A 57,671-nucleotide genomic window follows, 5' to 3' on the forward strand; every position below is an offset into this window, starting at 1 on the left:
TGTGGCACAGGCATCTTGCCTGTGACTGCTGGTGGCACAGGCATCTTGCCTGTGACTGCTGGTGGCACAGGCATCTTCCCCATGTCCACTTGTGGCACAGGCATCTTGCCTGTGACTGCTGGTGGCACAGGCATCTTGCCTGTGACTGCTGGTGGCACAGGCATCTTGCCTGTGACTGCTGGTGGCACAGGCATCTTGCCTGTGACTGCTGACTGTTTCAAAAGCTGTTAGTAAACTATCAATTTCTCGCTCTCTGCCGTAAAGTTTTTGCGGGATTTGAAAACGGTCATAAATATCTTGACATCCTAGGGTAAAAACTGATATATTGTTATGAGTGTGCAGTTGATTTAAACATTCTTCTAAATCGAGTTTAATTCCGATCGCACTTTGATACCGCTCCTCAGAATTTTTCCCCATCAACTTCATCACAATATCGGAAACAATTTGCGGAATTTCGGGATTCACCTGAGATGGAGATAAGGGCTGTTTAGCGAGATGACTGTGTACCAATTCCAGCACATCATTGGTGTCAAAAGGCAATTTGTTTGTCAGCAGTTCGTAAAAGGTAGCCCCCAGGGAATAAAAATCCGTGCGGTAATCTAAACTGCGGTTCATTCTGCCGGTTTGTTCCGGCGACATATAAGCAAGAGTTCCCTCTAAAATGTTGGGATTTTTGATGGTGTAATTCTCGCGCGTTAACTGCGTGGAAATGCCAAAATCGATAATTTTGAGTTCGCCGCTGGCTGGATTGAAGACAATATTTGAAGGGTTAATGTCTTTGTGAATGATGTGGGCGCTGTGAATTTGTTGTAAACTTTCTGTTGTGGCGATCGCAATTCGCAAGAATTCTGCAATACTAAATTTTTGCTGCTGCATCCAAATTTTCAAGGATTCGCCGCCAAAATCCTCAACAAACATTACCAGCGTGTTTTGATATGGCTGCAAATCATAGGCTTTTATACAGCCACTCAGATTCAGAGATTGTGTAATTTTATACTCTGTGCGATAGCGGGCGAGTTCTTGGGGTGTGGGATAATTTTCTTTGAGGACTTTGAGGATGACGGGGAGACTGTCGGGTTGTCGGAATCCTCGGTAAACCAGCGAGTTTGCGCTTTCGTAGATAAGCTCTGTGACTTCAACGCCAGGAAAAGTGAGCATATTCAGCCTGCAGTCAACTTTGCAGTCGAACATAGCATAAATTTGCTCCTCACACCAGAGGGGCGTGAGCCATCAGTCGATTTTAGATTTTAGATTTTAGATTTTAGATTTTAGATTTTAGATTTTAGATTTGACTCCACATCTGAGATTTTAGATTTTAGAAGCCAAGACAGGCTTCCCAGTCAATACAGCTTGTTCGATAATATCAGCGGCGCGCTTAGTTCCGCCCGATCGCCCGATCGCCTCTTGCATCTCGATCGCCCTTTGTTTATACGAATCTTGGGTTAGGACTTTCACAATTGCCGATCGGACTTTAGAAACGCTCAATTCCTTCAAAGGAACCACTTCGCCAACACCCGTATAAGCAATCCGCGCTGCCACTCCCGGCTGATCATTCGCCACAGGAATTGCCACCATTGGGACTCCATTGCTCAAAGATTCCAAAGTCGTATTCATCCCGGCATGAGTAATCGTGAGAGTGGCTTTTTGCAGCAATTCTAATTGTGGTGCATAGCCAACAACGATCGGATTTCCCAGCAAGGGCGGCAAAGATTCGGGAGTCGCACCACCTCCGAGAGATATTACCAATTGAGCGTCTAATCCTTCACAAGCAGAGGCGATTATTTGAAAAACATCCAGCAAGCGATTTTGCACAGTTCCCATCGAAGCATAAATCAATGGTTTGCCAGTTAATTTATCAAAAGGAAAAGGGACTGGTTTGCGCGTGGATCTGTTGTCATAAGGGCCAGTGAAATGGAAGTGTGCAGGTAAATCTTGCCTGGGAAAATCAAATTCTGCGGGTTGTTGGCTGATTTGAGCGAGTTTAGAGTAAAAGTCATTCGGGTGAGAGTAGACAGGTAATTTCCACTTTCGGCGATACTCGGCTATCGGTCCTCGAAGCGGTTTAACAACCAAACTGAGTAACTGATAGCTAATTTGATTGCGTAAACGTGCTCCCCAAGTTGGAGTGTACGGCCAAAGGGTACAAAAGGGAGGAATGTTGGGTTCTCGGTTGACGGCTAAGGCACTGCAAACTGTTATAAAAGGAAGGTTGAGAAAATCCGCGATCGTTCCTCCTTCGAGCGAAACTTGGTCTACAAGCAAAGCTTCTACACCTGCTTTTTTAATGGCGCTTGGAGCCTCTCTGAAAATAGCAGCCGAAATCTGGGTAAAAGTTTTAATAGAAGATCGAAAGGCAGCCAGTCCGCTGAGCTTCCCCTGTTGGCTCAAAGTTTCTGCATTTGTTCCTAGGGGAAACTCATCTTCAGCTAATGACTGGAATTCTAATCCACTGGCTAGAGTTGTGGCTTTAGCATCAGGGAAGTTAAATACAGTAACTCGATGACCGCGACGAAGCAGTTCGCAGCCCAAAGGTATCATAGTGTTGAGGTGGCTGTTGAATCCCGGACAGAGAATGCCGAAGTGAGTCATCAGTAAAGGCTCCTTTGAGGTTAAACTTTTTTTATTGCAGTGGGGTGAGTGGTTTGTGTTGGGGGGTTGGGGCGTGGGGGCGATCGCACTTTTTGGTTATAGATTACTGCTGTGAGGGAGGAAGTTTTGGGGCGTTCCTCGATCGGCTATACAACCAGACTGAGTAAGCGATCGCCCAACTACACTAACTAATAGGTTAGGTTGCCATCGTTATTATCAATTCCTAGTAATGTGACAGAAGATGGCTGATTTCCACCGCGGCAATTGGCAGACAGTTCGTCTCCCTTTATGCTGATGCCTGTGCAAGTTCGGTTGAACGTACTTTGTTCATTAAGATTACCTTGCACGAGTTGTCCATTTTGATTATGAACGCCTTTAATGGTAATGGAAGTGCGCTGACTGGTACCATTTTTTTTGTTACAAGTTGCTGATAATTGAGCGCCATTGATTGAAATGTCCGTGCAACTGGTAGCAAAGGTACTTGCTTTTTGAGCATGAGTCGGCTGCTGAAAGATGGATAACGATAGTACGATTGAAGCCGATAATCCCGACACTTTAATTAAGTTCATGGTCTTTTTTCTGGTTGATTTACTATTTTCAGCCTAAGATAATAACCCTAAAAAGCTTCTAGCTTTTAGTTGAGTATTAACTTAGCCAAATAGTCAGCTTGCGACTCAGAATCTGTGAGATAAAATCCTCAACTTTTGGCTAGGTGTTTCCCTCAAACATAGGCTGCGATCGCTTGGAGAAACTCAGGCATGGCACGCAGGCTTTAGTCATTGCCAGAGAGTGTTACCAGTATATATTTGTATGCGCTCTGCGATACCTAGCCAAAAGTTCAGGTTATCTCCTCAACTAAAGGTTAGTTACTAGCGGATTTGGGTACTCTAGCTCACAATCAAATTCAATCAACTATTAAGGGTGCTAGTTTTGTTTTTGATAAGATTACTAAACCAACCCCAGTGCAACAAAAGGCTCTAGATTTGCTTGGTGTTTCTCTGATTTATACGCAGTAAACCGGGCGCCAAAATCTTTAAAAAGCTTACTCTACACTGAATATGCCTTTGTTTGGTAAATTGGGGAAGTTCAGTGTAATTGGTGATTGGTAATTGTAGCTTGGGTAGAACGAAGGGAAACCGCACATACAATTACTATTAACAGTCAATCGATTTTAGATTTTAGATTTTAGATTTTAGATTGAAGCATTGACTTGCGCGAGATAAATACGTTCGGCAAGCTTCATCGGATACAGGTTTTTGATTTCTCCGTCCTGAGTCTGCGAAGGAATGAATCACGTGGCGGGTATCCTGGATGCTTTCGGTCAAAATCAAAACTCAAAAGTTAACAGTCAACAGTTAATTGTTAACCGTTGACTGTTAAACTGAATGCCTGTGCCGAACTCGCTAGAAACGGTGGGAATGGCTGTTCATTCTTTGGATTTAGCACTTTTGGAGAGCTTACCCTCAAAAGGTTGAACTCCACTATTGGGATAGTTGTCATCGCTGGGGCTAAAAATCCGCACCGCTGCTTCCGAAACGTAACGCATCGCGTTTGCCAAAGATTTAGAAAGATTCATAGAATCTGCCTCTCTTGTCTGAGTTCTGATACTTTTAATATTACTCTGATTTTTGGGCTGTGGATGAGTTTAGCAATATTTATTTGAATTACTTATTGGTCTGCAACAATAAAGCAAGCTGAAGGTTTAAGAAATTACGCATTTTTGGACGATCGACCTTTTGCTGGTAGATTATTTCCTCGCTCAACTCCAGCACTCGCGATCGCCCTCCCGACGGTCAGAAACCGGGTTTTCTAACTCTATTCAAAGGCTGCAACGAAATATTTTCGCAAAAAACCCGGAACGCTTGAGTGTTTGTGCTTAATTCTGAGTTTGTTAAATTCAATATTTATATTGAATTTACCATAATATTAATGTACAAATTAACCGAGATCCGCTATCAAAGGGCATTATAAGCGAATTTATCCGACAAATATCTGCAATCTTCATCAAATATTTACAAAAAGATATGGTGTTTGTCACTATAATTAAGAAAAAGAAGTTTGTCCGGGGTTTTTTTTATGAAAACTACCACAGAAAGCCTGCAGCTCACAGGTTTTGAAGAAATCTTAGAAGACCAGGAACTAACGGTTTCTTCAGCAGATTACAGCCTTTTGACCGATCTCTACCAGCTAACGATGGCCGCTTGTTACGTCGGGGAAGGGCTCGACGGGCGGGCCGCGAGTTTTGAGTTGTTCGCGCGCAGGCTGCCAGAAGGTTTTGGCTACGCGATCGCGATGGGTTTGGCTCAAGTTATCGATTATTTGGAGAAATTTCGGTTTTCTCAGTCGCAAATTGAGGCTTTGCAGTCCACTGGGATTTTTGCCGGCGCCCCGGAACGATTTTGGACTTTACTCGCCACAGCCCGTTTTACTGGCGATGTTTGGGCGGTGCCGGAGGGGACGGCGGTTTTTGCCAATGAGCCACTGCTGCGAATTGAGGCTCCTCTGTGGCAGGCTCAGTTAGTGGAAACTTATTTATTGAATGCCATAAATTATCAAACTTTGATTGCGACGCGGGCAGCGCGGCTGCGGGATGTGGCGGGCCCGGAGGCTAAGTTGCTGGAATTCGGGACGCGCAGGGCTTTTGGGCCTCAAGCTGCTGTTTGGGCGGCTAGGGCTGCTCTGGCTGCGGGATTCGACGGAACTTCTAATGTTTTGGCTGCTTTGAAGTTGGGCCGCAAACCTGTCGGTACGATCGCCCATGCTTTGGTAATGGCTGTTGCCGCCCTCGAAGGCAGCGAGAATCAGGCGTTTGCAGCTTTTCACCGCTATTTTCCGGGGGCGCCACTGCTGATCGATACTTATGATACTGTGGGGGCGGCGCGGATGTTGGCCGATCGAGTAAACAGCGGTGAAATGCAGTTGGAAGGCGTGCGGCTGGATTCGGGCGATTTGGCGGTGCTGTCGCGGGAAGTTCGATCGATCCTGCCTGGGGTTCCAATTTTTGCTAGTGGCGATTTGGACGATCGAGAAATTGCTAAATTAAAAAGTAGCGGTGCTTGCATTGACGGTTACGGTTTGGGAACCAAGTTAGTCAGCGGTTCCCCTGTCAACGGTGTTTATAAGTTGGTGGAAATTGACGGAATTCCGGTGATGAAAGAGGCAAGCGGCAAGGTAACATATCCAGGAAGAAAGCAAATTTTTAGACATATTGAAAATGGGCAAATTCTCGGAGATTGTTTAGGATTGTCGGGAGAAACTATTCACAATTGCGATTCTTACTTACCATTAATGGAGTTGGTTTTCAAGGAGGGAAAACGAGTCAAGAACCAGGAAAGTTTGGAGGATATCGCCAAACGCACTGCTGCTTCTGTCGCCAGTCTTCGACCCGAAACTCGTCAACTTGACAACCCGATTTCGCCGTCAGTGGAAATTTCTACAGATTTGCAGAGTCTCACCGAAAAAACGAAAAAGAGTCAATCGATTTTAGATTTTAGATTTTAGATTTTAGATTGAAGTCAACAGTCAACAGTCAACAGTCAACAGTCAACAGTCAACAGTCAACAATTACCGATTCCCTATGCAGAAGATTGCTCTTTTTGGAACCAGTGCCGATCCACCAACAGCGGGACATAAAACAATTCTGAGTTGGCTTTCGCAACATTTTGATTGGGTAGCAGTTTGGGCGTCGGACAATCCTTTTAAGTCGCACCAAACTTCTCTAGAACACCGATCGGCAATGCTGCTGTTAATGATTCAAGAAATTAATTCGCCCAGACACAATCTTTGCTTGCATCCAGAACTCAGCAGTCCGAGGACTGTGGAAACTGTGGAACAAGCAAAATTGCTGTGGCCGAATGCAGATTTGACGCTGGTAATAGGTTCGGACTTGGTGGGGCAACTGTCTCGCTGGTACAAATTTGAACAATTGTTAAAACAAGTGGACTTGCTGATAGTACCGCGACCCGGTTATCCATCAGAACAATTAGATTTGTGGCAGTTGAGGCGCATGGGTGCAGAGGTGGCGATCGCATCTTTGAGTGCTCCCAATGTTTCTTCTACTTCCTATCGGGAAAAAGGAGACAGGGAAGCTCTGACTCCCACCATCGAAGATTACATCCATAGGGAGCATTTGTACGCATGGCACGAGGCACAAACAAGAGCGAGGGTTGCTCATTAGCTGACTTTAAAGTAGGAGTAGATAATGTTATTTTTTCCGTCGATACCGTGCAGAACCGCTTGTTGGTGCTGTTGCTAATGCGGCCAGACGAACCGTTTATCGATTCTTGGAGTCTTCCCGGTACTTTGGTGCGACACGGAGAGTCTCTTGAAAATGCGGCTTACCGGATTTTGTCTGAGAAAATTCGGGTAAAAAATTTGTATCTGGAGCAATTGTATACTTTCGGAGAACCGGGGCGCGATCCTCGGGAAATTACCAGGGGCAATCGCTATCTTTCGGTGAGTTATTTTGCTTTGGTTCGTTTTGAGGAAGCTGAGTTAATTGCTGGGAGTGTAGTCGCGGGTGTGGGCCACCGCGTCGGCGGCATTGCTTGGTATCCCGTGCAACAAGTTCCTAAGCTGGCCTTCGATCACAATCAAATTCTCGAATACGGATATCGGCGACTGCGTAACAAACTTGAATACAGCCCGGTAGCTTTTGAAGTGTTGCCGGAACTTTTTACTTTGAGCGATTTGTATCAACTTTATACAACTATTTTGGGGGAAAATTTTTCTGATTATTCTAATTTTAGAGCTCGATTGTTGAAATTGGGTTTTTTGTGCGATACCGGTGTTAAGGTTTCGCGCGGGGCGGGCCGCCCTGCTAGTTTGTACCGCTTTGATGCGACCGCTTTTGCTCCTTTCAAAAATAAGCCTCTGGTGTTTATCTAGCTGTTTATTGGATGACATTCGGGGAGCAATTTAGTAACATGAGAATAGAAGCTATTAAGGAGTACGGACTATGAAAGATCCAGATGAATGCGCTAATATTCACGAAGTTCGGGAGGAAATTGATATCATCGATCGAGAAGTGATCGAGGCTTTGAGCAAGAGATTTCAATACGTCATCGCTGCAGCAAGGTTCAAAACGAGTGAAGCTAGCGTTAAATCGTTCGATCGCTTTCACGATATGTTACAGCAGCGGCGCGAGTGGGCTCAACAATCGGGTTTGAATCCTGATGTGGTTGAAAATATTTACCGGGATTTGGTAAATTATTATATTGAGGAAGAGTTGAAACATTACAAATCCAAGTAATCTTTCGCTACATTCAAATCTAGGACTATAGGAAAGTGAGTCCGCGCGGGCGGACTGTTAGCAATATTTATTAGGTGATTTGGTGAGATGAAAATTGCGATCGCACAACTCAACCCTACTATTGGTGATATCTTGGGCAACTCCAACCTAATTCTGGAGGCTGCGAAAAAAGCTGAGGTTGAGGGCGCAAACTTATTGCTAACACCGGAACTTTCCCTGATCGGTTATCCGCCGCGCGATTTGTTAATCAATCCGAGTTTCATTGCAGATGCAGGTGCACAGTTGCTGCAACTGGCGCAAGCTTTGCCGCCGGAGTTGGCAGTCATAGCAGGCACTGCCTTACCTAATGCTAATGCTGTTCAACTAGGCGGAAAATCATTGTTTAATAGCGCTGTTTTGTTGCAAAATGGCGTGGTCAAACAAGTTTTTCATAAACGCTTGTTGCCTACTTATGATGTATTTGATGAAGATAGATATTTTGAACCGGGAGAAAACAGCAATTACTTTTCTATTGGCGAAGTCAAAATCGGCGTGACAATCTGTGAAGATTTGTGGAACAATGAGGAGTTTTGGGGTAAACGCAGTTACGCGGGCGATCCTGTTTCCGATTTGGCAAAATTGGGTGTAGATTTAGTGGTGAATTTGTCGGCATCGCCTTATTCTGCTCTGAAGCGGGGAGTGCGATCGGCTATGTTGCAGCACAGCGTCATCCGCTGCGGGATACCGATTATTTATGCTAATCAAATAGGAGGAAATGACGATATTATTTTTGACGGCAGCAGTTTTGCTGTGAATCGAAAGGGTGATTTAATTCAGGTATTAGCTTCTTTTGAAACGGATTTTGCGGTGCTGGAATATGATGCAGCTAAACAAGATTTAGTTGCCAGCGGGAACGGGCAAGATGCCCGTTCCACAACTGATTTGGGATTAGGTGAAGGACGACAAAAACTAGGTTCGATCGGCAGTGGCGTTGGCAGCGGGAACGGGCAAGATGCCCGTTCCACAACTGATTTGAGTTTTTATCCGGCGGTTGGAGATGCCGAAATTTGGGCTGCTTTGGTTTTGGGAGTGCGAGATTATGTCCGCAAGTGCGGTTTTTCTAAGGTTGTACTCGGTTTGAGTGGCGGGATAGATTCGGCTTTGGTGGCTGCGATCGCCAGTTGCGCGATCGGGCCCGAAAATGTTCTAGGGGTGTTGATGCCTTCTCCTTATAGTTCGGATCATTCGGTTAATGATGCTTTGGAATTAGCCCGAAATCTGGGCATCGCGATCGAAATGTTGTCGATCGACGATTTGATGAAAACTTACGATCGCACTCTCGCCGATTTGTTTGTCAACACAACTTTCGGCATTGCTGAGGAAAATATTCAATCGCGGATTCGAGGCAATCTGTTGATGGCAATTTCTAATAAGTTCGGACATTTGCTACTTTCGACTGGCAATAAGTCGGAAATGGCGGTGGGTTACTGCACCCTCTACGGCGATATGAATGGGGGATTGGCGGTGATTTCCGATGTGCCGAAAACTCGCGTTTATTCGCTTTGTAGGTGGCTGAATTCTGGCGGATATGTAGGGGCGGTGCCCCCGTGCCCGCCCTCTCCCTACCCACCCCCGTACCCGCCCCAGGGAAAGGAAATTATTCCGGTTAATATTATTACTAAACCGCCTAGTGCTGAACTGAAGCCTGGACAAATTGACCAAGATTCTTTGCCGGATTACGATGTTTTGGATGACATCTTGCAGCGGTCGATCGAACATCACGAATCGGTTCAACAAATTGTCGCTGCTGGACACGATGAAGCCGTGGTTAAACGTGTAGTAAAATTAGTCAGGCAAGCGGAGTTTAAGCGGCGGCAAGCAGCCCCAGGTTTGAAAATTAGCGATCGAGCTTTTGGTACCGGTTGGCGGATGCCGATCGCCAAATCTTCCTTCTATTAAACCCATCCTTAAACGCAAAATGGTTAACATCGACGGTACTTTTGGCTTCGATTTTCTCGCGGGAACTCTCAGCAACGATACGATTAGAGGATTTGCGGGTAATGATACTATTCAAGGTTTGGGGGGAAACGACCGAATTTTTGGCGATCGGGAAAATGACTTGCTAGCAGGAAATGAAGGCGCTGATACGCTGTCTGGCGGGCAAGGAAGCGATACAATCTATGGAGGACAAGACTCCGATTGGATTTTTGGCGATCGGGGTCAGGATTTGCTAATAGGAGGCGAAGGCAGGGATCTCTTGACAGGAGGCGCGGGGGAGGATTTATTTGTGATGGAAAAAACCGCCGCCGCATCTACTATTAGTGAAGCCGATATAATTACCGATTTTGGCAACGGCAATGATAAAATTGTCTTGACAGAAGGCATGAAGTTTAGCGATTTAGAGCTTTCTGTTTCCAACAACCAAACTATTATGAAAGATAAAAACTCTGGTGATTATTTAGGAGTTGTTTTGGGAAATTCTAATCTGACAGAATCCAACTTTATGTCGCTGTTTGGCGGACTAGATAGGGGTCAGCTTTTGCCAATTTCTGTTAACACGATTATAGCCGATCGCGCGATCGGACTGGAAGTGGCGCAAACTCCCCAAGAACAAGCGACAGGTTTAATGTTTCGCACAGAATTACCAGACGACAGGGGAATGCTTTTCCCGATCGAACCCGCGCGAAACGTGCGTTTCTGGATGAAAAACGTGTTTATTGAGCTCGATATGGTTTTTCTGCGGGAAGGCGTCGTGCAGGCGATAATTCCTAACGTACCGCCGTGTTTGAGCGAAACCTGCCCCAACTACGGCCCGGATGTTCCCGTTGACGGAGTTATTGAACTCAGAGGCGGAAGGGCGGCCCAATTGGGACTCAAAATTGGCGATCGGATTCCCAATTTACCCTAAAAGGTATATGATTTTCTCGCATCCTTCAACATTTTTGCATCCTATGAATCCTATGAATCCTATTGAATTAAAAATAATCCCCCATCAAACTCAAGACGGTTTAGCTTACCAACATTTGCGCTTGCGAATTACCACTCAAGACGGTATCATCACACCCGATGATTTACAAGGTTTGAAACTTCCTCAAGACGTTCAATTAAGCCAAGGAATTGTCATTGAAGGTAGAGGAGCAATTTGGCTGTACGGGTATTTAGTGCACGAATGTCATCCGGCGGCTTGGGTTGGATGTTACGATCCGCGATTAGAAGGTGCGGTGGTAGTAGCGACGCACAAGCACGAGGTATCAGTTGGACAGGTATTAAAATTGAGTTTACCAAGCGATTAAGACTCTCCTGAGTTTTAGGTAATAATAAATAAAAATAAAACTTCCGGTGGTGGGGACATATTACCTGCGTTAGCGACACGCTAACACTACTGTTTCCACCACAAATCCAGAAGAGTCGCGATTAAATTAGAGCGTTTCGGGTCAATAGTTCGGACTTTTGTGCACCCAACTATCCAGCTATGAATGCCCATCGCTGCTGAATTGCTGTGGGAGGAATTGATATAAATAGCAGGAGAGATAAATTCTCTAACCGTGCAGGTTCCATATTTGTGGATTAGGTAGTGGCACCGGGAGTAGATATCTTTTCTACAACTCCCTATAACACCTAGGAAACCTAATATCTCACCTTTACTCAAAGAACACGATGGGACTTACGAACTCCGGCAGAGAAACCGGGTTTTTTAGCGAATCTGCGGGTCACAACCGAGTATTTTCGGAAAAAACCCGGTTTCTGAACCCCCGTGCACAAGCCCTAGCAAAAAATGGTTTGACGCGCAATATACTGTTGTTAGCTTTTACTTATTAATTATGGCAAATTACAGAACTGTATTGTTGTTCAATAGTCTAACTTTAGTGCTAGTTGGGTTAGTGACGGCGTGTCTGAGCTTATTCGGTTCTTCGTCGGTAAAAGGGTTATTTTTGCCGCCTTGCTCTGCCACGTATCCGGGTGCAGGTTTCTTTTTCTTGGCGTTTCAAATGTTATTTTATTTATCGGTAATGGTGTGCGCTTTTACCTTTGGATTGCTGAGAATTATTCAACCCGATCGCCCAGAAAATCGATTTATTTTATATTCGGCACTGTTTGCAGGTTGCTTTCTATTCAATGAAGTTTTTCGCACCCACGTTCATCTGGGACGTGCGGGTTTTCCGAAAGTGACAATTGTCATATTTTACGCGGTGCTGGCAATTGCATACGGATTAGCTTTTCGGAGACAAATTCGCTCGACTCCCTATCCTTTACTGCTGAGTGGCGTTGGTTTGTTATTTGTTGCCTTTTTTGCAGAAGCACTGCCTTTAAAAAACGAGATTGTTTCGAGCTTGCTGGAGGGAATACCGAAGCTGTTGAGCGGGATTAATATTGCACTTTATTTTTGGTTTTTGTGTCAGGGTTTGATAGTGCGATCGTTCAATTTTTATAACAATAAATTACATCCCGAATGAAGTAAGATGAAGATTTGGCGTTGGGTGTGGGCAGGTTTTTGAGATTGTCGGTTTTGGGCAAATATTGTTGGTAAAACCCGCCCCTACATGATTGTATAATCGGTTAAAACTGAGATATTGCACCCTTTTCAATTAGCATTTTCTGAACAGGCTTTTCGGCCTGTTCCACAAGAAAATTTATATGTTGTGGAACAGGCCGAAAAGCCTGTTGCTGACGCAAGATGCCTGTTCCACAAGAAAATTTATATGTTGTGGAACAGGCCGAAAAGCCTGTTGCTGAAAATGGTGCAAGATATCAGTTAAAACAAAAAGTACCGCTGGGCCATTGGCAAAACTGTTGCCGGTTCGCAAGTTAACAATTCCCCATCCGCCCTGACTTCATAAGTTTCTGGATCGACTTCCATTTGTGGCAAATAATCGTTGAGTTTCATGTCTCTTTTACTAATTTGTCGGGTGCCGGAAACTGCTACAGTGGGCTTTTGCAAACCGAGCTGTGCGGCAATGTCTCGATCGCGCGCAGCTTGGGAAACAAACGTCAGACAAGTCGCCCCAATCGCCCCGCCAAAACTGCCAAACATCGGCCGCATATGCACCGGTTGCGGCGTCGGAATGCTGGCGTTAGCATCTCCCATCTGCCCATAGGCGATCGCCCCTCCTTTAATTACCAGTTCCGGTTTCACCCCAAAAAAAGCCGGCCGCCACAAACACAAATCCGCCAATTTCCCCTCTTCCACCGAACCGACATACTGACTAATTCCGTGAGTAATCGCCGGATTAATTGTATATTTCGCAATGTACCGCTTCACCCGAAAATTATCGTTAATTCCCTCTGTTTCCCCTCCTTGGTAAGGGGGGGTTAGGGGGGGTAAATTCCCCCTTTGAACCTTCATTTTATGTGCCGTTTGCCAAGTCCGAATAATCACCTCTCCCACTCTTCCCATCGCCTGAGAATCAGAAGAAATCATACTAAACGCACCTAAATCGTGCAAAATATCCTCAGCAGCAATAGTTTCCCTTCTAATTCTCGATTCAGCAAAAGCCACATCTTCAGGAATGCCCCGATCCAAATGGTGGCAAACCATCAACATATCTAAATGTTCTTCCAAAGTATTGACAGTGTAAGGGCGAGTCGGGTTAGTTGACGAAGGCAAAACATTAGCTTGACCACAGACTTTAATAATATCCGGTGCGTGTCCGCCGCCAGCACCTTCAGTGTGGTAAGTGTGAATAGCTCGATTCTTAAAAGCCGCAATTGTAGCTTCCACAAATCCCGCTTCATTGAGAGTGTCGGTGTGAATTGCAACTTGCACATCGTACTCGTCAGCTACACTCAAACAAGTGTCGATCGTTGCTGGCGTAGTTCCCCAATCTTCGTGGAGTTTCAAACCCATTGCACCGGCAAAAATTTGTTCGACTAATCCTTGAGGTTGACTGCTATTTCCTTTACCTAAAAACCCTAGATTTACGGGGAAAGCGTCAGCAGCTTGCAGCATTCTGTACATATGCCAAGGCCCTGGAGTGCAAGTTGTGGCGTTTGTACCCGTTGCCGGGCCAGTGCCACCGCCGATCATTGTCGTGATTCCAGAGGCGATCGCCACTTCTATTTGTTGCGGACAAATAAAATGAATGTGAGTGTCAATTCCCCCAGCCGTGAGAATCATTCCTTCACCGGCAATTACTTCAGTACCAGGCCCGATAATAATATCTACCCTATCTTGAATATAAGGATTTCCGGCTTTACCAATTTTGTAAATTTTGCCGTCTTTAATGCCGACATCTGCTTTAACAATTCCCCACCAGTCTAATATTAAAGCATTAGTAATTACCGTGTCAACAGCGCCGTCCGCATTAGAAATAGGCGACTGTCCCATGCCGTCGCGAATAACTTTGCCACCGCCAAATTTAACTTCATCCCCGTAGGTTGTGAAGTCTTTTTCAACTTCTATGAATAATTCTGTATCGGCTAACCGGACGCGATCGCCCGTTGTCGGCCCGAAGGTTTCCGCGTAGGCGCGGCGATCCATTCTGTAACTCATATTAATTAGCTCCTTACTTGATTTAATTTTCCCACAAACTGGTTCACCTGTTCTTCTGTTTTAAAGAATCCTTCAGCAATTAAACCAAAGGAATCATTTTGTTCTATTTCTTGATAGTTAGGCAACAAATTAGCAAACTCTTCTGCATCAATGTTTAAATAGTTTGAAATTCTATCTATGTATACCTTAACTTTTAGACCATTCCTAGGCGTGCTTTCAGTTAACAAAAGATTTAAGATAAGTTTGCCATTTTGACTTCTTTCTCTCAATGCCAGACCTTTTGTTGTTGTATTTATCCAAAATATATCTGGTACAACTTCGTCATAAAGTAGTCTATAGACTTTTCCAAATTCATTGCTATCTGCTATTTCAAGTAATTGTTCCAGGGTCAAAGTGGGATTTTTTTTTGATATATTTACAGGTTTTATTTCAGGCTCGATAAACATTTTTCTTGCTAGTAACTCTCTACCGCTTGAGTCACGGAAATACTGGAATGTTGCGACATTGATTCTCACACCATAAGTTTCTGACAAGTATTTAATAATCCTTTCAGAAATAATATCTATCTGTGCAGCTACAATTATAATGTTGTGCTGATAATTCAAAATATCAGGGAATTCTGAGCTAAATTTATCACAGAAAGCATCTTCTAAGTTACTGCCATTTTTAGTCAGTAAATAAGCATTGGCAATTTCTGTAACTCTCTCCTTTGACAAATCCTTAACCCATGAGGCGTAATCCAAGGCTTGTGCTGTTACTTCTCTTGATGTTTTGTCCTTCTTTAACTCAACAATGACTAAATCTCCGTACCTATCTATACATAAAAGGTCAAGTTTTCCACCATAATCAGTAATCACTTGCCGACCAATTACTAAGAGATCATCTGCTAGGAGGGAAATATCATTATCTAGCCAGGTTTCCAAACGAAATTCTAAGTCTAACTTAGATTCGGTAATTTCATTCAATTTATCCTTTGATATTTCCCACAATCTAATTTGATCGGGCATATCGAATTATCCTCCTACTAATTATTCTTTTTAAGTTCGGCCAAAAAGTCTCGTCCCTCTAAAAATCTCATCCATCTAACTCACCATTCACTTTTCCATTGAAGCCGTAGACTTGACGACTACCAACAAACGGCACTAATTGCACTTCCCTTTCATCTCCCGGTTCAAACCTGACTGCTGTACCTGCGGGGATATCCAACCGCATTCCTTTTGTTTGTTCTCGATTAAATTCTAAGGCTTCGTTGGCTTCATAAAAGTGATAGTGGGAACCGATTTGAATGGGTCGATCGCCTTTATTTCCTACCAGCAACCGTAGTATTTTACGCCCTGCATTTAATTCTATTTCGCCTGCTGAAACAATCATTTCTCCGGGAATCATCTTTTCCTCCTCTGAGTCTATGTGGTTGATTTTTTAACGTATCGGATCGTGTACTGTTACCAACTTAGTTCCATCGGGAAAAGTCGCCTCAACCTGGACTTCATGCACCATTTCTGCTATCCCTTCCATCACATCTTCCCGCGTCAGGAGAGTTGTTCCGTAACTCATTAAATCGGCGACGGTGAGGCCATCTCTGGCTCCTTCTAAAATGGCGGCGGAAATGTAGGCTAGTGCTTCTGGATAGTTTAATTTTAAACCTCTTTGTTTGCGGCGCTCTGCTACCAGGGCGGCGGTGAAAATCAGCAGTTTGTCTTTTTCTTGGGGGGTGAGTTGCATTTTTATTCTTGTAAGTGCGATCGCATTATTTGGTTATGATATCGTTTACGGTTGTTGCTGAATGATTAAGAATGATTAAACCGCAGAGGGCGCAGAGGGCGCAGAGTCTCCAGAAGAGAGAGATGAATAATCTAGTTAGGAGGGCAACTATAGATTGAAACTCAAATATCATCCTATTTTATCCAAACTCTGGGCAAACAGCAAGGGCGTTCTGAAAAAGACAAGCGCAGCAAGTGCCAAATGCTGACAAACCAGTCTCTCGCTGCAGTTGTGGATGTACCGCGATATCGGCACAGCAAACCGTTAGGAATACGAGTCACGCCGACGGTGGAATTACCAGGATAAATTGTTGCCTCAGATGGCAAATCTCGCACTTTTTCGACGACTTCTGTGGTTACGGGTTCGCCTACCCAAGCGAGGGTGGCGACTACGGGTTTTCCTGCGAGGCCGTGAGGACTTTCGAGCATTTTTTCTCCACCTTTTAGCAATTGTCTATCAATCCATAAAGGACTGTTTTGTTGCCAGACTTCGGTGTGCGAGATCCATTCTCCCGACAAGAACTTTTCGCCCCTAGCACTGCGTCCAAATCTGGTAATTTCCCACAGTAAAATCTTCGCTGTTGGTGCTAATTCTACCCGCAAATTTTGCCGATATATGGCGCCATCAAAAACTATAGTTTCTTGGGGCAGCCATTCTAAATTAGCACCAGATTCTAGTTTAATGTCAATATTTTGTTGTGATTCTAGTCCGCTGCTGCGATAGATTTTACCAGCGGCGGCCGTGGTAATCAAGGCTTTGGCGTTGGCTTGGAGGTGAAAATGGCCCGAAAGTCGATCGCCCCCGACAACTCCCCCAGCCGTGTGCAAGATGACGCTGTGGCAAATCTCTTTCCCTTCAGGATAAAACGGGCGCTGCACCTTGAGGGGTGCTTGCATTTGATTGTGAATGATTTGAGTTGCACCGCTGCGGTTAGCGTAGACTAAATTGAGGTGGCCGTGCCATCCAGTTTCAACTTGATCTATATGTTGTTTGGTCAAATTTTCAGTCACTAATTTTTTAATTTAAAAACATTCACTATCAAAAACATACCACGACTGCGGCGCTTCCCTCCAATTAGTTAAATAATGATAATCGTTATCGGAAATATTTTTGGTTTCTGCACTTATTAGTATAAGAATTTACATTTATCAACCATCAGATCGGCGAAGATGCGCGTACCATGTAAAAATCAGTAACTAGAGGAGTGCAGAATATGCCTCAAGTTCTCTTCAAAGTTGATTTGACCAAACCGATGTCCGAACAGGAATTAGTCGGTCACAATCGCTGGCATCCAGATATTCCAGCAGTAGTTTCCGTCAATCCCGGCGATGTATTTCGCATCGAGTGCAAAGACTGGACAGACGGACAAATTAAAAATGACGACAATCCCGACGACATTCGCGATGTAGACTTAACAGTAGTTCACGTTTTGAGCGGGCCAATTTACGTTAACGGCGCGCAGCCCGGGGATATTTTAGTAGTCGATATCCTCGATATCGGGGCTTTGCAAGGGGACGAATGGGGTTTTACGGGAATTTTTGCTAAAGAAAACGGCGGCGGTTTCTTGACCGAACATTTTCCGACTGCTGCTAAAGCAATTTGGGATTTTCAGGGAATTTATACCGCTTCCCGACACATACCAAAAGTCAGGTTTGCTGGGATTACTCATCCGGGTTTAATCGGCTGCGCTCCTTCTCAGGAATTGTTGAATAAATGGAACAAACGGGAAGCGGAATTAGTAGCCACAAATCCCGATAGAGTGCCGCCTTTAGCAGCACTGCCGAACCCCAAAAATGCTGTTTTGGGGTCGCTGCAAGGGGCAGAATTCGAGCGAGTGGCGGCAGAAGCGGCGCGCACTGTTCCTCCCCGCGAACACGGCGGCAATTGCGATATTAAAAACCTGTCGCGGGGTTCGAGGATTTATTTCCCGGTTTATGTCGAAGGCGCGAAACTTTCGATGGGAGATATTCACTTTTCTCAAGGAGACGGGGAAATTTCATTCTGCGGGGCAATTGAAATGTCGGGTTACATCGACCTCCACGTTGATATTATCAAAGGTGGCATGGATAAATACGCGATGGTCAACCCGATTTTCAAACCCGGGCCGGTGGAACCCCGCTATTCTGAGTACCTCGTTTTTGAAGGGATTTCTGTTGATGAATTTACGGGTCAGCAGTATTATATGGATGCCCACGTTGCTTATCGCCGAGCTTGTTTGAATGCGATCGAATATTTGAAAAAGTTTGGTTTTACCGGAGAACAAGCGTATTTACTGTTAAGCTGTGCTCCGGTTGAGGGTCGCATCAGCGGCATTGTGGATATTCCTAATGCTTGCTGCACGATTGCTTTACCGACAGAAATTTTCCAGATGGATATTCTGCCGTCTTAATTACAGTCCTGGACGCACGTCGAGGTCAGAAACCGGGTTTCTTCGTAAATCTCTAGTTATCAACCAACGATTTTGCAGAGAAACCCGGTTTCTTTGCCTAAGTCCTGTTAGTATCAGCAATCAAAAATTGATATGCCTCTCTACGATTTTAAGTGTGAAACTTGCGGCACTTTTGATAAGTGGCGCCCTCTTGCAGAAGCAGATACACCGGTGCTTTGTCCGAGTTGCGAAACTGTTGCTAAACGCATCTTTTCGCCGCCGATGATTCTAACTGGAAAGCTGCGGTTGAAAGGTCAAGAAAATCGGGAACCGGAGGTAGTTAAGCGTTCTGAGGAACCTAAACCGCAGCGGAATCGCGAACACCGAGGGGGACGGCCTTGGATGATCGGTCACTGATGTAGTTTGATATTCCGACAGTCCGATAGTCCGGCAGGGAATGAATTCCCTGCCTCAAAGCGAAAGTCCTCGCTATGAGGACTGTAAAGTTAGTATTTGCTTGCTGTGCGTAAGTCCTGTATTTCAGTCGGTTTCAACCGACTTTTGCTATTAGACAGGGACTTCAGTCCCTGGCGGGCATGGCGGGCATGGCGGGCATGGCGGGCCAAGGAAGTATGAATCAATTCTACTCTCTTTAAAAAAGGCTAGGGAGTATCGAAATTTTAAGCGATCGCTGCGTAACTTCTAACCAGATTATACTAATTAATATGCGTTTTAAATTATCCTCCCATGCCAGCCACCCCTGAAAGCCTCCAAAAATTCGTCACCTACTGCCAACAACACATTACAGGCGATGAAAAAGGACAAGCACAGGTATTTTTAGACCGCTTCTTTCGGGCTTTCGGCCACGAGGGGGCATTAGAAGCCGGCGCAACCTATGAGGAACGCATAGAAAAAAGCAGCAAAAAAGGTCAACTCGGATTTGCTGATTTGGTGTGGAAAAAGCACGTTTTGATTGAAATGAAAAAGCGCGGTGAAGATTTGACTAAAAGAGAACACCGCACCCAAACAGAACGCTATTATATTCGCCTCAAAAAAGACGATCGCCCGCGCTACGTAATGATGTGCAATTTTGACGAGTTTCACATTTACGATTTCGACCTTCAGCCGGATCAGCCTGTAGACATTATATCCCTAAAGCAATTGCCCGCGCGATCGCCCGCTTTTGCCTTCATGGAATCTACCAGCCGCCGCCCCATATTCAAAAACAACCAAGTCGAGATTACCGAAAAAGCTGCTAGCAGAATGGGGATGCTACTGGAAATGCTAATCGATCGCGGCCAAGAGCGCAAATTTGCTAAATTTAATCAGTTTCAGGCCCAGCGATTTGTGTTGCAGTGCGTCTTAGCAATGTTTGCCGAAGATAGAGGACTTTTGCCGCCGGCATTCTTTACTCGCTGCGTCAAAGATTGCCTAGAAGGAGCAAGTTCTTACGATGTCTTGGGCGGCTTATTTCAAGCAATGAATCAGCAGGGAGTCACGCCCGCAGGACGTTATGAAGGAGTCGAGTATTTCAACGGCGGATTATTTTCGGAAATACACCCCATTGAACTGCAACAGGGAGAGTTGAAAATATTAGAAGTTTGTGCCGAACAAAATTGGAGTCAGGTACGCCCTTCTATTTTTGGCAATATCTTTGAATCCGCTTTGAAAACAGATAAAAAACAGCGCCGCGCTTACGGGATTCACTTTACTACTGAGGGAGACATTCGTCGCATTGTTTTGCCCACAATTAGCTATTACTGGGAAGAGCGAATTAACGCTGCAAATACCGTAGCCAAACTGCAAAATCTGCACCAAGAATTAGGTCGCTATCGCGTCCTAGATCCGGCTTGTGGTTCGGGTAATTTTCTGTATGTAGCTTATCAGGAACTCAAGCAAGTTGAAAAGTTACTTTTAGATAAGCTAAACGAGTTCGACGGTACAAGAGGTTATATGAATTTAGTCACGCCGCTGCAATTTTACGGCATGGATATTAACTCGTTTGCGGTGGAGTTGGCGCGAGTGACGTTGATGATTGGCCGCAAGGTGGCGATCGACAATTTGGGATTGAAAGAACCTTCTCTGCCTTTGGATACTTTGGATAAAAATATTGTCTGTGCTGATGCTTTATTTACTGATTGGGTAAAGGCTGACGCGATTATCGGGAATCCTCCGTTTTTAGGCGGAAAGCACATGAGAATTGCCCTGGGAGATGAATATATTGACCGCGTGTTTAAACGCTTTCCTGATGTGAAAGATTCGGTTGATTTTTGTGCTTATTGGTTTCGCATTGCTCACAATAATTTAGAACTAAATGGCAGGGCTGGTTTAGTTGCTACTAATTCAATTAGTCAAGGTAAAAGTCGTGCTGCTGCTTTAGATTATGTCGCGCAAAATGGCGGTTACATTTATGCAGCCGTTTCTACTCAGCCTTGGTCTGGGGAAGCTAAGGTTCATGTTAGTTTGATTAACTGGAGCAAGGAAAAGCCGAAAGTTTACTATTTAGATAATCTCGCGGTTTCAAGTATTAACTCTTCGCTACAAGCTACGATTGATGTTTCTCAAGCTGCCCGGTTGTCAGCGAACTCAAACAAATGCTTTCAAGGTGTAATTCCAGTGGGAATGGGGTTTATTGTTACTCAACAGCAGGTTAATGATTGGATTAAAGCTGATGCGAAAAATCAAGAGGTTCTTAAACTTTTTTCAATGGGGGCAAATCTCGCAAAAAATCCTAATTGTACGCCGGAACGCTGGATTATTGATTTTAATGATATGAGTATTGAAGAAGCTAGCAATTACGAACTACCACTAGAGCATATTAGGATTCATGTTAAACCTGAACGCGAGCAAAACCGCGAAGCTATTCTGCGAGAAAAGTGGTGGAGATTTAAGCGTACTAATCAAGGAATGAGAAAGGCGATCGCCCCCTTATCTGACTACTTCACTGTACCGAGAGTCTCAAAGTGGGCTGTCTTCATTCCCGCCCCCGTTAGTTGGCTGCCGGGAGACAAATCAGTAGTTGTTGCCTCAGAAGACTTTTATATTCTCGGCATTCTCTCATCTAACATTCACCGAATTTGGATGCACGCTCAAAAATCAACTCTCAAAGGAGATATCGCATACACCCACAATACCTGCTTTGAAACTTTCCCATTTCCCCAGACACCGACTCGTAAATCAGTAGAGCAAATTCGGGCAACGGCGGTCGAATTGCATCAATACCGCACTCAACAAATGTCCGCAAAGCAGTGGGGAATTACTCAAGTTTACAATAAGTTTTTTGAAGAACCCACAAGTCAACTTTATAAACTTCATGAAGCGCTCGATCGCGAATGTAATGCAGCTTATGGATTTACTGACAGCGACGATATTTTAGCAAAAGTGCTGGAATTAAACCTAGAACTGGCAGAAAAAGAAAAACGGGGAGAGCCGGTAGTTGGGGCTTGTGTTCCAACTGACTACAAATACTAATCGCTCTTATCATAACTTTTGTAAATTTGCGTATAATCACATAGATTGTTGATATAGATCACAAACACTCTAGTCGAAAAAGAGAGATACTAGGGGAAGCCTTGAGTCTTGAGTTGTGATTTTTGAGTTAAAAATTTAAAATTTAAAAATTAAACACTCAAAACAGCTTTCTGCTTTCAGCATAAGTGCCTTCTGCATTTATTCGCTCAATTACTCCTGATTGTTTTGGGAGGAGCTTTCAATGTTATTATTTACCCACACTCAGCCCCAAGATAGCAAAGTAGAGCAAGAACACTCTGCTAAAAAAACCTTGTTACACCATTCAAACATTAATATAAGTTGGCTAAAAGGACGATTCAACTATTTGCGGATCGGTCAAAAAATCAGCTATGGCTATGCTTTAGCTATCGGCATAGCGATTTTGGGAACTGGTGCGGGACTGAGATTGGGAGACTACTTTCACCAGCAAGCTTTAGTTCAGGTAAATGTTGCTGGGCAGCAGCAGCAACTGCTGCAAAATTTGCAAAATACCGTATTTGAAGCCCGATCGCACGCGGCGAGATTGCCAGTCGTTTTGGGAAACGCCGTGTGGCTGCAATACGAACACGATCGCTTTGTCGGGCAAATCAATCAGGCCAAAATCCTGATTTCAGAACTTGAATCTTTCGCACGAGAACATCCCAAGAGACTAGCAACAGAAGAGGCAGCATTGCACGCTATATTGAAGAAATCTGCCCTCGTCATTGATTACTACGGTCAGCTAATTAAATTGCAGTTAAAAGAAGCGGAAGTTTGGAATTTGCCCCCCAACAGCATCGAGTCCGCACAGCTACAAATGTTGAGGACTAGCAGCGGCCAAGAGGCGATCGTACTAGATAACCTCGCTCAACGTTTAACTGAGCTAATTTCTCAAGTAGAAATTCACAAACAGGAAGGAACCCAAGCATTAGAAGAATCTGAAAATTTGCGAAACCGAATTATTCTCGGAAGTATGCTAATTTCAGCACTCATCGCCGCGGCGCTAGCGGACAAAACCAGCCGCGCGATCGCCCAACCCCTCGAAACAGTCACTAATGTCGCTCAGCAAGTTGCTCGCGAATCGAATTTTAACCTGCAAGTACCAGTCACAACCGACGACGAAATAGGAGTTTTAGCTGTCTCTTTCAATCAATTGATTCAGCGAGTTAGTGAGTATACAAAAGAACTCAAAGAAACTCAATCCCAATTAATTCAAACCGAAAAAATGTCGTCTCTCGGTCAAATGGTGGCAGGGATAGCCCACGAAATTAACAATCCTGTCAACTTCATCGGGGGCAACATTGACTATGCCAACCAATACATCGAAGATTTGGCAGGTTTGGTAACTCTCTATCAAGAATACTATCCCAACCCACCAGATGCCATTCTAGAGCGCATCGAAGACATTGAACTCGAATTTCTCAGAGAAGATTTGCCAAAAACCCTCTCTTCGATGAAAATGGGAGCCGATCGCATTCGCGAAATTGTCGTATCCATGCGGAATTTTTCGCGATCGGACGACGGAAAAATGAAATCAGCCGACATTCACGAAGGAATTGATAGCACCCTCGTAATTCTCAATCATCGGATCAAACAAGGTATTCAAGTTATTAAACAATACGGCAATTTGCCTGCGGTTGAGTGCTATCCCGCGCAACTGAATCAAGTATTTATGAATATTATTAGCAATGCAATAGATGCGCTGGAGGAGGTGAAAAAGGAAGACAAAGGCTATTCGCCAACGATTTGGGTGAGCACGGAAATTACAGCCGACAATACTGTCACCGTCAAGATTCGGGATAACGGGCCGGGAATTGCAGCAGCCTGTGTCCAACAGATTTTTGACCCATTTTTTACTACAAAGTCGATCGGCAAAGGTACTGGATTAGGATTGGCTATTTCCTATCAAATCCTTGCCAAGCATCAAGGCAAAATAGAGGTGAATTCTCAAATAGGACAAGGTACGGAATTTGTGATTACTTTGCCAGTTGCTGTGTAATATTCGCGGGGCGACTTCGTTTTTGTTTGGACGTGCAAAAATTAGACAATCAAAGTCCTCTTGAGGCGTGCTGGTGATACGGGATTGTACACCATCAGAGATCCGTTGAGGCGATCGCTCCCTTCAAAGCGGTTGCAGGATAGCCAGACGCTTAAGCGCGATCGCACCCTCGATCCAATCTCCGAAAGCCTGCCCATCACCTACGTTATCGATCGCAATACAATTTTTCTAAGTTTTGGCATCTCCGGGGCCGAAACTCTCAACGCCGATCGCGTTTACATTAGTGTCAACGCTTTAGATTATTCCGGCTATCGGCACTGTCGCCCCCATTATATTCAAGCCATGCAAGAAGTATTTCGGATCGGGGCATAATAGGAGAGAGAAGGCGATGCACTCTCTATCTTAATACCTCTGATTGAGCTAAAAAAGACAGCAATCATTAAATTAGGCAATAATGGGGGAGTGCCTTGCAAAAAAACTTGGTTTTGTTACGGCGGCGGTAAAGTTGCTGACGGCGTTGGCAATTCCTGTGAGGAATGAGAATTAAATAACTTCCACTCTTGAAAGTGGGATGGGCGTCCCGCCCGTCCACTCATGATGGGCGGGACGCCCATCCCACAATAACAATTAAAATTGTAAGTTATTTAATTAGCGCTCCTGAGTTAAAGCTGGCAGCGTTTCATGAGTTAAGTTTACAAGATCCGCAGCCTGATACTCGCAACCATAAAACCCCTCGATAAAAATTTTCTTAATAATTTTGCCACAACACTTGACTGAAGCTTAACCAACGGATAATCTATTTTAATGAAAGTTTCTTCCAAATAGCTTATAATAGTTATGCAATTTTCAACTGCCACTCAAACTCCTAAAAATTATGAAGCGGCGGCATTTTGTTGGGTTATCCCTATTGTTTGTAGCAAGCTGTTCTACAACAGTAAATCAATCTAATCGCACTTCTTCCAGTTTGGCCGTAAGTGAACCTGAAACCCTTGAATTTGCTGTGACTGATGTTCATGGTGCAGAAGATTTGCAGCAAAATTATCAAACCTTTCGCAGTGTTCTTGGGGAAGTTTTGGAGAAAAAAATTGAATTGTTCCCTGTCGATAACTATATAGAAGCAGCAGTAGCTCTCCAGTCTGGTCAGCTAAAACTAGCTCTAACAGGGCCATCTGAATATGTGATTATGCGGGCCCGGACAAATGCTGTTCCCATCATTGCCATCACCCGCCCCGACTATCACTCAATTATTCTTGTTCGTGCCAATAGCGAAATTAAGTCCGCAGCACAATTGAAAGGTAAAACAATAGCTATGTGGGAAATAGGTGCAACTGGTGGTCATCTAAGCCCGATTAAAATTCTCCTGGATGCTGGCTTAAATCCCCAATCCGACTTCAAAATCTCAATGTTGGGAATCAAGGGTTTGCAGGCTCTCAAAAAAGACCAAGTTGATGCCTTAGCAATTGGTGTGAATAGATACAAAGATTTACTCAAAACAGACAGTTTATCAACCAAGGATTTTCGGATTATTGCCACAGGGCAACCCTTACCTAATGATTTGTTTGTTGCTAGTAGTAATCTGCCTAATACTCTTGTTGAAGAAATTCGCGATCGCCTGGTCGAAAATCAAGATAAGCTAATTGAAGCAATTTTAGTTGGGAAAGATAATGATAAGTATCAAGGAGCTAAACTGGTCCCAGCAAACGACAGTGATTATAACATGATTCGTGAAGTTTATAAAGCTATTGGTCAGGGGAATGTTTTGTAAGGTTAAGTTTTATCTAATGCCGACTTTGTAGTAGGGCGTTAGCCCTTAATCCATAAACTATAGAGAAGATTTGGTACTAGGAATCAGAAAGTTTATTTACGTGCATTTACTAATTGATAAAGTTGTTAAAATTTAGCTCAGGTTGCCAGTATGCAAAAGTTTGAACAGGGAGAGAATAGGGCTGTGAGGTTCAAAAACCTTATCCTAAATAGAGGTAAAAATAATGTCCCTGTCAGTGAAGGATCTCGCGAAATTAAAAATTATCTCAAAAAAACTCCCTTCATTGCAATTAACCGTTTCATTTCTCGTTTGAGCATTGCCCAAAAAATTAATTATGGCTACTCCCTAGCAATTGGAATAGCCGTACTAGGAACCACAGGGGGAATGATCTGTGGAGACTATTACCAAAAGCAAGCTTTCAAAGCTTTAACCTTCGCCGACGATCAACAAGATTTGCTCAGGGATTTAGAATATTCCGTGCAGGTAGTCCAGTCACATCCCAAACGACTAATATCTATCTTGGGAGATTCAATCTGGTTTGAATATGAAACTGCTAAGTTCTCGAAAGATGTTAAGGCAGTTAAAAAAAATATTGCAGAAATAGACACTTTTAGTGAAGAATACTCGGAAGAATTAGCAGTAAATTATGCTGAATTAAAGGAATTATTAGACGGTTACACAACTGCGACAGATTCGTATTCTAAATTGCTCAAATCTTTTTGGCAAGAAATAGCTCCCTCCTCACTAAAACTAGAGGACGTTAAACAGGCGCAGCAGCAAGTATTGGATTTAATCAGAGGGGATAGAGCTGTTAAGCTCGATGTTAAGTTTGAGCGACTGTCAGAGAGTTTAAGCTTGATGACAGAAGTAGCTAAGGCACAGCAGAGACAAGCTTCTGTTAATTTTAAGAGAGCTGAGAAATTGCGAGTGCAAATCATCGTAGTGAGTATGTTAGTTTCAGTTGTGATCGCTACTTTTCTAGCCATTTGTACCAGTCGCGCGATCGCCATCCCTATCCAAGCTGTAACCAGCGTGGCTAAAACTATTACTCAACAAGCAAACTTTGATTTGCAAGCGCCTGTCACCACAGAAGATGAAGTGGGAACCTTAGCAAAATCCATCAATCAATTAGTTCAATGGGTAGCAGAATACACCCATGAATTAGAGCTGGCTCGCCAAACTTTGGAAGAGCGAGTAGAAGAAAGAACAGAAGAGCTTACAGCAGCGCTTCACCAACTAAAACACACCCAAACCCAGTTAATCCAAACCGAAAAAATGTCGAGTTTAGGGCAGATGGTGGCAGGGGTAGCCCATGAAATCAACAACCCTATTAACTTTATTCACGGCAACCTAGAATATGCCAACGAGTATATTATAAACTTGCTGCATTTACTTCGTCTATATCAGCAGGAATACCCGCAACCCACAGAGGCGATCGCACAAGAAATCGCAGAAATAGAACTAGAATTTATCACAGAAGATTTACTAAAACTGCTTGAATCTATGAAAATAGGTTCAGAACGCATCCGGCAAATAGTTTTGTCTTTGCGAAATTTCTCTCGCTTAGATGAATCTCAAATGAAATTAGTTGATATTCATGAAGGCATTGACAATACACTGTTGATTTTGAACAGTCGGCTCAAGCAGGGAATTGAAGTTGTCAAAAACTATGGAGAATTGCCAGAAATAGAGTGTTACCCAGCCCAGCTCAATCAAGTCTTTATGAATATTATAGCAAATGCGATAGATGCACTAGAAGAGTCATCCCATGACGCTAAAAAAGAGAAAATTCCTCAGATTTTAATTCAGACGCAAAAGTTGGACAGTAGCCAAATTATGGTGCGAATTTGCGATAACGGCCCTGGCATTCCATCCGCAATCCAAAACAAGCTATTTGACCCATTTTTTACAACTAAAGAACCAGGAAAAGGCACTGGTATCGGACTCGCAATTTGCTACCAAATTGTGGAAAAACATCGGGGAAAAATAGAGGTAATTTCATCTTTGGGAGGGGGAGCAGAGTTTGCGATCGCACTCCCCGCCTCATCTCAAACTTGAAGCTAGATATTGTCTATTTTGAGGACATTAATGTGTTAACGACGGCACATAATTTGTTATTCGACTATTTAAACTCAGCTCCGACAGCCGCCCAATTTCCCAAACCAGCCGATTTGCTCAACCAGTTGACAGCCCGACGTAAAAAGTCGGGGCGAACTGGGCAGATATAGAGGCGCTTTTGGACTTAGTAAAAAACCATTAGCGCGAAAATTGAGCGGAAAACAGAACTCTTGGTGACAAGAAATCTGAAACCGTTGAATCACTAACGATTGAAATGGATGGGGGCGGAGGGACTTGAACCCACACGACCGTTTCGGGTCAACGGATTTTAAGTCCGTAGCGTCTACCATTCCGCCACGCCCCCCTTTGGTCAAGCTGCTGTGGTTTTGAGCGATTAACAGCAACAGCCTTTTATTCTACAGGCAAAACCCCGATTTACGCAACCCCTAATCAAAAAATTCCCAAAAGTCGCGCTGGATCTCCGCAAGCGGTACAATAGTTAACCAGCTAACGGAGCGTGTCAACTGACTTACCGGTGTTATTATTCCCCTAAAGCAAATCTATGTATATTACCTTACTGCTTTACGCCGTCTTGGCAGGAGCCTACCTCCTGGTAGTACCCGCGGCCACCTACGCTTACCTGAACAGCCGCTGGTACGTCGCTACCTCTTTTGAGCGGGGCTTCATGTACTTCTTGATGTTCTTCTTCTTCCCAGGTATGTTTCTCCTAGCTCCATTTTTGAATTTTCGGCCCAAACGGCGGCAGATAGAAGCCTAAATGCGACGTATTGACGTAATTGGAATCAGTGTCGGCTTTTTTGTAGCAGGTGGGTTTGTCTACTTGCTACTGCAATTTGCCGGACTCGACAGTATGAATGCCGGGATTTGGAGTCAGTTGTTTTTGGTTGCTGGCTTGATTGGCTGGCTGGTGACTTATTTATTTCGAGCACTGACTCAAAATATGACCTACAGCCAGCAATTGCAAGACTACAAAGAAGCTGTCTTGCAGAAGCAACTGGATGCACTCACTCCTGAAGAATTAGCCAAACTTCAAGCCGAAATTGAGCAGGAAAAAGATAGTTAGTCAGTGGTTAGTTGTCAATTGTCAGTGGTTAGTTGTTAGTTGTCAGTGGTTAGTTGTTATATCATGTCCGGTCGAGCGATCGCGATTTTTGTAGGGGCGGGTTCACAAACAATACCGCCCATAATTGACAATCTCAAAAACCCGCCCCGACCGGGCTATTATGGTTAATCGCTCGGACATGATATTAGTTGTTATTAGCTAATACCAACTGCCAACAACCAACTGCCAACTGCCAACAACCAACTGCCAACAACCAACTGCCAACAACCAACTGCCAACAACCAATGACTGATGACTAATAACTAATGACTATTTCTAATTGTTTTGAAAAGTTACGCAAGAACCACCAATGTGCATTGATTCCTTTTATTACTGCTGGCGACCCAGACTTGGAGACAACGGCTAAAGCACTGCAAATTTTGGATGACAATGGTGCAGATGCGATCGAGCTTGGCGTTCCCTATTCTGACCCGCTAGCTGACGGGCCGGTGATTCAAGCCGCTGCTACAAGGGCTCTACAGCGGGGAACGCGGTTAGATTCGGTGCTGGAAATGGTAGCGAAAGTTAGTCCGAATTTGCGATCGCCCATCATTCTCTTCACATACTACAACCCGATTTTGTACCGAGGTATAGAAACCTTCTTGCAGCAAATCAAAAGTGCTGGAGTTCAGGGATTGGTTGTACCAGACTTGCCCTTAGAAGAAGCAGACAGTCTCATCCAACCTGCCAACAAATTAGGGATTGAACTAACATTATTAGTTGCGCCGACAAGTCCCAAAAGTCGTATAGAAGCGATCGCTCGTCAGTCTCAAGGATTTATTTACTTAGTCAGTGTGACGGGGGTGACGGGAGTACGCGAAGGCTTAGAAACGAGAGCAAAAGAGTTGCTGCAAGAACTTCGCGCCGTCACCGACAAACCCATCGGGGTCGGGTTTGGTATCTCGCAACCCGAACACGCTCGCCAAGTGAAAGAATGGGGTGCAGATGCTGCGATTGTTGGTAGTGCTTTTGTCAAACGGTTGGCAGAAGGTACTCCAGAACAGGGCTTAGAGGCGATCGGCGAATTCTGCAAAAGTCTAAAAACAGCGATTCAAAATCCTTAGTAACTGTACAATACTTTCAGCCATTAGACAGATGTGTGCGATCGGGATGTGCCATCACAATTGCGATTAAAGACCTTGTTGTACTTGAGATAATACACCACATTCCTTCTAGTTCCTGACTAGAAGGTTTTTTTTGAGCCGAACACGCACAACATTTCAACATAGTGGAGGCATGGAGAACCAAACAGCTATGTATGCAAACGACTTTGCCTTCTCCGGTGGGCTGTGCTGCGACTTTTAATAATGGGTAAAAGATTGAGGATTATTCATTCCTTCTTCCTGATTGGTGATTTCTCTCCGCTCGCCAAGCTGAAGAGCCTTCTTCCTTCTTATTTCTTCCTTCTTCCTTCTTCCTTCTTCCTTCTTCCTCCTACTATAACTTGAGGAATGTAACTTGGGATAGATGAAAAGCTACGGTTTCTATTCGTATACTTAAAAAAGTGTTTAAGTGCCTAATTTGGTAAGGCTAGCCATCTACAAAACCACCAGGCATTTGAGCATCTCACAATAGAAAGGAGCATTTTTGTCAGGAACTCAGGGCTAAGTGCCACTGAGCTTGTAAGAAATTGCAAGCTGTTCTGACCAGACCCCCGCATGGCGGAGACGTTATTTAGGTCACGACACCGGTGAATGCGACGCCAGTTTTCCGCTCTGTCATCTGCAATTAAACAGTTTTAAAGTCACTGAAACAGTGTTGCAGGTCTAACAAGCCTTTATAACCAGGTCTGCACGAACATTACCCCGCAAGGGAGAAAGGAGACAACCATATCTCCATCGGAGGGGCAACCATACCTCTCCAACCCCGAAAGGCGATTCAAAGCGGTTGAAACCGCCGCGTCGTTTCCTTCTCAGGGCTCAAGCCACGCTTGTTTCCCACTTACCGAGCATTTTTATGAAGACACTAACTGCATTTCTGAAAAAAATTCGAGCTGTACAAATTTTAACAGTTTTTCTGGCTGGCATTTTAGTATTTGTGAGTACGGCCTGCAGCAGCGCCCCTGATATTATGGCAGGAAAAACTGATGTGATGACAGGAAAAGGAAAAACTGCCGACCAAATTAGAGAAGAAGTGCCGAGCGGCGCTGTAACGTCCGAATTCAAAGGCGGCATGAACGATTACAGCGATGTCGATCCTAGAAACAAAAAGATGACAACAACAGAAGCAAAAGCTCAGCTTCTCAAAGATCAAGCGCAGCGCCGCATTGACACGAAATCTAGCAACAATGTAGGTGAAAATGTGCGGCGGGTAGCGGATGATGCGCCTGAAAAACTCGACCAAATTGGCGAAAAGATCAAGGAGGATGCTCGCACCGCCCAGCAGAAAGCTGATGACTTTGGCGACAAAACCAAACAAGGCTTTGCTAATCTTAAAGAAAACACTCGCGAAGGCTTGAAGGGAGCAAAAGATATTGTTAAAGAAGCCACCGAGGGAGCAAAAGAAAGAGTATCAGAGGGTACTGAGTCTCTGAGATATAATACCGCCGGCGGCCAAGAAAATATCAATGATGCAGCACGAGATGCAAGATAGAAGGCTCAAGATGCCTCAGACGATATTTGCTCGAAAGTGAATCGAGATATTGACTGAACTCAACGATAGGCCCAAAGAGCGACAGACTACTAATCTCAAATAACGCTGTTTCCTTTTCTGGAAGCTACATTCCGACAGGGGTTTTAACCTCTGTCGGAATGTAGGTAAAGTCAATCAATTTTAGATTTTAGATTTTAGATTTTAGATTTTAGCATTGACTTGCGCGAGATAAATTCGGGGCCTGTATCCTGGATGCTTTCGGTAAATCGATTTTAGATTAAAGATTAAAGAATTGAAGCATTGACTTGCGCGAGATAAATTCGGGGGACTGGAATGCCACTGCTCTCACGACGGATTCTTTATAATATATATAGATTGTATTTGGACTTTTTAAGGTAATAACTTTTCGATCGGCTTTGCGGAAATTTGGGCGATCGAGCTATATTAAATTCAATTAATTAAGGTGTGTATTTTTCAATACATGACAAGGCAGTGTTTATACGGAATTTTGCGTTTATTTAATCGCCTTTGAGATTAAGAGCAGAAACTTATACGTAAGTAAACAGCTTTAATCGCGATCGCTCAAGTATAAAACATTATTTTTTAATAGATAATTTGATTTTTTGATCTACAGCTCGAAAATTATGGTGTTTATGCCCTAAGATAGATAGACCAAGTTTTGTCAAGTTAATGTCTGGGTTGAGGTCAGCCAATATGGACACAATAATAAATGGAGTATATTTGACTAGGGTAATACCGGGGTATCGCTCGATCGCGCAATCGCGCAATCGTACACAGATTCTCGATCGGCTATCGATCGATTCATGGGGGAGAAAGACCGACAACCCGCCGCTAAAATTCTCAAACCTACGCTATTGTGGCGGAGGATTTCCGAGAGGCGGTGCTGCCCAAATCTCCAAAAGTTGCATTAGCGACCGTTAATTGCATCGGTAGAAATAGTCCTAAACAGAAGAAAAATTTTCGACAGACTGAAATGCAGATCGGTTATTTACAAATACATTAAACCTTCCAATCTTTCAATTAATCTTGACTGTTACCTGCTATATAGAGGTGTATAAAATTTAGCAAAAAGAGGCCACGGATTCAGGATATATTAGAGCAGTAATCCGCAGCCAATCGACAGGGGAAATGGAGGTAAACCTTATCTTGGGAATTGTGTTTTGATGCTAGTAACGATGATGCACGACTTTTATGATGCGCTGGCAGATTTGGCAATCTATGCAGAGGCCCCACCGGCGGAGCGCCAACAAATCCTTGATCGCGTTGGGGCTAGTCAGAAAAAACTCAAAGAATTCGCGCACCATACGCCGATCAATTACCAACACAAGTTCGATCTGGTTGAGGCAGAATTGCTGGGCGTTTTGGGACAGACAGCAGAAGCAATGGAATTGTACGATCGAGCTATTACCGGAGCTAAAGCTAACGAATATGTCAATGAAGAAGCTCTTGCCTGCGAACTCGCTGCTAAATTTTACCTGTCATTAGGAAGGGAAAAAATTGCCAGAATCTACATGATAGATGCCTATGATTGCTATGTCCGCTGGGGAGACAGAGCAAAAATTGATGACTTAGAAAAACGTTATCCTCAATTATTAAAACCGATTTTAGAACAGGCAAAACTCCCTGCAAATTCATTAGCAAATTTTCCAACACCTGCTGGGCAAAATCAATCGCTTCATCCATCCATTCATCCATCCATTCATCCATCCATTCATCCGTCTGTTTCGGCGAGTGTCTCAGATTTCGGGAATTTTTCAACACTGCTCAAAGCTTGTCAAGCGCTCTCTAGTGAAAGAGAACTCGATCGACTGATTGCCAAACTCATGCAACTGGCGATGAAAAATACAGGAGCTGACAAAGGAGCGCTGATTTTACCAAACGGCAATCAATGGGAAATCGCGGCTACCAGCACGCTCGACAATTCGGGAGTCGAGTGGGCGATCGACTTATCATCCGCAAAACTCGATGACAACAGCGATATCTTGCCCCTCAAAATTGTTGACTGCGTTAAAAATTTATTGAAACCTGTGATTGTTCGGGATCTCACTCAACAACGTGATTGGGATTCCGACTCCTACATCCTCAAATATCAACCGCAGAGCCTGCTGTGTTGGCCGATTCTCGATCGAGGCAGCTTAGTCGGCATTTTGTATCTGGAAAATCGCTTAACCGCAAAAGTTTTTACCCGCGATCGACTGCAACTTCTCAATCTCCTGTCTTCCCAGGCAGCCATCTGTTTGCAAAATGCTCTGCTCTATAAAAAATATCAGGATTATAACCAACAATTAGAGCGATCGCTAGTAAAAATTAGCCGAACCGAAGCTCAGCTTGCGGAGCAGAAACAAATGCTGCAAGCAATTCTTGATGTCGCTCCGATTTGGATTTGGATGGTTAATCCTAGAGGTAAAGTACAGTTTTTCAACAAGACATTTTGTGAAGATGTGGGCGTGCCCCTGAGCGAGTTTTTAGCTGTCGATCATTACAAAGATATACTCGGAGAGAATGCAGCGAACTGTCTGGTTTCAGATGCGGCCTGCCTTGCCCAAGATTCGCCGCATTACTCCAGCGAAACTCTCAGACTTGTTGACGGCAAACTGCACTATTTAGAAGTCACCAAAGTGCAGTTAAAAAATTCCCAGGGCGAGACAATCGGGATTATCGGTTTGGGCGTGGATGCCACCGAGCGCAAGCGAGCCGCAGAACTTTTGCAAGAGCAAAATCAACAGCTCGAACAAACTTTAAAAAATTTACAGCAAGCACAACTGCAAATCGTCCAAAGCGAGAAAATGTCAGCTTTGGGCAATTTAGTCGCCGGAGTCGCCCACGAAATCAACAATCCGATTGGGTTTATTTCTGGCAATTTAAGCGAAGGTAAAAGGAGTTTGGAAGATGTAATCGAACACTTAGAATTGTATCGCTCCGCGGCCTCGCCATCGGAAATTGCCGACCACGCCGAAGAGATAGACATCGATTATCTTTTGGAAGATTTACCAAAGATGATTGATTCAATGCAACTCGGATGCGAACGCATTTGCAGCATCAGCAACAGTTTGCGTACCTTCTCGCGAGGCGACAAAGACTACAAAGTTCCTTTTAATATTCACGAAGGCATTGATAGCGCTATTTTAATTTTGAAACACCGCCTCAAAGCAAACGAACACCGCCCGCAGATCGAAGTTATCACTAAATACGGCAATCTCCCTAAAATAGAATGTTTTCCCGGTCAATTAAATCAAGTTTTCATGAACATCCTTGCCAATGCGATCGATGCCTTAGAAGAGTCAAATATAGGACGCACTTTTAGCGAAATTACCGCCAATCCCAACCGCATCACGATATGCACTGATATAGTTGGCGAAGGGTACATTAAAATTAAAATAGCTGATAACGGCACCGGAATCAAAGAGGAAATTAAACAGCAGATATTCGACCATTTGTTCACGACGAAAGGTGTCGGAAAAGGAACTGGATTGGGGTTGGCAATTGTCCACCAGATTGCGGTAGAGAAACATGGCGGAAGCATCGAAGTGAATGGCGAGCCGGGAATTGGCACTGAGTTTGCGATCGTTTTGCCTGTGAAGGGAGAAAATTGAATTAAAATTTAATGTTTTTTGGGCGATCGGGTAATAACATATACTGACTTTAATTCGGGTCTTTTCTTGAAAGCCTTAGCATAACTCTTTTAAAGTTGTATTTTAGACACCCTATAAGTGAGCGCGTCACCCATTTTGAGTTGGGAGATGTCTATTATACAAAAAAAATTAATCACCAAGGCTTCGCCCTACAAAAATTTATCTTAAATTTAACCAATCTTGAATTTCTTGCGCTAACCAAGCCGCCTCAACCTCTTTCAAATTTTTTGCTACAACATAAAAGTAAGTTCCCATATCGTTACCGGCACGAATCTTGATTTGATTTCCCGAAAGAGAGTTATTGTGAATGAAAGCACCCAAGATTTCTGATATTTCTCCTGTTTCTTGTAAGTATTTACACCCCAATACCTGATGTGTTATTTTAAAAAATTTGCGATTAAATTTAACTTGCTTTATCTCAAAAATAACCTTAACTAAGAAACCTATTATAAGTACCGAAATTACTACCCCTATGCTCAATTCTCCTGTTAAAAAGGGGATAATTGTCGGGATGAATATCATTAGCATTACTGTTCCTAGATAAGCAGAGAATAAAGGCTTTCTGACTAAGACAGCCGGAATTTTAATGTGTAACTCCGTCGCTGATTTGCTAACTTGAATGAGACTGTGAGGCGGTTTAGCAATTTTCCGAACAGTCGCAATTTGAAGATTAGCTCCTTGTATGTTGCCCGATTTCAAAGCGGCTAAAGCCTCTCTAGCCAGGGGGAAACGCTTTTCTAACCCGATTTCCGTCATCTTCTCAATCCAGCTTACCAAAGTAGGATTGACACTCACGCGATCGCTAAACTGAATCCGAGAATCTTTCTGTGGCAAATCCGCAGGAGTCGCCCCCGTTAACAAATGAATTAAAGTAGCTCCCAAAGCATACAAATCCGAAGCCGCCACCGCCCGCCCCCAAAACTGTTCTAAGGGTGCATAGCCACTCGTTCCTACCACTGTAAACGTTACACCTGTCACCGCCGCTTGAGCTTGTACCGCACCAAAATCTACTAGATAAACCTGCTGATCTTCCCCCAAAATTAAATTACTCGGCTTAATATCTCGGTGCAAAACCGGGGGACTTAATTCATGCAAATAAATTAAAATTTCCAGAACTTCAGTGGCAATTTTTCGTACTTGTTTTTCGGAAAAATGCTGACCATTTTCTAACAATTCCTGAAGCGAAAACCCCGGAATATAATCTTGCACTAACCCAAACCAAGGCAATCCCGATCCGGCTTCCCTCTCCAGGGAAAAATAATCTCGATAGCAAGGAATGCGGGGATGATTTAGCGCCTGCAAAACTTGTGCTTCTCTTTCAAAGAGCTTGAGTTCTTCCCACTGCATTTCCGGGCTAAAAGCTAACATTTTTAGTGTCACCTGTTCTTGAAACTCTAAATCTACTGCTCGCCAAGTTTGATGACCGGTCGCTGTGCGCCCTAAACGCTGTTGCAATTGATAACGTTCTTGTAAAATTTTTCCTGGATTTAACACAGCATTGCACTATTTTTTTTAATTATATGAAATTTCCTTAACTATTAAATTAACTATTTTCCCGAGAGCGTTAAATTGCTAGTACAAGTAATTATCCGTGCATTTCTCCATTCGGCATAATTGTACCGCGCCACTGAGCCCCCGCTAAATTAGCAGTGCTCAAATCTGCCCTAATCAAAGTTGTGCGGTGCAAAATTGCCTCCCGCAAATCTGTTCTAGCCAGGTAAGCATCAGTCAAATCAGCTTCACTCAAATTTGCCTGATTCAAATTAGCTCGACTTAAATCAGCCCTCACTAAATTAGCTCGACTCAAGTCAGCCATAACTAAATTAGCATTGCTCAACTTAACATCAGGAAGAAATGCACCCCGCAAGTTAGCGCCAGCAAATTCAGCATCAATTAACACAGCTCTTTCCAACTTAGCATTTGTCATTACAGCCCAGGAAAAATTTGTTTCTACCAAAGTTGCTTCAGTCAAATATATGCCATCTAAAATAGCTTCGCTCAAATTCGCCTGAGTCAGATTTGCTTCCCCCAGAGATGCTTCTGTCAAATTCGCGTGACTGAGATTAGCTTTAGTCAAATCGGCACCTTGCAAATTGACGCCCCGCAAATCGGCACCTTGCAAATTTGCACCCCGCAAATTTGCACCCTCAAAAATCCGCACCTCCTTCCGCAAATTTGCACCCCGCAAGCACGCCCCGCGCAAATCTGCACCTTGCAAATTCACACCTCGCATATCTGCATCGCTCAAATTTGCATCAATAAAAACTGCCAAAGAGATATTGGCTCTGCGAAAGTCTGCACCTTGCAAAGTCGCTCCGTGGAAGTCTGCATCGGACAAATTTGCTCCGCTCAAGTTTGCTTGATTTAAGTTAGCACCGCACAGCTTTGCATTAGTTAAATTGGCGCGCTGAAGGTTAATTCTGCTCAGGTACGACATCGCTAAGTTTGCACCCCAGAGGTCAGCATTACTTAAATTGACGCCAATTAAATCGGCACCGCTCAGGTATACCCCTCTGAGATTCATACCTTGAAAATCTAGTTCTCCTGATGTATATCGCCTTAAAATTTCGCTGGCATTCATATTTGTTTTTGTTGTTAATTAGGTACAATCTGCTATTTCTAGAATTGTTAAAATTCTTCTGTTCGCGCAGGCGGAATTAGTTTGTCTAGCCCCTGACTTAAGTCGGGATATTTAATGATTTTGATTGACAAATTCTTGAGTCCAAGAAACTGTTTTGCTGCCTAACTGTCGCCCGTGAATTTTCACATGAGTAAGATATTTTGATTTTAAAGTACACAGTTTTTTGTGAATGTATGTAGCTGTAGTCTGTTGGTTTGGTACTTCAGCAGACTCCAGAATCACATGGAGCCAACCGTCTTTAAATCCTACTGTAGCAGCAATTCCTTTAGGCTGTAGCAATTGATTGATCAATTGGGCGATCGCCTTTGGTTTGCCTTGTTTTGCCATTTCCAGAAGCTGATACTGATTTGCTTTAGGGCTAGAGTTTTCCGGCGGGATTTCGGAAATATTGTCTGCCATATTTTCTGGGATTTTAGAAAGATTTTTTCCGCTTTCTTTTGACTCCAATTCAATCAAAATTTCCAGCAATTTATCGGCAAACTTCTGAACTTTGCCTACATACTCTCTGAGATTTTTATATTTCCAGTACAAACGATCCTCTGCACTTCCGGTTGAAAACTTTCCATTTAAGGCTGATTCTAACTGGGTGAATATATTTTCTATTTGCGCTGTGGCGGAGTTAGCACTTTGACTGACTAATTCTGTCATTTCTTCTTCCAATCCCAACTTGCGTTTGATGGAATCGCTAATATTTATAATAACAGGAGCAGCAGGTTCTAAAATTTCGATAATAGTCGGCATTTCTGCAACTGGGAATGTTTCTACCATTTCCTGTCTGAACTCAGTAGGATAATTATTGCTGGTTTCGGGTTCTTGAAACGGTAGATTTTCTGCCGTGTCCGGCACTAAGTAACTCTTTTGAGGGTCATAATGATAGTGAGGTGGAGCAGCTTGAAGGATGTGGGTAATCTCGCCTGGATCAAAATAATCGCTGCCTTTGTCCACCAGCTCGATCTCTTGATAAACACTGTTGTTTAAATGTGTCTGATCGTAATCTTCACTAGCCGAAGATTCGGCTTCATGGGGTTCTTCCTGTTGCATTTTTGCGTAACAAGGATTCATCGCTTTGATGATTACGCTCGCTGCTTGGTCGTTTTCATCTCTGTTGTCGAGATTGCTAGCAGTTCTGTACAACTGAGATTCCAGTTCGGCTAGGGTGGTACAGACATTAAACAGTTGTCGCAGTAGATTGTCAAGTTCTTGAGTTTTCAGAAGTAGCCAGTCGCGATCGCTAAAAGTAAACTGGTGATAAAGAGTAGAAAAAATGAGGATTTTCGCCCTCAGCGGATTTGTTTGCTGCAAAATTTTTTGTCGCACATCAAATAAAGTGCCGGGGTTTCTTGCCCTTTCTTCGCTGCTGGGTACTTCCGAACTAAAGTGTTCTTCAAATGCGGGAGATTCCTGACCGCCAAAACTAGATATGTTTACTTCTAATTTGGTGAAGTCTTCAAATTCATACAGCCTGCTAAGTTGACAGACTATGAGGTCTGCTACTAAAGCATACTCGTTTTTTTTATTAACCTTAGAGACTATACTATTTAAAACAGCTTCAATATCTTCTAACCTGCTGTATTTGGCGCACAGTTCTTCGATTAAAATCCTTACATCGGCGCTGGCGAGTTGGGCAGGGTCGTTTTCCCAGAACTCTTTACAAGCAAAAAATATTATTTTTTTAATGCGCGAGAGATTCACGTCTTGTTCTAATTCGCGAACAACTTCATCTAAAATAGATAAAGCTTTCATAGTTTTCCTCCCATAAAAATACCCTGTCAGTCGATTTTAGATTTGAGATTTTAGATTTGAGATTTACTTGCAGCGCCGTGAATCTGGGAACCAGAACTTGAGTCTAAAATTTTAGTATCTCCACTCAGGAGCGTAGGTGGCACGGTACCCGTTTTTGGGCGGGTCAACACTTAGCAAGAAATAATACAATTATACCACATTTGATAAATGCAAGACTTTGATGCGATCGTAATTGGGAGCGGTATTGGGGGCTTAGTCGCAGGCTCGATGCTAGCTCGCTACGGGAAGCAGGTGCTCGTCTGCGAGAGCCACATCATAGCGGGCGGGGCAGCTCACAGCTTTTCGCGCCGGGGATTTCACTTTGATTCGGGGCCTTCTTTTTATTGCGGTTTGACTGACTCCCGCTCGTTCAATCCTTTGCGGCAAGTTTTTGATGTTTTGGAGGAATCGATCGCTGCAATTTCTTACGATCCGCTGGGGCATTACCATTTTCCAGAGGGAAGTTTACCGATTTATGCTGATGCGAGAAGTTACTTAGATGCTGTAGCTAAATTCGCACCGCAAGGTGCTGTAGAATTACAGCAATTTCAACAAAATTTATTAGTTTTGTATGAAGCTTTGCGTGGAATTCCGGCTTTAGCGCTGAGATCCGACTGGCAGTTGATACCTGTTTTGCTGTCTCGGTACTCGCCTGCTTTGCTGAAGCTGTTGCCGCTAGTAGGTGCGATCGCGGGTTCAGCAGGTTCCTTGATGGATCGGGACGTGCGTGACCCTTGGGTGCGGCGTTTGATCGATTTGGAGTGCTTTTTGCTGTCTGGTTTGAAAGCGCACGGAACTGTCGCGCCGGAAATAGCTTTTATGATTGGCGAACGATCGCGCTGTGCGATCGAATATCCTGTAGGTGGCAGCGGTGCGATCGTCGATGCTTTAGTCAGAGGCTTGCAGCGCTGGGGAGGAAAATTGCGCCTGGGAGCTCCCGTCGAGCAAATATTAGTTGAATCCGGCAAAACCACTGGCGTTCGCTTGAAAAATGGCGAAATTATCCGCGCCCCAATTGTCATTTCCAATGCCACAATCTGGGATACTTATACAAAATTACTGCGGCCTGAAGATTTGCCGAAAAGCTACCGAAAAAACGCTTTGTCGATGCCAGCAGTAGACAGTTTCATGCACCTGCATTTAGGAATTAAAGCCGAAGGACTCGAAGGTTTGACCGGCCACCACGTCGTCGTTCACGACAGCAAGATTGACATTACAGTACCCGGAAATACTTGCATGATTTCGATTCCTACAGTGTGGGATGAAACTCTGGCGCCGCCCGGACATCACGCCATTCACGCTTATACATTGGAACCTTACGAAGGTTGGGAATATGGCGAATTGTATCAGCAGAAAAAGCAAGAGCGATCGCAATCTCTGTTTCAAGCTTTAGAAAAAATTATACCGGATTTGCGATCGCGGATAGTCTTAGAGTCGATCGGCACACCGCTAACCCACGCCCGATTTTTGCATCGATATCAAGGAACTTACGGGCCTGCAATTGCCGCCGGAAAAGGCACATTTCCCGGGCCGCAAACACCAGTCAAAGGCTTGTATCGCGTGGGAGACAGCACCATGCCGGGAATTGGCGTGCCCGCTGTCGCAGCATCGGGTATTTTGTGCGCGAATACTTTGGTAAATTCCGATGTGACAGCACAATTTTTTTGACACTCCCCGACCTGAAGGCGCGGGGATTCTTGGATCAATCAGTCGAACTTATCTCTGTTTTGCTGCCACCATTGAGTAGAGATCGGTCTGTCCCCAAGCTTTGATTTCGGTGTGCCCCACCGTATTTAAATTAAAGCCAACTCCTGCCTGCTTCAACCCTTTCGCCAAAATGTTATTCGCGGCGTTGTGATCGCGATCCAATATCGTACCGCAACCACAAATGTGGGTTCGAGTTGACAGCGTTTTCTTAACAAGATTTCCACAATTTGAACAGGTTTGAGAAGTATACTGAGGAGCCACAGCAATTATTGTTTTGCTGTACACTCTTCCAAAATACTCCAAATAATGATCAAGTTTGTGACCACGCTGCATCGCTAATAGATTTAGCAAGCTTGTGATTTTTGACCATATTCCGCACATGAAGGTCTTCGTAGGCTACAAAATCGTTAGATTTTACCGCGCACAACGCCGTCTTTATGGCGAAGTCTTTACGCTGCCGACTGACCTTCAGATGTTTTCTTCCTAACTTGTTGATCGCTTTCTTCCGATTACCCGATCCTTTCTTTTTTCGAGAAACTCGCTTCTGCAATCTCTTCAAAGCTTTTTCACTTTTACGGAGATATCGAGGGTTGGCAACTGTTTCGCCATCGCTATCAGTATAGAAATGGTTTAGTCCAACGTCTATTCCAATAATTTCACCAGTAGAAACGAATTCCTCTTTTCGTTCCGCATTGATACAAAATTGTGCGTAGTAGCCATCGGCACGACGCACAATTCTGATTCGCTTTATCTCACTGGGTGCATAAAAATGCAAGTCCCGACTACCGATTAACTTAAACCTTCCAGCAGCAAAACCATCCTTAAGTGTCAAGCATCTTTTGTCGGTAGAAAATTCCCAACCCGAAGTTTTATACTCAACGGATCGAGTATGTTTCTTGAACTGCGGGTATCCCTTTTTCCCTGGTTTCTTGGCTTTGCAATTAGCAAAGAAACGTTGGATAGCAAAAATGGCACGTTCTGCCGAAGCCTGACGTGCCATCGAATTAAGCTTGCCTGCCCATTCAAACTCTTTTGCCATGATGGCGCATTGTTTGTACAGGTCTACTAACTTAACTCCTTGATTTTCTATCCAATACCTAAGAGTTTTGTTTCGGACAAATTGAGCCGTCCGAATCATGTCGTCGATGATCCGATACTGCTCCGTTTTGCCCTTTAACTTAAACTCTAAAACTATCATTGGAATAGCCTACCAATTCTACAAAGACTTTTACTTGCAAATCTGTATGTTTAACAATTATTCACACATTGTGGGAATTAAAGCCGTCCTAGAAGGAGGGGGCTTTAGACCCGATTTTTTGGTAAGCGAAGGAAGAAGAAAGAAGGAAGAAGGAAGAAGGAAGAAGGAAGAAGGAAGAAGGAAGAAGGAAGAAGGAAGAAGGAAGAAGGGAGAAGGAAAATTAACTGGTTCCCTGGCTCTGGCTGGGAACCGAGATCCAGAGGCTCTGCCTCGCTTGCAAAAAAACAGGAGGCAGAGCAATAGTGAAATGCGTTCCCAGGCTCTTCCTGGGAACGAGGAAAACGAGGAAAAAACTACTTTTTACAAAATCTCCCTGCTGCCAAAACTGATTATCCACCAGCGGCAAAAGCGCCCATAATTGCGATCGACAAAGCCAAACCTGGCAACAGCAGCAATCCTAACATCAAAGCATCGTGTCCGCTCATCACTTTCTCCTGATATTGACGTTAAACATTATACTCTATAAACTGCCATCTTGCCTCGGTCTTAATAATTAATTAAAACCGACAGATAGATTCAGGATTGACAGGGCAAATTTTATTAACAATGGGATTGCCGCGCAAGTCCAGCGTAGTCAACTTTTGCAAAGATTGCAGGGAACTGATATCCGAGATTTGATTGTTGTACAAGTCTAGTAAAAATAAATTATTTAAAGCTTGTAGCGCGCTGCTATCCGAAATCGGATTGTTGAACAAATAAAGTTCAGTCAAATTAGTTAACGATTTCAGCGGACTGATGTCTGATATTTGATTGTTACCGAGGTTGAGTTCAATTAAATTAGTCAGCGATGTCAAAGGACTAATATCTGATATTTGATTTTGGAATAAAACCAATTTATTTAAATTAGTTAAAGATTTCAACGGAGTAATGTCAGATATTTCATTTCCGAACAGAAACAGCGTCTTGAGATTTTTTAAGGAAGCCAGCGGCGTGATATCCGATATTTTATTATTATAAAGGTAGAGTGTCTGGAGTTCAGTTAAATTTGCCAGAGGAGCGAGATCGGAAATTTGATTGTTGTAGAGAATCAGCGCATTTAAGTTAGTTAACTTTTGCACCGGAGTGATGTCGGAAATTTTGTTGTCAAACAAGACAAGTGCGGTAAGATTAGTTAGACCTGCTAGGGGACTGATGTCTGAGATTTGATTGGTATCGAGAACGAGTATAGTCAGATTTATTAGAGATGAAAGCGAACTGATATCTGATATTTGATTGACATCTATAACCAGAGCTTTCAGATTAGTTAAAGATTGCAGGGGAGCGATGTCAGATATTTGATTACTGCCGAGGATGAGAGTAGTAAGTTGAGTAAAAGATGAGAGGGGGCTGATATCGGTAATTTGAAGATTTTTGAGGTTAAGTTCTGTTGTATTAGAAAGCAGTTCGTTAGCTCGATCGCACTCGGCGGTGTCTGATATTTGCAACAGTATGTCTACGGTATGTTTGGCGCCTGAAGAGATGTTTTCTTTGTGCTTGCACCAATCGGTAAAGTTATTATAACTTATCATAAGCTGTGCTGCCTTAATCGAGTTTAGATGCGAGATTTGAAATTTTAGATAAGTATAGCAATTATATTTCATTGGTGAATGAGATTTTTTTCGGGTTTTGAGAAATTTTAGCAAAAATTGTGTAAAGTAATCTTAACATCGTTAATTGCATTGCCTTCGCAGGAGCCAAGAGCCAACTATGACACCAGAACTAATTTTTAATGCCGGTAATCTGTTCGTTGTGCCTTTCTGGGCAATTATGATTTTATTACCCAACTGGGGAATTACCCGAAAAGTGATGAATTCCTTTATTCCGTTTGCAGTGCTCGCCGTTTTGTACATATATTTGTTTGGTAGCAGTCTGACGGCGGAAAATGCGGCTGCTTTGTCGAATCCTAAGTTAGCAGATATTGCTAAGTTTCTGGGGGAGGAAACGGCGGCGGCTACGGGATGGATACATTTTTTAGTGATGGACTTGTTTGTCGGGCGCTGGATTTATTTGGAAGGACAGCGGACAGGAGTTTGGACGGTTCATTCTTTGGCTTTGTGTTTTTTTGCTGGGCCGATGGGATTGCTTTCTCATATTGTAACTGCTTGGATTACTCAAAGGTTTTTCCCGAGTTCTGAAAGTCTTTCTGGGGGGGTTTCTCCGGTTCACCCGCAAGAAAATTGATGTATTGTGGAACGGGCTCTCCTGCCCGTTCGTTCCTAAGAATGGCGCAAGATATCAGTAACAATATAGATACAGCATATTCCATGTAGATGTGGTACACACAATTTTCTAGCCCGTGTAAGGTGCGGATACACCCGTCAATCTGTAAGTTTTATCGACCAATATTTTGCAGATCCGCACCCTACAGATTAACACCACACAATATATTTATAGTGTACTTCATGAACCACCGAAGAGGCTGTATTAGCTAAATCCGTCCCTTGTATTTTGAAAGAGGTAGATGGCGGTTTACTGTTGGGTGGGGGCGGGTTTAGAAAATTATGGGTTTTAGGCAATTATTGTTGGTGAAACCCGCCCCTACAATCCTCGATCGCAGCTTGGAACTTTTACAAAATTTTACCAGATTAAGAATTGGCTAGGGGCAACACTAAACTAGCCACAATTAAATTGTTTTCTAACATTTCTAGAGAAAAGTTTCCCCCCATTAAGCGTACTGCTCGCTGACAAATTAAGAGATTTTGCACGATCGACCTATGGGAATTAGCAACCGCTAATATATCGGGTTCGGAACCGCCGTTGAAGGCAGCAATTAACTGTCGATCGCACGCGCCGCTATCGATCACAGACAATTCTAACAAATCTTCCCCCAACAACTCAGAGCGAATCTCAATCTTGGCACCAACAGCAGAGCGCCTGCAAGCCGTCGCCAGCAATTCGCACAGAATCAAATCCAGCTTGATGCTGTCCCCGCGAACGCTCAAAGTCTGACCGGCCGGCATAGACACAGCAGCTTCTCTGTGCACATCCAGCAAGACTTTCGAGTGTTTGACCAGGGGGGCCGTTCGATCGAGCGATCGTCTCAGCCAAGCGCTCACAGGCACCGCATCTTGTGCGAATTGCAGCCGCCAATGTTCCTGTTTCAGCAGCAAATGAGTTGACCCCAAAGCATTGCCAATTTGCCGCAAAACCTGTTGGTAGCGCAAAATTTTCAGAGCATCCTTTTGTTCCTTCGCCGACTGCAAAATCGACTGACTCAACTCCCCCAACTCCTTCACCCCCGCTCCCACAGTGCGGTAAAACTCCTCAAAACGGCGTTGTTTGTACCAGTTGAGCAACTCTAGATCCAATCGCTGCGACTCCTGGATCGATTGCACCGCCAAATACCTGCGCCACCAAGCCAACTGAGACGCCATCGAGCTAAGTAAACTCACCGACAACTCCGACCACTGGCGGCCCGGAGCGTCTGCAGCCACCACAATGCCCACCGGAGCGTGTTCTGGGGCCGTCCGCAGCGCCACCGTCATAATCTCGCCAATTCCCGGACTGCGTAGCCACCGCTTTGTCGCCAGTGGCAGTTGGCTCGTGCTCTGTTGCACCACGCAGTTAGCAGCCAGGGTTTGTTGGATCAAAGCATCTGTTTGGACAGGAATCACCGCCTCGGGATTGAGGGCAAATACGGGATTAGCAGCTACCGTCGCCACGATCGAACCTTCCTCATCACCGGGATTCCAAGTAATTACGGCTACTAAAGGACAGGAAATTGTCTGGGAAACGTGTTGAGCAAAGTTACGATCGAGCTTTTGTAGCGGCAACTCTGGGAACATCGGCGGTGAAGCAGCAGATATCTCTTGCTCAGATTGCTCATCAGGAGAATGGTGCAAAACCGCCAAACCCGATTTGAGCGATCGCTCAAATTGCTGATATTTGTCGATTGCCGAACTCTGCTGCCACGAGTGCAGGATCAATCCGAGTTGTTCGCCCACTAGCCGAACTAATTCTTGCTCAGATCGCCTCCAAGTGCGAGTTGCACTGTGTCCGACAACCAGCAAACCCTCGATCGATTTGCGATTGGCGATTTTCGATTTGAGATTGGGGTTTTCTCCCTCGGACTTTTTCGCCCTAGTGCTCGATGCCAACAGCGATCGCACCCCAGCTTCCCCCAACACTTCCCGCCAAGCGCCCAACCGCCCATCTTCCTCCCAATTTTCAATAGCCAGAGGTGCACTTGCTTGCAACAGCCCCACGTCAGCCACATCCAGGGCGTTGAGTGGCGACGGCACTGCCCTGCGGTTGCGGGGCAGATTTTGGCAGACAATTTCAAAGCGATTTTGTTCTTCGCCGTACAGCAGCAGCAAAAAGTATTCGCATTTGAGCCGATCGCACAACTGTTCGGCGGTATTTTTCAAAGTCGTCTCCCAGTCAGCATCGCTGTAGATGGCGTGAGCTATTCCGGCAGTTAAATCTCGATCGATCTCAATTTGCTGAATTTTCTCCTCCATCTCCGACACAGGAGCCGTCAGAGCCACTAACTGCGCCACTCCCCGCAGATAATGCTTTTCATTGTCTTGCCAAATCCGGGGCTCGCCGGCTTCGACTGCCAAAAATCCCAACAATTCCCCTTCCGAAACAATCGGCGCAGCCAACAGAGAGCGAGCGCGGATTTGCTGCATCAACCGCCCTGTCAGCTCAGTTTTCAGAGAACTTTGAGATTCACCGATCCAAACCATTTCTTCCCTGCCCAAAGCCTGATAAAATTCGCCCAAGTCTTGGACGGTGATGCCCGAAGCCGCTCGGCCCGGCCCGCTCAAACCCGGAGTAACTTCGCGGTTGCTGACTCTGCGCCAAAAATAGCGCCGCTCTCGCTCGAACCAATAAACATTGGTGCGCGTCGGCTCAATAAATTCATGAGTTTGTTCTACCACCGCTTGCAAGTATTGGTCGAGCGATCGCAATTCCCCCAACTGCGAAATCAGCGCTAAAAGAGACTCATCTGGGTGTTTAACTTGTTGTCGCTGCCAGTCTTTTTCTATTTGGTAAAGAGCAGTTGCCAGCGCTCCAAATACGATCGCCAACTGGGTTTTTTCCCCCGACTTGGGCGACGCTCCCCATACCTCAGTTCCGAGCAAAATCACGCCGTAGCAGCGGTCTTTGTAGCGCAGCGGAAACAGAGTCGTGCCTTGAATATTGAAAGTTTGAGCTGCTTTGCGCCATTCTCCGGCTCGGTTTTCCGATCGCAAATCCGGGACTCCCACCGGCCGGAGCTGAATCACCACTTGTTCCAGCAAATCCCCTGGACTGAGAGCAAACCGCTGTTTGAGAAAAGACTGGTCGCCGTTAGGAGTTATGCCGCCTTTCCCGAACAATCTGTGGGCCTGTCGATCGTACAACCCGATCCAAATCAAACCCCAGTCAAATTCCGCTTGCAAGTAACCGAGTGTGGTCGAAAGTAGCACTTCCACATTCTCCTCTTCTCGGAGAGTCTGGAGAACGCGTTCTAGGGTCGCGATTTGTTCGTCTAAATCCTTTGGTCTTTGCTGCTGCCCCATTTCCAAGCTTCCCCGCACCTTGTCTAATTTAAAATTACTAACTTAAAGATTCAAAAAATTAAAATGCCAAAGAGTCAACTTATAATATAATCGTCTCACTTATCCTTCAGTCTCAAACATTGGATAAAGTCGATCGAGGTTGAAGTAAAAACTTCGCCTTCCCTGCCTGCTCGTGAATATTTTTATTTTCCTTCTCCTTTCTCATTTGTAAATTGCCCCAGTACAAATCATTGGATATTTATCAATCAAGTGTACGCCCGCTGTTGTTTTCCGTATTGAAAACCGATGCCGAGTGGCTGCACAACCGCACTCTCCAAGTTCTTGAACTTGCAGCCAGAACCCAGTCAAACCCCGCCACCAGCCAAATGCTCTCTCGATTGCAGAAATCTTTGGGAGTCCAAGATTCTCGCCTCGAACAATCTTTGTGGGGACTGAGCTTTAACAATCCTGTCGGCTTGGCCGCCGGATTTGATAAAAACGGCGTAGCTGCCGATATTTGGGCAAATTTTGGCTTTGGCTTTGCCGAACTTGGCACTGTCACTTGTCAACCACAGCCGGGAAACCCCCAACCTCGCTTGTTTCGCTTGACGGAGGACAGTGCAGCCCTCAACCGCATGGGATTTAACAATCAAGGAGCCGCGGCAATGGCAGCCCGGTTTCAGGCAGCACAGAAAAAGTCCCCACTCGATGCCCAGGGCCCCATGCCTCAGTCTCCGTTCCCCTTGGGCATCAATCTCGGTAAATCTAAGGTAACACCGTTAGAGCAGGCAGCAGCCGACTATTTGGAGAGTTTTAAGCTGCTGAAAGATTGGGGCGACTATTTTGTAGTCAACGTTTCCTCTCCGAATACGCCTGGGTTGCGATCGCTCCAAGATGCTGCTGGGCTTAGCACAATTTTGGAAATCTTGCAACAAGAAAATCAGGGAATCAAGCCCATTTTAGTCAAGATTGCGCCGGATTTGGAGTCCGAGGATCTCGTATCTATCCTCGACTTAGCAAAAACCTACCAATTAGCAGGAATTATCGCCACCAATACCACCATCCGCCGCGACGGATTGAAAACACAAATATTGCCAGAAACAGGCAAACCAATCGCCGAAGAAGCCGGGGGAATTAGCGGGCTTCCTGTGCGGGAGCGATCGACAGAAGTAATCCGATTTATCTGGCAATATACAAAAGGCGAATTACCCATAATTGGAGTTGGTGGCATTTTCACCGCCGAAGATGCTTGGGAAAAAATAGCCGCCGGTGCGAGTTTAATTCAAGTTTACACCGGTTGGGTTTACGAAGGGCCTTGGATGGTGCGTCGGATTCTCCAAGGTTTGCTGCAAAAGTTAGAAAAACGCGGATTTAGTTCTATTTCTGAGGCAGTAGGTTCGGACAATCAATACACATAGGAGTGAAAAGCAAGTCTTGGGCAGGAAGCCCGATCAATATTACCCTTGTTGCACCCCTCGATCAGTGCATTGAGCAGCCATCCACTCCCGGAAATAATCGCCGCCACCTTTAGCATCTGATTAACTCTTCAAATTTCCCTATAAAGGCACTAGCCGATCGCTGTATTTGATCAAAACTTTATAATCTCGATCGTACCACGCCCTAGGTATCATATCTTGAACTTGAGCGACATCAACAAGCTGGCTTTTCGTTCCGTAGGCAGATTCCGTTTCATAGATGATTTTTTCCTGGAGAATTATCTCTCGCTTGAAGGGAAAAATCATCATAGGAACACCGTATTTTTGCAGGGGAGGCAAGTAGTTTTCAAGTAAGGAAATATCTACCGGATAGCCTCGACAAAGGTCAACGGTTGAATAAACTGCCACTATCAATTTACCGTCTATATATGTCCAGCCAGCTTCATACAACTTGCTGATGTTTAGACAGTCTTTATAGCAGTTGATTGTGCCTCGTTGAGGATGATACACAGGAATCAGCCATTCAGGGGCTTTGTTAATTGCTTCTGCTTTTCCTTTGCGATCGTGATAGTGAGCTTCTCCAACAGCTAACCAGCTTTGGCAGTCTCGTCTAATATCCATGAGTTCACCCAGAATCTGACTCACAGTGCGATCGCTAAAAAAAGTATCAGGCAACACCATACCAACAGTTCCCTAACATTAATACTACAAAAAATCTTTTGGTTTCGATCGACTTTAATTAGTATTGCATCAAAAGTAAATCGGCGTTCAAAATCTTCAACAATCTTAACAACTCGATTTATCTAACACGCATCTAATCAAATATTTCCGCTAATTTCAAAGCATTAACTTGAGCTTGAGCTTTCTGCAGCGACTCCTGCCATTCCCTTTCTGGATCGCTATCAGCAACAATCCCCGCACCCACCTGTCCCCAAACAACTCCCCCGGTTGTACCGTCACTTTTTGGTGCATATAAAAGGGTGCGAATCAAAATATTTAAATCCAGGTTCCCGCGCCAGTCCAAATAACCGCAGGAACCGTAAAATAAATTGCGCTTCACGGGTTCCAATTCTTCGATGATTTCCAGACAGCGCACTTTCGGGCAACCTGTAATCGTACCGCCCGGAAATACCCCTCGAATTAAGTCGATCGCGTCGCAATCTCCTCTTAATGTACCGATAACATTACTGACGAGGTGCATCACGTGACTGTAGCGTTCAATGGTCAGAAATTCGTTAACTTTTACCGAACCCCATTCACACACCCTCCCGATATCGTTGCGCTCTAAGTCAACTAACATAATATGTTCTGCTCTTTCTTTGATATTCTCTATTAATTCCTGTGCTAACTGCTCATCTTCAATGCAGGTTGAACCTCGCCGTCTCGTTCCCGCGATCGGTCTAGTATCCACTTTTTTTCCTAATAATTGAACGAGTCTTTCCGGCGAACAACTAACTATCGCCCCCCACGGAGTTTGCCAATAACTTGCAAAAGGCGAAGGATTGATCCGTTGCAAAGCGCGGTAAATTGACCAACTACTGCAATCTGTACGGGCTTCAAACCGCAAAGATAAATTAGCCTGAAAAATATCGCCTGCATGAATATACTTCTGAGCTTTTCGCACTATTTCTTTATACTCACTCTGAGATAATTGGAAAATAGGAGTAGCGGAATTTTGTTGATAATTTTCCGGTAAATTATTCTGGATTATTTCTCCCTTGGCTTGCTCTAATTGATGCTGCATAACATCGAGTTGAGAAGGTTGACTCGCAGCCAACCAGAGAATTTGCGTTTGATGGTCTAAAACCGCAAAAGATTCTGGTTCGTACCAACAGCTAACCGGGAAAGGAAGCGGATCGGTATTGAGTTGGGGCAGGTGTTCGATTTCCCATGCTAAATCATAACCTAGCCATCCCAACCAACCCCCCGTAAAAGGAATTTCCGGCGGTACATTCACTGCTAAATTTTGCTCTTGAGAGTCCAAAAGAGCGCGCAAAAAAGGTAAAATTTCACCGACTGGCGGTGTCCATAGCTGAGATTGACCGTCAATTATCCGGGGAGAACCTGCACAAATAGAATATCGTGCCAAGTTAGTAGAAGATGTAACTGGACTTTCTAGCAGAACAGCCATATCGCGGGGGAAACACTCCGATATTGAGCCTGCACTGTCGGCGGTTTTACCGAGAAATAAAGTTTGAAAAATCTCCGATCCGCTGCGCTGATTTAGGGGAAGCTGTCGCCAATGCCAAGGTTGTATTTGTTTCATAATAGATTGCACTCTGGTTAACACTTTCAGGAATTACGCAAAATGTCAATTCTGTAGTAAGGTGCACAATTGGCCCCCTCCTAAAATCGATTTAAAGCGTTATCTCAGCCATTATTTACAACTTTCCAAATATCTCCGCTTGCCTCTTTTTTGAGGCGTATCCAACCCCTAACGGAGTTAATGAGAAATATAGTTTTGGTTCTTTGCAAATCATCTAAGGTAATTAATTCTTCTCTGATTTTTCCCTCCTCTAAAAGTTGAGAACGAAACGTCCCCGGTAATAAACCGCACTTGAGGGGAGGTGTGATTAAACCTGCGGGTGTATCGATCGCGATATTGGCGATCGTGGATTCGGTGATAACTCCATCTTGATTCCACAGAAAGACATCCTGATATTGGGGCTGCGACTCCAAAGCCATTGTATAAGGCAATCGGTAAGTTGTCTTGTGGTAAAGAAATGGGTTTTGAGAATCGATCGGTTGGCGGGCAATTCCCACAGATGCACCGATTTTTAAGATACCGCTATCTAGTGTCTGAGCTTGTAACGTTATGTTTCCCTCACAAGATATTGTTAACCGTATTTTGTGTTTGACTGACCCGCAAGTCATACTTAATGCTTGTAAAGCTTTGCTTGTTTCTGTTAGCGATAGGGGAAAATTAAAATAATCAGCCGATCGCTCTAATCTTTGAAGATGTCTGTCTAGCAAAAAATAGCCGTTTTTGGGTTCCCATAAAAGTGATTCCAGCAATTCAAAGTTTGGCTGGTGTTGAATCATATTTTTGTCAATATAATATAATGTAAATTCGGGAACAAGACAATTATTAGACCCGCGAAGCGGCCTGTTCGTGTAATTATATAGGAAGTTAACTTGAATTTATGTTGCCTAAATCCTTTATATTTCAATGGCGCCTTGCCATCGGGCTGTTAATATTAACCTCAGTGCTCACACCCCTAGCGCTCAACTACTACGTCCGATTTGTTACCCGCAACTACCGCCACAGCGATATAGCTAACGTGCCTGCTGAACCCATTGCTATAGTTTTTGGTGCCGGACTTTGGGAAGACGGCACTCCAAGCCCCATGTTAGCCGATCGAGTGCAAGCAGCCGTCGATTTGTACAAAGCGGGGCGAGTGGACAAACTTTTGATGACAGGAGACAATAGCACCGTCGATTACAACGAAGTCCAAGCAATGCAGGACTTCGCCGAAGCCCAGGGCGTACCGATTAATAATATCGTTCTCGATTATGCCGGATTTAGTACCTATGAAAGTTGCTACCGGGCGAAAGAGATTTTTGGCATAACGCAGGCTGTTTTAGTTACCCAAAACTTTCACTTAGCCCGCGCTGTTTATACCTGTCGCCGGTTGGGCATAAAGGCGATCGGCTTAGGAACGCCGGATTGGGGCAAATTTCGCCAAAAGGGCATGATTCGCTACACTTTCCGCGAATTTTTGGCAGTCATCAAAGCGCTTTGGGAAGTGCGCGTTACCCGTCCCGAACCGACTTTTTTGGGGCCGTTTGAAGGAATTCAAGAAAAGTTATGATATCATGTCCAGTCGAGCGACCGTGATTTTTGTAGGGGCCCGTGAGCCAACAATACCTGCCAACAAAGGACAATCTCAAAAACCCGCCCAGACCAGGATATTATGGTTAATCGAGCGGACATGATATGAGTGATATGTTGAAGACTTTAGTCCTTAAAACAAGGACTAAAGTCTTCACTAAAAACGGATTTTCTTACAACTAACTGGACATCAGGTAAGGATCGCGAATTAAATAACTTACAATTTTAATTGTTATTGTGGGATGGGCGTCCCGCCCGTCTTTTTTGGACGGGCGGGACGCCCATCCCACTTTCAAGAGTGGAAGTTATTTAATTCTCATTCCTAAGTCCGGGAGTTGTAAGTTTTGAGTTAAACCAAAGTCCCGACACAACTCATCAATCATAACTCGCTCGTTCCGGTAGTGTTCCATAACTTACTCGCGTTTGGAAAGCCCCGCCAGCGACCAAGTTAGGCTCACCATCATTAAGCGGCCTAGAGCCTTCAAACGCTCTTCGGCGTTATTTTCAACCAATTGAGACAGAGTTTCAGACTTAAGATTTTTCGACAATTCTTCAGCAGTTTCTGCTGGTTTTTCCAACTGAGGTTGTTCAGAAGATGTCTCAAGGCTGACTTGTGGCTGCTGATTTTTTTCTTCGGTCATTTTCTGAGTCACATCCTGGAGTTATTGCATACATAACCCTTAATACAAATGTAATTTATTTGTATCCGGGATTTGGCGAGTCAATCGATTTTAGATTTTAGATTTTAGATTTTAGATTGAAGCATTGACTTGCGCGAGATAAATACGTTCGGCAAGTTTCTCGGATACAGGTTTTTGATTTCTCCACGGATGAATCACGTGGCGGGTATCCTGGATGCGGGAATTGTCAAGTTTTCCGTACCCGACAATCGCAGTTACCAACTGACTTAAAAATTGGGATGTCAGTTGTTAGCTATCTTAAATAGCACTTAGCCAATTTTCCTCAGAAAGCCGATTTGTTCACAGATATGTCGTCGTCAACGAATTTTTTGTAAGAAACGGGATTTCTGAGCCTAAGTCCTGTTAAATTCAAAACTCACACACTACTACTGATGATGCACATCACTGAATTGTTATATTTACTTAACAGTAATATTTCCAAGATTCTGATATTGTTAAAGCTTAACAATTAATTTTGCTCGGATTTATCTCAATCTGCAAGCAAGTGTCTGGAAATTATTAACAAACTGAAGGTGTAGAGCCGATGGCAATTTATGTTGATACTGCAATTGTAGCGGAAGCCGCACGGGCGAGCAAGTTCGGATGGATAGCGGGAATTACTACTAATCCGACACTTTTGGCAAAAAGTGAGTTATCTCCTGAGCAAACCCTTAAACAACTGGCACAACTGATTCCAGGGGAAGTGTATTATCAGCTAATGGCATCTGATGTTGATGGCATGGTAGCAGAAGGAAAAGCGGCTTTTGAATTAATTGGACAGCAAACAGTGTTGAAAGTTCCCGCAACGGCGGCTGGTTTTCAAGCAGTCGCGCATTTGTCACCGTCCATTCCTTGCGCGGTGACAGCTATTTACAGTGCGGCCCAGGCCGTTGTTTCAGCAGAAGCGGGGGCTAAATATGCGATCGCCTACGTGAATCGCGCCACCAGATTGTTGGGAGACGGTTTTGCCTTAGTGCGGGATATGGCAAATGTGTTGCACAGAAGTAATACTGAGATTTTGGCAGCTAGCATTAAATCGCCGGAAGAAGCGGTGAAGACATTATTAGCTGGCGCCCATCATTTAACATTGCCTTTTGATGTGTTGCAGGCGATCGCAGTTCACGAATTATCCCAGCAAACAGTTGATGAATTTGCCCAAAACGGGCGGGGAATTTTGGGATAATACCAAATTTATGTGAAAAGTGCAAATTGCGAATTCCTAGTGGGTAATTGGTATGGGTTTTGAATCACTAATATCAAATAGGCTAACATCCGAATGATGCCGATCGTGCGAGCGTCCTGCTCTCGATGATAGCTCACGAGCGGGACTCTAGCTTGCAGGGTAAATTCCGAGTCACCCTATTTGATAAGACTGATGAGTGAGGAATACTAACTAAGGAGCGCGAATTAAATAACTTACAATTTTAATTGTTATTGTGGGATGGGCTCTTATAGCCCGTCTTTTTTGGATGGGCTATAAGAGCCCATCCCACTTTCAAGAGTGGAAGTTATTTAATTCTCATTCCTAATGACTATTGATACCACTCAAAAAAACAATGCAACTATAAGCCATTACTTCAAACCTTACAAAATCAGTCATTACCAAATCTAAAATCTAAAATCTAAAATCTAAAATCTAAAATAGTAGGACTATGGCATTCGCCAAATCTTAATAGTGCGATCGGGACTGGCGCTCACAAAAGTCTTGCTATCTCTGGAAATAGCAACCGAACTCACAAACTGACTGTGACCCGAAAGACTGCTTCTTTCTTTTCCCGTCTTCAAATCCCAAACTATAATATCTCCGCCCCCGCTGATCAAAGTGCGGCTGTCCGGGCTAAAGGCGATCGTCCTCACCCAGCTCGAATGCCCTTTAAAAGTGCGGGTGCGCTTCCCGTCTTGTACGTTCGACAAACGGATCGTGTTGTCGGTGCTAGCACTAGCCACAATTTGCCCGTTGGGGCTAAAAGCCACAGCATTAACCGGGCCCCCGTGACCTGTGATAATTCTTCTGACTTCTCCGGTACCGAGATTCCACAAACGCACAGTCTTGTCCTGGCTGCCGCTAGCGAGAGTTTTACCATCCCGGCTCAAAGCGATGGCGTTTACTCCTCCGGCGTGGCCGCTCAAAGTCCGCAACCTGCTGCCGGTTTTGACATTCCACAAGCGAATAGTTTTGTCATCGCTGCCGCTAGCCAGAGTTTGACCGTCCCTGCTAAAAGCGATCGCATTGACGGCTGCTTTGTGAGCGGCAATCGTCCGCATCCGTCGCCCCGTCTTCAAATCCCAGAGAATCACATTATTATCGCCGCCGCCGCTGGCCAAAATCGAGCTGTTCGGGCTCACCGCCAGCGTGTTGACCGATTTTTTAGTATGCACCGAATTGAGAGTCCGCATCAGGCGTCCCGTCCTCACATTCCAAATTCTAATCGTCCCAAAGCTTGCGCTCACCAAAGTTTGACCGTCAGGCGACAGGGCGATCGCATTTACACTCCCGACATTATCCAAACTTCTTTGCAAAAAATGAGTGGTAGGTAAAGTCGAAAGCAGCCACACGGGGTTTGCCGGAAACACCCCGTAACGCAGCGAACCGTAAATTTGAGACGCGCCAATACTCACCATCAAAACAGCCGTGCCCGCCAGCAACTTCTTTTTCCAATCAAAAACATCTTTCTGGGTCTTGTTCAATCCCGAATTCAGAGGTCTGAGGCGGTTTATGGAGCTCTGTTTCTTCGCCCCACCCTCCCCGGCAGTTGTGCGAATTTTAGTTTGCCCCGTCGTCGGCAACTGAGTCGGCACCTGAGTTTCTGCGCCGTCGAGATTAATTTCCTCCAAGCACTGCAAAACCATCTGGGGACTTTGAGGTCGATTCCCCGGAAAAGGCGCCATCAGATAATCGATCACATTAGCCACGGAGTCGGAAACTTGAGGAGCTCCTTTGCGCCACATTAATCTGCCCGTGCGCGGGTTCTCTGGAAACGCAGTCGGCGGCTTTCCAGTCAGCAAATAAACAAAAGTGCGCCCCAGAGCAAAAAAATCCGACTGCGGAACAGCCTTGCCATTTGTTTGTTCCGGCGGCGTGTAGCCTGGGGAAACAATACCAGTCACATTTTGCCCCTGGCCCACCTTAGCGAAATAAGTCGCCGAAACTTCCCGAGCAGTCCCGAAGTCAATCAGCACTAACTGCCCGTTTGGCTTGCACATAATATTGTGCGGCTTGATATCCCGATGGAAATAGTTGAGGCGGTGAACTTGGTCTAAAATTTCCGACAGTTGTTTGAGCCAGTTTACAGCTTGTTCTTGACTGATCGGGCGGCCCCGATGTTTCAGCCAGTCTTGCAAATTGGCCCCAGCAATTTTCTCCATCACCAGACAGTGAAAAGACTCTGTGCTGTGAGCTGGCGTAAATATAAAATAACCGTCGCGATCGACTTTTGGAATACCTGGATGTCTGAGCCTGACCAATACGTCAGCTTCTTGCTTAAACAGTTCTACAGCTTTGGGATGTTCTTTGAGCAGGACTTTGAGCACTCTTCGGGCGCCGTTGTCGTCCACTTCAAATGTTCTGCCAAAGCCGCCGCCTCCGAGAGGCGCGACTAGCCGATATCGACCTTGCAACAAAAGTTCTGACCCGCAGTGGATACACGCGGATTTGCCAGAGTTGGCTGGATCGGAGGGATTCGGGCATTTGGGATTGAGGCAATAACTCACAGAAGCCACATAACCCTGATTGAGGTTGCTCTATCAAGTTTT

General features: G+C 44.5%; 44 protein-coding genes, 1 tRNA gene and 2 pseudogenes. 26 read left to right on the top strand and 21 right to left on the bottom strand.

The window, feature by feature from the left end; translation table 11 throughout:
* The 4 genes from QT973_RS03150 to QT973_RS03165 all read right to left on the bottom strand — a co-directional run.
* On the bottom strand, positions 1-1,158 hold a 1,158-nt coding region (locus QT973_RS03150), incomplete at its 3' end, for a serine/threonine-protein kinase (protein WP_333211419.1).
* A gap of 150 nt (positions 1,159-1,308) precedes the next feature.
* Positions 1,309-2,589 carry a glycosyltransferase gene (locus QT973_RS03155; RefSeq protein WP_333056326.1) on the bottom strand — a complete coding sequence of 427 codons (1,281 nt, stop codon included), beginning with the start codon at positions 2,587-2,589 and terminating at the stop codon, positions 1,309-1,311.
* A gap of 188 nt (positions 2,590-2,777) precedes the next feature.
* The gene (locus QT973_RS03160) at positions 2,778-3,158 is read right to left on the bottom strand and encodes a CVNH domain-containing protein (protein WP_333056327.1); all 381 of its coding nucleotides are present in this window, start codon (positions 3,156-3,158) and stop codon (positions 2,778-2,780) included.
* A gap of 857 nt (positions 3,159-4,015) precedes the next feature.
* A complete protein-coding gene (locus QT973_RS03165; protein WP_333056328.1) occupies positions 4,016-4,165 on the bottom strand; it encodes an isochorismate synthase in 150 nt (49 codons plus the stop codon).
* Positions 4,166-4,665: 500 nt separating this feature from the next.
* On the opposite strand from QT973_RS03165, the gene QT973_RS03170 reads away from it, so the two are divergent.
* From QT973_RS03170 to QT973_RS03205, 8 genes are all read left to right on the top strand, one after another.
* Positions 4,666-6,090, top strand: a complete 1,425-nt coding sequence (locus QT973_RS03170; protein ID WP_333056329.1) for a nicotinate phosphoribosyltransferase — start codon at positions 4,666-4,668, stop codon at positions 6,088-6,090.
* Positions 6,091-6,166: 76 nt separating this feature from the next.
* On the top strand, positions 6,167-6,766 hold the full coding sequence (locus QT973_RS03175; RefSeq protein ID WP_333056330.1) for a nicotinate-nucleotide adenylyltransferase: 600 nt from the start codon (positions 6,167-6,169) through the stop codon (positions 6,764-6,766).
* Positions 6,727-7,476: an NrtR DNA-binding winged helix domain-containing protein gene (locus QT973_RS03180; protein WP_333056331.1), complete on the top strand. Its 750-nt coding sequence runs from the start codon at positions 6,727-6,729 to the stop codon at positions 7,474-7,476. Before QT973_RS03175 ends, QT973_RS03180 begins: the two co-directional genes overlap by 40 nt.
* A gap of 70 nt (positions 7,477-7,546) precedes the next feature.
* On the top strand, positions 7,547-7,840 hold the full coding sequence (locus tag QT973_RS03185; protein ID WP_333056332.1) for an isochorismate lyase: 294 nt from the start codon (positions 7,547-7,549) through the stop codon (positions 7,838-7,840).
* Positions 7,841-7,927: 87 nt separating this feature from the next.
* Positions 7,928-9,778 carry an NAD+ synthase gene (locus QT973_RS03190; protein WP_333056333.1) on the top strand — a complete coding sequence of 617 codons (1,851 nt, stop codon included), beginning with the start codon at positions 7,928-7,930 and terminating at the stop codon, positions 9,776-9,778.
* A 19-nt stretch (positions 9,779-9,797) separates the two neighbouring features.
* Positions 9,798-10,727 carry a DUF192 domain-containing protein gene (locus tag QT973_RS03195; RefSeq protein WP_333390590.1) on the top strand — a complete coding sequence of 310 codons (930 nt, stop codon included), beginning with the start codon at positions 9,798-9,800 and terminating at the stop codon, positions 10,725-10,727.
* A gap of 52 nt (positions 10,728-10,779) precedes the next feature.
* Positions 10,780-11,112, top strand: coding sequence for a CRISPR-associated ring nuclease Crn3/Csx3 (crn3, locus tag QT973_RS03200; protein WP_333083735.1), 333 nt, complete (start codon positions 10,780-10,782; stop codon positions 11,110-11,112).
* Positions 11,113-11,640: 528 nt separating this feature from the next.
* The gene (locus tag QT973_RS03205; protein ID WP_333390592.1) at positions 11,641-12,273 is read left to right on the top strand and encodes a hypothetical protein; all 633 of its coding nucleotides are present in this window, start codon (positions 11,641-11,643) and stop codon (positions 12,271-12,273) included.
* A 299-nt stretch (positions 12,274-12,572) separates the two neighbouring features.
* Here QT973_RS03205 and ureC read toward each other — a convergent pair whose 3' ends face one another.
* The 5 genes from ureC to QT973_RS03230 all read right to left on the bottom strand — a co-directional run bounded on the left by ureC (position 12,573) and on the right by QT973_RS03230 (position 17,080).
* The gene (gene ureC / locus QT973_RS03210) at positions 12,573-14,309 is read right to left on the bottom strand and encodes an urease subunit alpha (RefSeq protein ID WP_333390594.1); all 1,737 of its coding nucleotides are present in this window, start codon (positions 14,307-14,309) and stop codon (positions 12,573-12,575) included.
* Between the two features lie 5 nt (positions 14,310-14,314).
* A complete protein-coding gene (locus QT973_RS03215) occupies positions 14,315-15,316 on the bottom strand; it encodes a DUF91 domain-containing protein (RefSeq protein WP_333056339.1) in 1,002 nt (333 codons plus the stop codon).
* A 67-nt stretch (positions 15,317-15,383) separates the two neighbouring features.
* On the bottom strand, positions 15,384-15,695 hold the full coding sequence (locus tag QT973_RS03220; protein ID WP_333056340.1) for an urease subunit beta: 312 nt from the start codon (positions 15,693-15,695) through the stop codon (positions 15,384-15,386).
* A gap of 33 nt (positions 15,696-15,728) precedes the next feature.
* A complete protein-coding gene (gene ureA, locus QT973_RS03225) occupies positions 15,729-16,031 on the bottom strand; it encodes an urease subunit gamma (RefSeq protein WP_006635319.1) in 303 nt (100 codons plus the stop codon).
* A 173-nt stretch (positions 16,032-16,204) separates the two neighbouring features.
* Entirely contained in the window at positions 16,205-17,080 is an 876-nt protein-coding gene (locus QT973_RS03230) for an urease accessory protein UreD (RefSeq protein WP_333211429.1), read from the bottom strand.
* A gap of 203 nt (positions 17,081-17,283) precedes the next feature.
* Here QT973_RS03230 and fmdA point away from each other — a divergent pair, with 203 nt between their 5' ends.
* The 7 genes and pseudogenes from fmdA (at position 17,284) to QT973_RS03265 (ending at position 27,749) form a co-directional block, all read left to right on the top strand.
* Complete coding sequence (gene fmdA / locus QT973_RS03235; RefSeq protein ID WP_333211431.1) at positions 17,284-18,459, top strand: formamidase; 1,176 nt, start codon at positions 17,284-17,286, stop codon at positions 18,457-18,459.
* Between the two features lie 132 nt (positions 18,460-18,591).
* The gene (locus tag QT973_RS03240) at positions 18,592-18,855 is read left to right on the top strand and encodes a zinc ribbon domain-containing protein (RefSeq protein ID WP_333211433.1); all 264 of its coding nucleotides are present in this window, start codon (positions 18,592-18,594) and stop codon (positions 18,853-18,855) included.
* Between the two features lie 330 nt (positions 18,856-19,185).
* Positions 19,186-21,909: a DNA methyltransferase gene (locus QT973_RS03245; protein ID WP_333211435.1), complete on the top strand. Its 2,724-nt coding sequence runs from the start codon at positions 19,186-19,188 to the stop codon at positions 21,907-21,909.
* Between the two features lie 241 nt (positions 21,910-22,150).
* Positions 22,151-23,926: an ATP-binding protein gene (locus tag QT973_RS03250; RefSeq protein WP_333211437.1), complete on the top strand. Its 1,776-nt coding sequence runs from the start codon at positions 22,151-22,153 to the stop codon at positions 23,924-23,926.
* A gap of 132 nt (positions 23,927-24,058) precedes the next feature.
* Positions 24,059-24,466: pseudogene (locus QT973_RS03255) on the top strand (7-cyano-7-deazaguanine synthase).
* Between the two features lie 334 nt (positions 24,467-24,800).
* Positions 24,801-25,691, top strand: coding sequence for a phosphate/phosphite/phosphonate ABC transporter substrate-binding protein (phnD, locus tag QT973_RS03260; protein WP_333056345.1), 891 nt, complete (start codon positions 24,801-24,803; stop codon positions 25,689-25,691).
* A 150-nt stretch (positions 25,692-25,841) separates the two neighbouring features.
* Positions 25,842-27,749: an ATP-binding protein gene (locus QT973_RS03265; protein WP_333262318.1), complete on the top strand. Its 1,908-nt coding sequence runs from the start codon at positions 25,842-25,844 to the stop codon at positions 27,747-27,749.
* A 279-nt stretch (positions 27,750-28,028) separates the two neighbouring features.
* Here the strand turns inward: QT973_RS03265 and QT973_RS03270 are convergent.
* Positions 28,029-28,113, bottom strand: a tRNA-Leu gene (locus QT973_RS03270).
* A 198-nt stretch (positions 28,114-28,311) separates the two neighbouring features.
* Here QT973_RS03270 and ndhL point away from each other — a divergent pair.
* From ndhL to QT973_RS03295, 5 genes are all read left to right on the top strand, one after another.
* Entirely contained in the window at positions 28,312-28,527 is a 216-nt protein-coding gene (ndhL, locus tag QT973_RS03275) for an NAD(P)H-quinone oxidoreductase subunit L (protein ID WP_193972727.1), read from the top strand.
* Positions 28,528-28,833 (top strand): DUF3007 family protein, encoded by a 306-nt coding sequence (locus QT973_RS03280; protein WP_333056347.1) that lies wholly within the window; start codon positions 28,528-28,530, stop codon positions 28,831-28,833. It abuts the gene before it with no gap.
* A gap of 305 nt (positions 28,834-29,138) precedes the next feature.
* Positions 29,139-29,936 carry a tryptophan synthase subunit alpha gene (gene trpA / locus QT973_RS03285; RefSeq protein WP_333233507.1) on the top strand — a complete coding sequence of 266 codons (798 nt, stop codon included), beginning with the start codon at positions 29,139-29,141 and terminating at the stop codon, positions 29,934-29,936.
* An 892-nt stretch (positions 29,937-30,828) separates the two neighbouring features.
* Positions 30,829-31,464: a DUF6658 family protein gene (locus tag QT973_RS03290; RefSeq protein ID WP_333056350.1), complete on the top strand. Its 636-nt coding sequence runs from the start codon at positions 30,829-30,831 to the stop codon at positions 31,462-31,464.
* Between the two features lie 1,184 nt (positions 31,465-32,648).
* Positions 32,649-35,078: an ATP-binding protein gene (locus QT973_RS03295; protein WP_333211328.1), complete on the top strand. Its 2,430-nt coding sequence runs from the start codon at positions 32,649-32,651 to the stop codon at positions 35,076-35,078.
* Between the two features lie 198 nt (positions 35,079-35,276).
* On the opposite strand, the gene QT973_RS03300 is transcribed toward QT973_RS03295, so the two are convergent.
* The 3 genes from QT973_RS03300 to QT973_RS03310 all read right to left on the bottom strand — a co-directional run bounded on the left by QT973_RS03300 (position 35,277) and on the right by QT973_RS03310 (position 39,501).
* The gene (locus QT973_RS03300) at positions 35,277-36,611 is read right to left on the bottom strand and encodes a serine/threonine-protein kinase (protein WP_333211270.1); all 1,335 of its coding nucleotides are present in this window, start codon (positions 36,609-36,611) and stop codon (positions 35,277-35,279) included.
* Between the two features lie 91 nt (positions 36,612-36,702).
* Positions 36,703-37,698 (bottom strand): pentapeptide repeat-containing protein, encoded by a 996-nt coding sequence (locus QT973_RS03305; protein ID WP_333056353.1) that lies wholly within the window; start codon positions 37,696-37,698, stop codon positions 36,703-36,705.
* A 111-nt stretch (positions 37,699-37,809) separates the two neighbouring features.
* Entirely contained in the window at positions 37,810-39,501 is a 1,692-nt protein-coding gene (locus tag QT973_RS03310; protein WP_333390599.1) for a hypothetical protein, read from the bottom strand.
* A gap of 207 nt (positions 39,502-39,708) precedes the next feature.
* Here QT973_RS03310 and QT973_RS03315 point away from each other — a divergent pair, with 207 nt between their 5' ends.
* Positions 39,709-41,208 carry an NAD(P)/FAD-dependent oxidoreductase gene (locus tag QT973_RS03315; protein WP_333056358.1) on the top strand — a complete coding sequence of 500 codons (1,500 nt, stop codon included), beginning with the start codon at positions 39,709-39,711 and terminating at the stop codon, positions 41,206-41,208.
* 48 nt (positions 41,209-41,256) lie between these two features.
* On the opposite strand, the pseudogene QT973_RS03320 reads toward QT973_RS03315, so the two are convergent.
* Positions 41,257-42,445, bottom strand: a pseudogene (locus QT973_RS03320) (RNA-guided endonuclease InsQ/TnpB family protein).
* A 46-nt stretch (positions 42,446-42,491) separates the two neighbouring features.
* On the opposite strand from QT973_RS03320, the gene QT973_RS03325 reads away from it, so the two are divergent.
* Entirely contained in the window at positions 42,492-42,863 is a 372-nt protein-coding gene (locus QT973_RS03325; protein WP_333211274.1) for a hypothetical protein, read from the top strand.
* A gap of 139 nt (positions 42,864-43,002) precedes the next feature.
* Here the strand turns inward: QT973_RS03325 and QT973_RS03330 are convergent, their stop codons facing one another.
* Positions 43,003-44,013 (bottom strand): leucine-rich repeat domain-containing protein, encoded by a 1,011-nt coding sequence (locus tag QT973_RS03330; protein WP_333057554.1) that lies wholly within the window; start codon positions 44,011-44,013, stop codon positions 43,003-43,005.
* A 178-nt stretch (positions 44,014-44,191) separates the two neighbouring features.
* On the opposite strand from QT973_RS03330, the gene QT973_RS03335 reads away from it, so the two are divergent.
* Positions 44,192-44,665: an ABA4-like family protein gene (locus QT973_RS03335; protein WP_333211278.1), complete on the top strand. Its 474-nt coding sequence runs from the start codon at positions 44,192-44,194 to the stop codon at positions 44,663-44,665.
* 404 nt (positions 44,666-45,069) lie between these two features.
* Here the strand turns inward: QT973_RS03335 and QT973_RS03340 are convergent, their stop codons facing one another.
* Positions 45,070-47,991, bottom strand: coding sequence for a GAF domain-containing protein (locus QT973_RS03340; RefSeq protein ID WP_333390601.1), 2,922 nt, complete (start codon positions 47,989-47,991; stop codon positions 45,070-45,072).
* A 230-nt stretch (positions 47,992-48,221) separates the two neighbouring features.
* Between QT973_RS03340 and QT973_RS03345 the strand changes: the two genes are divergently transcribed.
* A complete protein-coding gene (locus QT973_RS03345; protein WP_333057550.1) occupies positions 48,222-49,388 on the top strand; it encodes a quinone-dependent dihydroorotate dehydrogenase in 1,167 nt (388 codons plus the stop codon).
* Between the two features lie 138 nt (positions 49,389-49,526).
* Here QT973_RS03345 and QT973_RS03350 read toward each other — a convergent pair whose 3' ends face one another.
* The 3 genes from QT973_RS03350 to QT973_RS03360 all read right to left on the bottom strand — a co-directional run bounded on the left by QT973_RS03350 (position 49,527) and on the right by QT973_RS03360 (position 52,448).
* The gene (locus tag QT973_RS03350) at positions 49,527-50,087 is read right to left on the bottom strand and encodes a hypothetical protein (RefSeq protein ID WP_333057548.1); all 561 of its coding nucleotides are present in this window, start codon (positions 50,085-50,087) and stop codon (positions 49,527-49,529) included.
* Between the two features lie 133 nt (positions 50,088-50,220).
* Positions 50,221-51,672 carry an anthranilate synthase component I gene (locus tag QT973_RS03355; protein ID WP_333390604.1) on the bottom strand — a complete coding sequence of 484 codons (1,452 nt, stop codon included), beginning with the start codon at positions 51,670-51,672 and terminating at the stop codon, positions 50,221-50,223.
* A 104-nt stretch (positions 51,673-51,776) separates the two neighbouring features.
* The gene (locus QT973_RS03360; RefSeq protein WP_333339722.1) at positions 51,777-52,448 is read right to left on the bottom strand and encodes an aminotransferase class IV; all 672 of its coding nucleotides are present in this window, start codon (positions 52,446-52,448) and stop codon (positions 51,777-51,779) included.
* Between the two features lie 101 nt (positions 52,449-52,549).
* Here QT973_RS03360 and QT973_RS03365 point away from each other — a divergent pair, with 101 nt between their 5' ends.
* Positions 52,550-53,218, top strand: a complete 669-nt coding sequence (locus tag QT973_RS03365; protein ID WP_333233916.1) for an ElyC/SanA/YdcF family protein — start codon at positions 52,550-52,552, stop codon at positions 53,216-53,218.
* A 433-nt stretch (positions 53,219-53,651) separates the two neighbouring features.
* Here QT973_RS03365 and QT973_RS03370 read toward each other — a convergent pair whose 3' ends face one another.
* Complete coding sequence (locus tag QT973_RS03370; protein ID WP_333057544.1) at positions 53,652-53,879, bottom strand: hypothetical protein; 228 nt, start codon at positions 53,877-53,879, stop codon at positions 53,652-53,654.
* A gap of 583 nt (positions 53,880-54,462) precedes the next feature.
* Between QT973_RS03370 and QT973_RS03375 the strand changes: the two genes are divergently transcribed.
* Positions 54,463-55,101: a transaldolase family protein gene (locus tag QT973_RS03375; protein ID WP_333057543.1), complete on the top strand. Its 639-nt coding sequence runs from the start codon at positions 54,463-54,465 to the stop codon at positions 55,099-55,101.
* 467 nt (positions 55,102-55,568) lie between these two features.
* Here the strand turns inward: QT973_RS03375 and QT973_RS03380 are convergent, their stop codons facing one another.
* Positions 55,569-57,638 (bottom strand): serine/threonine-protein kinase, encoded by a 2,070-nt coding sequence (locus QT973_RS03380; RefSeq protein WP_333180034.1) that lies wholly within the window; start codon positions 57,636-57,638, stop codon positions 55,569-55,571.
* Positions 57,639-57,671 lie beyond the last annotated feature (33 nt).

This window comes from Microcoleus sp. Z1_A1 (assembly GCF_036700305.1).
In the GTDB taxonomy this organism is placed as follows: Bacteria; Cyanobacteriota; Cyanobacteriia; order Cyanobacteriales; family Microcoleaceae; genus Microcoleus.

Coding starts and splice junctions, on each gene's coding strand:
- QT973_RS03185 (WP_333056332.1), top strand. CDS start 7,547: ATGAAAGATCCAGATGAATGCGCTAATATTCACGAAGTTCGGGAGGAA.
- QT973_RS03305 (WP_333056353.1), bottom strand. CDS start 37,698: ATGAATGCCAGCGAAATTTTAAGGCGATATACATCAGGAGAACTAGAT.
- QT973_RS03290 (WP_333056350.1), top strand. CDS start 30,829: ATGAAGACACTAACTGCATTTCTGAAAAAAATTCGAGCTGTACAAATT.
- QT973_RS03160 (WP_333056327.1), bottom strand. CDS start 3,158: ATGAACTTAATTAAAGTGTCGGGATTATCGGCTTCAATCGTACTATCG.
- QT973_RS03195 (WP_333390590.1), top strand. CDS start 9,798: ATGGTTAACATCGACGGTACTTTTGGCTTCGATTTTCTCGCGGGAACT.
- fmdA (WP_333211431.1), top strand. CDS start 17,284: ATGCCTCAAGTTCTCTTCAAAGTTGATTTGACCAAACCGATGTCCGAA.
- crn3 (WP_333083735.1), top strand. CDS start 10,780: ATGAATCCTATTGAATTAAAAATAATCCCCCATCAAACTCAAGACGGT.
- QT973_RS03360 (WP_333339722.1), bottom strand. CDS start 52,448: ATGATTCAACACCAGCCAAACTTTGAATTGCTGGAATCACTTTTATGG.
- phnD (WP_333056345.1), top strand. CDS start 24,801: ATGAAGCGGCGGCATTTTGTTGGGTTATCCCTATTGTTTGTAGCAAGC.
- QT973_RS03340 (WP_333390601.1), bottom strand. CDS start 47,991: ATGGGGCAGCAGCAAAGACCAAAGGATTTAGACGAACAAATCGCGACC.
- QT973_RS03180 (WP_333056331.1), top strand. CDS start 6,727: ATGGCACGAGGCACAAACAAGAGCGAGGGTTGCTCATTAGCTGACTTT.
- ureA (WP_006635319.1), bottom strand. CDS start 16,031: ATGCAACTCACCCCCCAAGAAAAAGACAAACTGCTGATTTTCACCGCC.
- QT973_RS03215 (WP_333056339.1), bottom strand. CDS start 15,316: ATGCCCGATCAAATTAGATTGTGGGAAATATCAAAGGATAAATTGAAT.
- QT973_RS03330 (WP_333057554.1), bottom strand. CDS start 44,013: ATGATAAGTTATAATAACTTTACCGATTGGTGCAAGCACAAAGAAAAC.
- QT973_RS03250 (WP_333211437.1), top strand. CDS start 22,151: ATGTTATTATTTACCCACACTCAGCCCCAAGATAGCAAAGTAGAGCAA.
- QT973_RS03335 (WP_333211278.1), top strand. CDS start 44,192: ATGACACCAGAACTAATTTTTAATGCCGGTAATCTGTTCGTTGTGCCT.
- QT973_RS03310 (WP_333390599.1), bottom strand. CDS start 39,501: ATGAAAGCTTTATCTATTTTAGATGAAGTTGTTCGCGAATTAGAACAA.
- QT973_RS03370 (WP_333057544.1), bottom strand. CDS start 53,879: ATGACCGAAGAAAAAAATCAGCAGCCACAAGTCAGCCTTGAGACATCT.
- QT973_RS03170 (WP_333056329.1), top strand. CDS start 4,666: ATGAAAACTACCACAGAAAGCCTGCAGCTCACAGGTTTTGAAGAAATC.
- QT973_RS03295 (WP_333211328.1), top strand. CDS start 32,649: ATGCTAGTAACGATGATGCACGACTTTTATGATGCGCTGGCAGATTTG.
- QT973_RS03350 (WP_333057548.1), bottom strand. CDS start 50,087: ATGGTGTTGCCTGATACTTTTTTTAGCGATCGCACTGTGAGTCAGATT.
- QT973_RS03220 (WP_333056340.1), bottom strand. CDS start 15,695: ATGATTCCCGGAGAAATGATTGTTTCAGCAGGCGAAATAGAATTAAAT.
- QT973_RS03240 (WP_333211433.1), top strand. CDS start 18,592: ATGCCTCTCTACGATTTTAAGTGTGAAACTTGCGGCACTTTTGATAAG.
- QT973_RS03175 (WP_333056330.1), top strand. CDS start 6,167: ATGCAGAAGATTGCTCTTTTTGGAACCAGTGCCGATCCACCAACAGCG.
- QT973_RS03325 (WP_333211274.1), top strand. CDS start 42,492: ATGTTTAACAATTATTCACACATTGTGGGAATTAAAGCCGTCCTAGAA.
- QT973_RS03280 (WP_333056347.1), top strand. CDS start 28,528: ATGCGACGTATTGACGTAATTGGAATCAGTGTCGGCTTTTTTGTAGCA.
- QT973_RS03375 (WP_333057543.1), top strand. CDS start 54,463: ATGGCAATTTATGTTGATACTGCAATTGTAGCGGAAGCCGCACGGGCG.
- QT973_RS03265 (WP_333262318.1), top strand. CDS start 25,842: ATGCAAAAGTTTGAACAGGGAGAGAATAGGGCTGTGAGGTTCAAAAAC.
- QT973_RS03245 (WP_333211435.1), top strand. CDS start 19,186: ATGCCAGCCACCCCTGAAAGCCTCCAAAAATTCGTCACCTACTGCCAA.
- QT973_RS03315 (WP_333056358.1), top strand. CDS start 39,709: ATGCAAGACTTTGATGCGATCGTAATTGGGAGCGGTATTGGGGGCTTA.
- ndhL (WP_193972727.1), top strand. CDS start 28,312: ATGTATATTACCTTACTGCTTTACGCCGTCTTGGCAGGAGCCTACCTC.
- QT973_RS03165 (WP_333056328.1), bottom strand. CDS start 4,165: ATGAATCTTTCTAAATCTTTGGCAAACGCGATGCGTTACGTTTCGGAA.
- QT973_RS03205 (WP_333390592.1), top strand. CDS start 11,641: ATGGCAAATTACAGAACTGTATTGTTGTTCAATAGTCTAACTTTAGTG.
- ureC (WP_333390594.1), bottom strand. CDS start 14,309: ATGAGTTACAGAATGGATCGCCGCGCCTACGCGGAAACCTTCGGGCCG.
- trpA (WP_333233507.1), top strand. CDS start 29,139: ATGACTATTTCTAATTGTTTTGAAAAGTTACGCAAGAACCACCAATGT.
- QT973_RS03355 (WP_333390604.1), bottom strand. CDS start 51,672: ATGAAACAAATACAACCTTGGCATTGGCGACAGCTTCCCCTAAATCAG.
- QT973_RS03190 (WP_333056333.1), top strand. CDS start 7,928: ATGAAAATTGCGATCGCACAACTCAACCCTACTATTGGTGATATCTTG.
- QT973_RS03365 (WP_333233916.1), top strand. CDS start 52,550: ATGTTGCCTAAATCCTTTATATTTCAATGGCGCCTTGCCATCGGGCTG.
- QT973_RS03155 (WP_333056326.1), bottom strand. CDS start 2,589: ATGACTCACTTCGGCATTCTCTGTCCGGGATTCAACAGCCACCTCAAC.